Source organism: Halalkalibacter flavus, from assembly GCF_036663575.1.
Lineage (GTDB): Bacteria > Bacillota > Bacilli > Bacillales > Bacillaceae_D > Halalkalibacter > Halalkalibacter flavus.
In genome coordinates, this window is the sequence record NZ_JAWRVK010000017.1 from 1 (window position 1) to 57,671 (window position 57,671).

Here is a 57,671-nt window from a genome sequence, read left to right on the forward strand (position 1 = left end):
CTCAAAAAGCTTAAAACATAACGGCGGCTTCGCTCATCGCAAAGAAGGAACTGAAAAAGGGATAGTTCGCCCTTTTTCAGTTCCTTCTTATACTTGTTCTGTCATCCAGTTTTGTGAAGTTGGATCTTTGCGCCATTCGTTTAAACGTTGTTCTTGATCTGCAGTAATTGTGCCTTGTTCCTTTGCTACTGTAAGTAATGTAGAATAAGATGTTAACACATGAGTAGGGAGATTAGCCTCTTTTAATGCATCATATGCTTTTTGGAATTCATATGTAAAGATAGCTACAATCGCAACTACTTCCGCTCCAGATTCACGTAGTGCCTCTGCTGCCTGAATGACACTACCTCCTGTTGAGATTAAGTCTTCAACAAGAACGACTTTTTGACCTTTTTCAATTTTACCTTCAATTTGATTTTGCTTACCATGCCCTTTAGCACTTCCTCTAACATAAATCATCGGTAAACCTAATTTATCAGCTAATAAAGCTGCATGTGGAATTCCTGCTGTTGCTGTCCCAGCGATCACATCCACTTCAATTCCTTCGAGAAGATTTGCGAATCCAGAAATAATATCTTTGCGTACAGCTGGATAAGAAAGTGTTAAACGGTTGTCACAATAAATAGGTGACTTCATTCCTGATGTCCAAGTGAAAGGATCATTTGGGCGCAGGTGAACAGCACCAATATCTAATAAATGTTTGGCAATTTGCTCTTTCATATTTTAGCCCTCCCAGTCTTTTTTCATTTGATGATAAACGTTAAAAGGATCTTTAGCACTCGTGATGCTTCTTCCGACTACAATTCCCCAACTTCCTAGCTCTCTTGCTTCTTCTGGTGTTACGACACGTTTTTGATCCCCAACTGCATCCTCCGCTCGACGAATCCCCGGACATACTGTATAAAAATTAGGGCCACAAGCCTCATGAATAAGAGGAACTTCCTTTGCAGAACAGACAACCCCGTCCACTCCACTTTCTTTGGCAAACGTAGCGTACGTTCTAACTACTTCGTTAAGTGGTTGTTGAATGAGCAATTCACTTTGCATCGTTTCTTCATCAGTACTAGTTAATTGAGTAACTGCGATTAAGATAGGACGCTTCGAACCCGCTTGCGTCCCTTGCTCCAAGCCTTCACGAGCTGCACTCATCATTTTTTTTCCGCCTGCGGCATGGACATTAACGATGTCAATTTCTAAACTAGCAAGCTCTTTCATCGTTCTTTGAACCGTATTAGGGATATCATGCAATTTTAAGTCAAGAAAAATTTGATGACCACTTTCTTTTAATTCATGAATCACTTGTCTTCCTTCTCGATAAAATAGTTCCATCCCTACCTTCACATACAGAGATTCCCCATTAAATTGATCTAGGAGTGATTTACGCTTTTTTGCATTATCTAAATCTAAGGCAATTATGAGTGGACGTTGCATTTTTTCCAACTCCCTCCTATTAAATCTTGCACATGGTCAACTTCTAACTCATCAAGAAGTGCTGGAAGCTCTTCAATGATTGTAGGACAAACATATGGATCAGTGAAATTTGCAGTTCCTACAGCTACCGCACTAGCACCAGCTAACATAAATTCAACAACATCTTCTGCTGTATAAATTCCACCCATTCCAATAATAGGAATTTCGACAACTTGGCTTACTTGATGAATCATACGGATCGCTACTGGTTTAATAGCTGGACCCGATAAGCCGCCATACCCATTAGCTAAAATAGGCTTTCTTCTTACTAAGTCAATTCGCATGCCAAGAAGCGTATTTATCATTGAAAGTCCATCGGCACCAGCTTTTTCAACAGCTTTAGCTATTTCAACAATATCTGCAACATTAGGAGATAATTTTACATACACAGGAACATCTGAAACATTTTTTACTTCTCTTGTTAATTCCGCAGCCACTTCTGGAATTGTTCCAAAAGCAATCCCACCTTGCTTCACATTCGGACAGGAAATATTCAGTTCAATCGCATGAACATTTTCTGCTTTCGAAAGCTTTGCTGTTGTTTCAACATAGTCAGCAATTTCAGTCCCAGCAACATTAGCCACAATCGGTACATCATATTTATTTAACCAAGGTAATTCGTTTGATAACACACCATCTAACCCTGGATTTTGTAAACCAATTGCATTAAGCATACCTGCTGATGTTTCCGCAACTCTAGGCGTCGGATTCCCAAAGCGTGGCTTATCCGTCGTTGCCTTTATCGCAATAGCTCCTAAAAGGTCAAGATCATAATAATTAGCATACTCTTTCCCAAATCCGAAGCATCCTGATGCTGGCATAATCGGATTTTTCATCAAAAGTCCTGGTAATTCTACTTTTAATCTGTTCATAGTACAACCTCCCCAACCGGAAAGACTGGACCATCTGTACAGACTTTACGGTAACTCGTTCCAGACTCATCGCCGACTACATGACAAACACATGCAAAGCATGCTCCAACACCGCAGCCCATCCGTTCCTCAAGCGAAATGTACAAGCGCTTGTCACTATAGATGCTTGAAAGTGCCGCAAGCATTGGTGTTGGTCCACATGAATACATCGTATCAAACGATAGGTCTTTCTCTTTAATCACATCTGTTACATAACCAGTTGAGCCATATGTTCCGTCTGCTGTGACAACATACGTTTCACCAAGCTTAGAAAACTCTTCTTCGTAGAAGACGTTTTCTGAACTTTGAAAGCCTAAAACGTGAATCACATTAACTCCTCGTTCTTTTAATTGCTTTGATAAATAATAGAGTGGAGGAACCCCGATTCCGCCACCGACAAGAAGAGCTGTTTCTCCTTGTTCGGTCGCATCTAATGGAAAGCCATTTCCAAGTGGGCCTAGCACATCAATTTTTTCACCTTCTTGCTTAAGGGATAATCTCTTCGTTCCTTTTCCCTCCGCACGGTAAAGCATTGTGACTGTTCCATTTTCAACATCTACGTCACAAATACTAATCGGACGTCTCAACAGTAAATCGTCACTCGTGTCAACTCGCAAGTGTAAAAATTGTCCAGGTTCTGTCATTTGTTTGGCTAAGCTTCCAGAACATATTAATTCCATTATGTTTGAAGCGATCTCTCTCTGACTTTTAATCGTTAAATTTTCTTTTTTAATCATGGGTCCCTCCAACTTTCTACATTTGCATTTGTGGCATACTTTCAGAAGAAAACGTAATTGACTCAAGCACTCTTAAGAGAGCCTCGCCTGTATCAATTGACGTTAAGCAGACAACACCGTTTTCAACCGCTTCGCGACGAATTCGGAAGCCATCACGCGCTGGCTGTTTCCCTCTTGTTAATGTATTGATAACAAATTGAGCTTGGCCTTCACGGATGACATCTAAAAGGTTAGGTTTTTCTTCTGCAATTTTATTTACAACTGTAACAGGGATATTCACCTCTTGAATAAACCTTGCTGTACCTGCAGTTGCTAAAATATCAAACCCAATTTGATGGAAGCGTTCCACTAAACTTAACGCTTCTTCTTTATCCTTATCAGCAACCGTAAAGAGTACTGATCCGTGTGTTGGAATACTCATTCCTGATGCAATCAAACCTTTATAGAGAGCTTTTTCAAGCGTTGTGTCTCGTCCCATTACTTCACCTGTTGATTTCATCTCTGGGCCTAATGTAATGTCTACGCGACGAAGTTTCGCAAATGAGAATACTGGAACTTTAACGGAAACTTCTTTAGATTCAGACTGATAACCTGTTTCGTACCCTAATTCAGGAAGTTTCTTGCCAAGCATAACTTTTGTTGCAAGATTTGCCATAGGAACCCCTGTAATTTTACTTAAAAACGGTACTGTACGACTTGAACGTGGATTTACCTCTAGTACGTAAACCTCATCTTTATGCCAAACAAATTGGATATTCAAAAGACCAACAATGTTTAATCCTCTTGCAATCGCAATCGTACGATCAATAAGCTTCTGCTTTAAATCCTCTGGCACAGTTTGCGGTGGATACACAGCAATCGAGTCACCAGAGTGAACACCTGCACGCTCAATATGTTCCATAACTCCAGGGATAAAGACATTCTCCCCGTCAGAAATCGCATCAACTTCGAGTTCTTTACCTGTTAAATAACGGTCAACAAGAACCGGATGTTTCGGATTCACACTTACTGCTGTTTTCATATAGTTAAGAAGCTCTTCTTCTTTATAAACAATTTCCATTGCACGTCCACCAAGTACGTAAGAAGGACGAACAAGTACAGGATAACCAATTTCATTTGCAATCGCTACAGCACCTTCCACTGACGTTGCCGTGCGCCCAAGTGGCTGAGGAATATCTAACGATAAAAGAGTTTGCTCAAATTTATCCCGGTCTTCTGCACGGTCCATGCTCTCTAGTGATGTACCAATAATCGGAACCCCTCTTGCTTCTAATTCTGCCGCTAAGTTAATCGCCGTTTGTCCACCAAATTGAACAATGACTCCTTCAGGTTTCTCTTGCTCATACACATGCATAACATCTTCAACTGTTAGAGGCTCAAAGTAAAGCTTATCTGATGTGCTGAAGTCAGTTGAAACTGTCTCTGGGTTATTGTTAATAATAATCGCTTCATATCCTGCCTCTTTAATAGCCCAAACCGTATGAACAGTCGCATAATCAAACTCAATCCCTTGTCCAATTCGAATTGGACCTGAACCTAAAACGAGAATGCTCTTTTTATCTGTTTGAAGTGCCTCATTTTCATCTTCATAAGTGCCGTAAAAATACGGTGTTTCTGATTCAAACTCAGCGGCACACGTATCAACCATTTTATAGACAGGGCGAATGTTTTGTTCCATGCGAAGAGTGTAAATGTCTCGCTCTTCCTTATTCCAAAGTCTTGCAATTGCGATATCAGAAAAACCACGTTCTTTTGCTTGTTTAAGTAACTCAACATCATTAGGAGAATCCGTTAGCTTATTTTCAAGTGCAACAATTCTAGCTAACTTTTGCATAAAGAAACGGTCGATCTTTGTTAAGTCGCAAAGTAATTGAATAGATTGACCTCGTCTAAGCAATTCAGCTAACACAAAGAGGCGCTCATCGTCTGTTTTATCTAAACGTTTTACTAATACCTCTGTATCTGTATTTGCAATTTTTGTGTCGTAAATATGATCATATCCTGCTTCCAATGAACGGACAGCCTTAAGTAGTGACTCTTCCAAGTTACGACCGATTGCCATAACTTCACCCGTTGCCTTCATTTGCGTTCCTAATTCACGATTGGCAGCATCAAATTTATCAAATGGCCAACGTGGAATTTTAGAAACTACATAATCAAGTGCAGGTTCAAAGCTTGCATATGTTTTACCTGTAATTGGATTCATTAATTCATCTAAGCTATATCCAACAGCAATCTTTGCTGCCATCTTAGCAATTGGATAACCAGTTGCTTTTGATGCAAGGGCTGATGAACGACTAACCCGTGGATTTACTTCAATAATGTAGTACTGATCGCTATAAGCATCGTGTGCAAATTGAACGTTACATCCACCTTCAATACCTAGAGCACGAATGATCTTTAACGATGAATTACGTAAACGCTGATAGTCACGGTCTGTTAACGTTTGACTTGGTGCGACAACGATGGAATCACCTGTGTGAACACCTACTGGGTCAATGTTTTCCATGTTACACACAACAATCGCTTGATCTTTTGCATCGCGCATCACTTCATATTCAACTTCTTTAAAACCAGCAATGCTTTTCTCAATTAAACATTGTGTAACAGGGCTATATTTTAGTCCACTTGTAACGATCTCACGTAATTGTTCTTCATTATGAACAATTCCCCCACCTGTTCCACCTAATGTGTATGCAGGACGAACGATAATTGGATAGCCTACTTGTTCCACAAACTTATATGCTTCGTCCAAAGTATGAACAATGTCACTCTCTGGGACTGGTTCATGTAATTCATTCATTAGTGATCTAAATAAATCACGGTCCTCAGCTCTCTTAATTGCATCTAAATCAGTACCTAATAGTTCGATATTGTATGCTTTTAATATTCCGGACTCATCAAGTTCCATTGCCATATTAAGTCCTGTTTGTCCTCCGAGTGTTGCAACAATACCATCAGGACGTTCTTTACGAATAATACGACTAACAAATTCTAATGTAATTGGCTCGATATATACACGGTCAGCCATGGTTGTATCTGTCATGATCGTTGCAGGATTGGAATTAATTAAGATGACTTCGTACCCTTCTTCTTTCAATGCTTGACACGCTTGTGTACCAGCATAATCAAACTCAGCAGCTTGTCCAATCACAATTGGACCAGAACCTATTACTAAAATCTTATTTATATCGTTACGTCTTCCCATTTTTTTCTTCTCCCCTCAATTAGACAAGTACAGTTGTTTTCTTTGCGGTATCCATCATCGTTACGAATTGATTAAACAAATCATTCGCATCATGTGGACCTGGTGATGCCTCTGGGTGATACTGTACGCTAAATGCTGCGTGTTCAAGATGTCTAACTCCTTCTACCGTTCCATCATTTACAGCGATGTGAGTTAATTCAAGCCCTGTTCCTTCTAATGACTCAAGATCGACTGTATATCCGTGGTTTTGTGCTGTAATATCAATTTTTCCAGTTGAAAGTTCACGCACTGGTGTGTTGGACCCACGGTGACCAAAACGTAATTTACTAGTTGTTGCACCACAAGCAAGAGAAAGAAGTTGATGTCCAAGACAGATACCAAAGATCGGCACTTGTCCAAGGATTTCTTTAATCATTTCGATTGCTTCAGGAACATCAACAGGATCTCCAGGTCCATTACTTAACATGATTCCATCTGGACGTAATCGTAGAATTTCCTCTGCACTTGTATTATAAGGAACAACAACAACGTCACATTGTCTTGCTATTAACTCTCGTAAAATACCGTGCTTCATTCCAAAATCAACAAGAACCACTTTGTTCCCTCTGCCTGGTGCATGATATGGAGATTTCGTGGAAACCTGTTCAACCTGATTTCGAACGAAAGTCGTTTGCTTTAACTCTTCAATAACTTCATTTACATCAACATCTAATGAGCAAATTCGCCCACGAAGAGTTCCATGTTCCCTAATTAAACGAGTTAACTTACGAGTATCAATACCTGCAAGGCCAGGAATATCCTTTGCACGAAGCAAAGTATCTAAGGATTCCTCTTCACGCCAGTGACTTGGCTCTGGCTCATATTCCTTTACAATGAATCCATTTATAGCTGGTGTCACTGATTCAAAATCATCACGATTAATTCCGTAGTTTCCTATCAATGGATAAGTCATCGTGACAATTTGACCGCAATAAGATGGGTCAGATAAAATTTCTTGATACCCTGTCATTCCTGTATTAAAAACAACTTCTCCACTCATTACTTTATCTGATCCAAACCCTTTTCCAACGAATATATTTCCATCTTCTAAAATCAGTTGACGCTTCATACTGTCACCTTTCCTTTCTCAAATACAAGCTTTCCATCAACAAAAGTATATTCAGGCCAACCAACACAATCCCAGCCATGAAACGGTGTATTTTTCCCTTTAGATAAAAACGCATTTTTATCAATTGTTCGTTCTTCCTCAAGGTCGATAACTGTAACATCAGCAACCACACCTTCTTTTAGTAACCCTGATTCCAAATTAAATGTACTTGCTGGTTTTACAGTTAACCAATCTACTAGCTGTTTTAATGTTGCCCTTTCCGTTTTTACAATGTGTGTGTATAGTAGCGGGAAGGCCGTTTCTAAACCAACAATTCCAAATGGAGATCGTTCCATACCTGCTGATTTTTCTTCCTCTGTATGTGGTGCATGGTCTGTAGCAATAAAGTCAATCGTCCCATCCAAAAGTCCTTCCCAAAGAGCTTGTTGATCTTCTTTTGCTCGTAATGGAGGATTCATTTTAAAGTTTGTGTCTAAACCAGGAATATCATCTTCACAAAGCAAAATGTGGTGAGGTGATACTTCTGCTGTGACGTTAATTCCAGCTTTTTTTGCATCTCTAATCACTCGTACAGATTCTTTTGTACTAACATGACATACGTGATAGTGACAATTCGCGGCTTCAGCTAATAACACATCACGAGCAATATGGACAGATTCGCACACAGATGGGATACCCGGTACGTTATGTTCAGCTGAAAACTTCCCTTCATGAACACATCCACCGTGAATCAATGTATTTTCTTCACAATGTGCAACAATAGCCATATTCATTTCTGCTGCTTTTTTCATTGCTTGAAGCATCATGTCTGCAGATTGGACGCCCACTCCGTCGTCAGTAAAAGCAAAAGCACCAGCTTCTTTCAATGCTCCAAAATCTGTTAATTCTTTCCCTAATTGTCTAGTCGTAATCGACGCATAAGGTAAAACACGAACATGTCCTGTTGATTGAATTCGTTCTTGCAACCATTCCATTTGTTCTTTCGTATCTGGAACTGGTCTTGTGTTTGGCATTGCTGCAATCGTTGTAAATCCACCTGCAGCTGCTGATTTCGTTCCAGTTTCTATCGTTTCCTTCTTCTCTCCGCCTGGCTCACGTAAGTGAACATGAACATCGACAAGACCAGGAGCAACTAATTTCCCTTCTACATTTATTACCGTTATGTCCTCAGTAGATGGTTTTGCAAACTGAATACGTCCGTCTACCATGTATACATCCCTTACTTCTAACGTTCCATTCTCAGCTAAAATCATGCCACCTTCAAGTTTAATTGTCATGTTATTTCCCCCTTAAAATTGGTTAAGTGCCCGCTTAACAACAGCCTTTCTTACTGCAACACCATTTTTCATTTGTTTAAATATTCTTGATTTCTTACATTCAACCAATTCACTTGCAAGTTCAACACCACGATTTACTGGTGCAGGGTGTAAGATAATCGCATTTTCCTTCATTTGCTTTTCTCTATCAATCGTTAAGCCAAACTGCTTGTGATAGCTCTCTTTCGTGAATTCCATCTTTCCATCATGGCGCTCATGCTGAATTCGAAGAAGCATTACAACATCAGCTTTTGGTAATTCATCGTCTATATTTACATATTGATAAGATTGTTCGTATCCTGCCATCCATTCTTTAGGCCCAGCTATTTTTACAGTTGCGCCTAATCTAGTGAGAACATCTGCATTCGAACGAGCTACTCTGCTATGACGTAAGTCTCCCGCTATAATAATATTTAGTCCAGAGAATGTGGAAAATTCTTGTTGGATCGTTAATAAGTCAAGTAAGGATTGCGTTGGGTGATGGCCACTTCCATCTCCCCCATTAATGATTGGAATCGAAATCTGTTCACGAATATGCTGATAATAGTCATTTTCAGGATGTCGAATGACTAGAGCATTCGCTCCAATCGCTTCAAAAGTTTTTACCGTATCTAGTAACGACTCTCCCTTTTGGACACTTGAACTTTCTTCCGAGAAGGACAACACATGAAGACCTAACGATTTTTCAGCGACTTCGAAGCTATAACGGGTTCTTGTACTTGGCTCAAAGAAAAGATTCGCGATAAATAATTCTTTACTTGAGCGCCACTCTTTTCCATTTGCAAACTGCGCTGCCTCCTCAAGAATATTGGCAATTTCGACTGTTGACATCGTTTCTAAAGTAAGTAGTTCTCCTCTAATTGCTTTTTGATCTGCCATTGCCACCATAATATCCAGCCTCCTCTTAAGTATGTATGTGTTACATAGTCATAAAAAATACCCTTCGAGAGAGCTCAAAGGGTATAAGGAAGCTGAGATGATTAGACCAACTCATTCAACCAACCCCCTTTGAAGTCTCTCTGTACCTCGATTAAAGGGAACTATTCTGTTATTATTCTGATTCAAACATAGCTTTCTTACCGTAACTAACTTCTTTCTCAGGTAATACGAGGTGCAAGATAATTCCAATGATTGTGGCCAGTGCCATCCCTGCAATCTCTATATTATCCCTCACTTGAATGAACGCTCCGCCAATTCCAATTACTAAGATGACTGAAGAAATAATCAAGTTACGTTTTAATCCAATGTTGATTTCATTATCAATTAACATTCGTAGTCCTGATGAAGCGATAACCCCAAACAAGAGAATGGACACACCACCCATGACGGCTGTTGGGATGGTAGAAATAAGTGCGGCAAATTTCCCTACAAACGAGAATGCTACTGCTAACACAGCTGCCCCTGAAATAACAAACACACTAAAAACGCGAGTGATTGCAAGAACTCCAATATTTTCTCCATAGGTTGTATTTGGTGGACCGCCCAAGAACGAAGCAATGACTGTTGCTACCCCGTCTCCTAAAATCGATCGATGTAAACCTGGTTTTTTAATAAAGTCTTTGCCAACTACTTTGCTTAAAACCATTTGGTCACCGATATGCTCAGCAATTGTTACAACTGCAATAGGAACCATTATAAAAGCGATTTCCCAGGAAAATACTGGAACATACGTTACAAAAGGAACCAATACATCTGGTGCTGCAAACCAACTTGCATCACGGACAGGCTGAAAATCTACGAGCCCAAAGAATAACGCTGATAAATACCCTCCAATAATCCCAAACATAATAGGGACTAGACTAAAGAAACCTTTAAAGAACATTGATGCTAATACGGTAATAGTTAAAGTAATAAGGGCAACTATAAAATGTGTCGTTGAGTATTCACCTGACACTGGTTCATTCATTGCCATATCTATTGCTACCCCAGCTAAACCTAACCCAATAACCATGATCACTGGACCAACGACAATTGGTGGTAGGAAACGCATAATTGTGTTGACACCATAAGCTTTAATCACTAGTGCAATTAATCCGTAAACAAGACCAGCTAAGAAACTTCCGACCATAGCTCCCTCAGGTCCATTTAATGTTGATGCTGCAATGATGGGCGCGATGAAAGCAAATGATGAGCCTAAGTAGGCCGGAACCTGCCCCTTTGTTACAAGGAGATATGCTAATGTTCCTAACCCACTTGAGAGTAGAGCAACTGCAGGGCTTAACCCTACTAAATATGGGACTAGAATCGTTGCTCCAAACATTGCAAACAAATGCTGTAAACTTAATACAATCCACTTATCAATTCTTGGCACTTCTCGGATGCCGACTTCTTTTGTGCTTGATGCCATATGAAAATCCTCCTAAATCTTAGACAAAAACCTCTTTGTTTGTATACAAAGAGGTTCAAATTCCATTCACACAATGGTGAATAAGATGCTTGAGCCTCTTCTTAGCCTCTCAGGACTAATTTAAAGAGGTAATTTATTGTTTTGTTCTATCGTCACTTCGTCGGTTGAATCTACTTCACTTAAGTTTGCAACGATTTTCTCACTTTTAGATGTAGGAACATTTTTTCCGACATAATCAGGCCGTATTGGTAATTCACGGTGTCCACGATCAATCAGAACAGCTAATTGAATTTGCTCTGGTCTGCCGATATCAATTAATGCATCAAGTGCTGCACGAACGGTTCTTCCTGTATACAGTACATCATCAACTAAGATAACTTTTCGATTGCTAATATCAACAGGAATATCAGTCCCTTGAAGAATCGGTTCTTCCGTACGAGATTTCACTGTTAAATCGTCTCGGTATAAGGTAATGTCAATTTCTCCTACTGGAATTTTCTCACCTTCGATTGTCTCAATACGTTCTGCTAATCGCTTTGCCAGGTAGATTCCACGTGTTTTAATACCAACAAGGATACAATTTTCAATACCTTTATTGTGCTCAATTATTTCATGTGCAATACGAGTCGTCGCTCGTCTAATTGCTTGTTCATCTAAGATGACTCTTGACATATGCTCACCTCCATAATTGCCTTAGAAACGAAAAAACTCTCATGCCGTATTGTGACATGAGAGGATTCTACATAAGTAGACACAGGAGTAATATACACCTATTTCTACATTTCCGTTTCCTTCTCAGCCTCACGGGACTAAGTTAAAGGACTATTAAATTCTTTTATTAGTATGCCTTAGAGTTAGCTAGATGTCAACAACTTTTACTTGCTGCGTAGTTGTTGTAATAATTTTTTCATATCTTCTGGTAACGGTGCTTCAAAAACCATTTCTTTTCCTGTTGTGGGATGGACAAATCCAAGGACAGCAGCATGAAGTGCTTGGCCGTCAATATCAAGTGTTTTCTTCTTAGGACCATATTTAGGATCACCAGCTAATGGATAACCGATGTACTTCATATGCACGCGAATTTGATGAGTTCTTCCTGTTTCTAATTCACATTGAACATATGTGTACTTATCAAATGTTTCAAGTACAGTAAAATGTGTAACGGCATCACGGCTATTTTCTTCTGTAACCGTCATACTTTGCCGATCTTTTTTGTCGCGACCTATTGGGGCATCCACCGTGCCATGTTGGTGTGGAATAATTCCATGGACAATCGCTTTATACAGTCTGCGAGTTGTTTTTGCTTTTAATTGTTCAACAAGCGATTCATGAGCTTTGTCATTTTTGGCTACCATAATTAAACCAGAAGTGTCCTTATCAATGCGATGAACAATTCCAGGTCTTATTACACCATTAATTCCAGATAAATCTTTACAATGATGCATTAGAGCATTTACTAACGTACCAGAGTAATGACCAGGAGCTGGATGGACAACCATCCCTCTTGGCTTATTTACAACGATAACATCGGCATCTTCATAAACAACATCAAGAGGAATATTTTCTGCTTCAACTTGAAGTTCTTCTGCTTCCGGTACGAAAAGTGTAATCACATCACCTTCACTAACCTTATAATTGCTCTTCACTTTCTCATTATTCACTTTCACATGTTCATCTTTTATCCAAATCTGGACTTGTGTTCTTGACCAAGCGTTATCCATCATTGTTAAAAATTTATCTAAGCGGTCAGTCGCTTGCTCCTCTGTCACTGTCCAAGTATATTGTTCCATTAGTTACTCTCCTTTTTCTGACGTTCATCCATTATCATTTTTACAAATAAAAGCCCCACCCCAATACATAAAGCGGCATCAGCTACATTAAAAATGGCAAAATTATAACCAAAAATATATGTATCAATAAAATCTACTACTTCTCCACGGAAAAGTCGATCAATAAAATTTCCTACTGCTCCGCCAAGGACTAGGGCTAACGAGAGTCCAAATAAACGACTGTTTTTAGCTTCTTTTTGCATATAATAAATGATCCCAATAATTACAATAGTTGTAATTATATAAAAAAACCACATTTGCCCTTGAAGGATTCCAAAAGCCGCCCCTTTATTTCGATGAGATGTAAAATAAAGAACTTGTTCAATAATCGTTATTCTTTCCCCAATGGCCATTTGGCTATCAACAATCCATTTTGTTATTTGATCGAATATCAAAACAACAAGTGCAATAAGATAATACTTCAACATAATCCCCCGTTCTGTCCACGTCTTTCTTTACGATAAGCATTATAGCACAAAAAGAGGGGGATGACCCCCTACTTTCCGTTCAAGTATTGATCATAGTGGACATTACGTTGGAAGACAACATCCTCGTCACCTGTGTAACCATCAATCCCTGTTGATAAAAATCCCTCAATTTCTTCAACATAGCCGATAAGTTCCCCATTTTCATCAAGCGAAGAATCTTCAAACGTCATTGAATTTTCATTAAACTGCGCAACTGATTGATAAGCATCCTCTGCGTCAAATTCAGTCTCATGATCATCTTGATCAAAATTATATTTTTCAAAACCGTCTAGGACATCTTCTTCAGGAGGTCTGTCATCAGTAATTCGATTATCAACTGCATCGACGACCGCTCTTGCAGCTGGGTTTGCTTCTAATCGTTCATAAGGTATTACTTTACCAGTTACTTCACATATGCCAAATGTACCTGTATTAAATTTTGATAATGCATGCTCGATTTCTTCATGCTCTCTCTCAAGCTGCTCTAACAATGCAAAATCCTTTTCTCTTTCGTATAAGTCTGTAGCCGTATCAGCTGGATGATTATCGTACTGTGATAATTCCCCAGTTGAAAATGATAAAGTTCTTGATTGTTCTTTTTGAAAATGCTCCTTAATTCGTTCTTCTACTTGAGCTTTTCTTTCAACTAGTTGCTGTTTTATTTTAGTATAATCTTCCATTTTCATCTCCCCCATAACAAATCGCGCTTCGTGTGGGCGCTCATTATTATTGTGGCCAACAGATGGAGATATAGCCAACACAACATTTGTCAAAGAACAAAGAAGAGGTTGTCTCATTAGCCTCGTGAGACAACCTCTTTTAGGTTAATTTTTCACATAATAATTTTTCACTGTTTCAGCACATGAAGTACAAAGACCAGAATGCTCTTGATCATTTCCAACTGTTTCTGAAACAACCCAACAACGTTCACACGTTTCGCCTTTTGCTTGTTCGACGACAATCGCTAATTGTTCAAATACAACTGCGTCACTTGGCGCCTCATTTACTTCTCCTGCTAACGTAACACCAGAAACAATAAATAATTTTTCAAGCTGAGAAATATCTTTTAATAACGCTCTTACGTCTCCACTTGTATATAATGTAATCGCTGCTGTTAACGATTTACCGATTTTCTTTTCGTTTCTTGCTTGTTCAAGTGCTTTTAACACGTCATCTCGCACAGACATGAAATGATTCCATTTCGTCTTTAACGCTTCAACATCACCAAATGATGTCACAGATGGCATATCAGTAAGCTGAACACTCTCTTCACTTACTGCTGGAATGTGCTCCCACACTTCATCTGCAGTATGACTTAAGATTGGTGATACAAGCTTTGTTAAACTGATAAGCACTTCATACATAACCGTTTGAATAGCCCTACGTGATGGGTGATCAGCGTGCTCAATATATAGAGTATCTTTAGCTAAATCCATATAGAATGAACTTAATTCAATTGTACAGAAATTATGGATTGTGTGATATACCGTAGAGAATTGATATTGATCATATGCTTGCTCAACCTTTTCGATAACTTCATTTAGTTTAACAAGCATAAAAAGGTCGACGTCCTTCAAGTCTTTCACATAATTTGTAGCTGGGTCAAAATCATGTAAGTTACCTAACAAAAAGCGGAACGTATTACGGATTTTACGATATGACTCAGATACTTGCTTCAAGATCTTATCTGAGACACGAACATCGGCTTGATAATCAACTGATGCTACCCACAACCTTAAAATATCCGCTCCTAATTGCTTCATAACATCATTCGGAATAACGACATTCCCGATCGATTTACTCATCTTTCGCCCTTCTCCATCAAGTGCAAAACCATGACTTAGGACACCTTTATATGGTGCTTTTCCTGTGATTGCAACGCTTGTAGAAAGAGAAGAGTTAAACCAACCACGATATTGGTCAGACCCTTCAAGATATAGGTCAGCAGGACGCTCTAGTTCGTCACGCTCTTCCAATACAGCTTGATGAGAAGAACCTGAGTCAAACCAAACATCCATAATATCCATCTCACGTGTGAATGTGCCATTAGGACTATGGTCAGATGTGAACCCTTCAGGTAGTAACTGATCTGTGTCCCACTCAAACCAAATATTAGATCCGTGTTCACGGAACAAGTTCGATACATGATTAATTGTTTCATCTGTAATAATAGATTCTCCGTTTTCTCCGTAAAATACCGGAATCGGAACCCCCCAAGCTCGTTGACGAGAAATACACCAATCGCCACGGTCACGCACCATGTTAAATAAACGAGTTTCTCCCCATTTTGGCATCCACTCAACTTCTTCAATGGCTGTTAATAAATCATTTCGGAAATTTTCAATAGATGCAAACCACTGAGCAGTTGCACGATAAATAACTGGTTTCTTTGTACGCCAGTCATGAGCATATGAATGAGTAATAAACGTTAACTTTAATAACGCACCTAACTCATCAAGCTTTTCTGTAATAGGTTTATTTGCCGCATCATAAAAGAGTCCTTCAAAGCCAGGGGCTTCTTCTGTCATATGTCCTTTATCGTCAACAGGGCATAAGACATCTAATCCATATTTTTGCCCAACAATGAAATCTTCTTCCCCGTGACCTGGTGCTGTATGAACACAACCTGTTCCTGCGTCTAGTGTGACATGCTCTCCGCACATTACCAATGAATCGCGGCCATAAATAGGGTGCTCTGCTTTCACATATTCAAGCTCCGAACCTTTTAATGTCCTTAACACTTCAACATTTTCCCATTCAAACTCTTTTTGAAGCGATTCAAGAAGACCAGCAGCAACAACATATTTCTTTTCACCAACCGCCACGACATTATAGTCAAGCTCTGGATGAACTGAAATACCTAGGTTTGCTGGAATTGTCCATGGTGTTGTTGTCCAGATGATAATAGACTCATCTCCCGTTAGTACACCATTTCCTTCTTTCACTTTAAATGCTACGTAAATAGAAGGAGAACGTTTATCTTGATACTCAATTTCTGCTTCTGCTAATGCAGACTCAGAAGATGGAGACCAATATACAGGCTTTTTCCCTTTATAAATATGACCCTTCTTAGCCATTTCTCCAAATACTTTAATTTGTTGAGCCTCATATGCTTTGTCGAGTGTTACATATGGATTCCACCAATCCCCACGAACACCTAAACGAATAAATTGTTCACGTTGACGCTCAATTTGCTTTCTTGCATATTCTTCACAGAGCTTACGGAAATCAGCAACACTCATTGACTTACGGTTTACTTTTCCGCTCTTTGTAAGAGCTGTTTCAATCGGTAATCCATGTGTGTCCCAACCAGGAACATATGGAGCATGGTAACCACTCATTGATTTATAACGAACTATGATATCTTTTAAGATTTTATTTAACGCATGTCCCATATGAATGTCACCATTTGCATATGGTGGGCCATCATGCAATACAAATAATGGACGCCCTTCAGTTCTTTCTTGGACCTTTTTATAAATATCCATTTCATTCCATTTTTTTTGTCTTTCCGGTTCTCGATTCGGCAAATTTCCTCGCATCGGAAATTCTGTTTTTGGCATCAATAGTGTATCTTTGTAATCCATTGACTTTCCTCCTAATTCAAACTATGAAATTGTCAGACAATAAAAAAACTCCTCATCCCAAAAGGGACGAGAAGTTAACCCGTGGTACCACCCTGTTAGAAAGTATAACTTTCCACTCATATATTCGTAACGGGAATCACTCGTTGCATCCTACTTTTAACATTTCAGTGCAAAACTCAAGGGTGATTTTCCGATGTGAACGTCTTCAGGCTCCCACCATCCCTGAATCGCTAAGCACGTTTAGCACATTGTACTCGTCCCTTTCATTGTCTTTATCAACATTCATTTAATGATTATCATTATATGATAGCCTTTTGATAAGTGCAAGGTTCTAATAAGAAAAGCCGTGTATGCGGTCTCTTTAACCAGAATTACGTACGCTCTGCATACACTTCTTCTTCTTCTGTAACCTCATTCCAATCATCAGACTGCAACATTTCAAGTTGAGCTTCAATTAGCATTTTAAATCTCATCTTGTATACCGATGCTTGTTTTTTTAACTCCTCCATGTCCATCATTACTTTTCTTGACTTAGCAAGAGAGTCATTAATAATTCGATCGGCATTCTTTTCTGCTTCTTTTACAATAAGCTGCGCCTCTTTTTGAGCACTTCGCCTAACTTCTTCTGCTGCTTCTTGGGCAACTAAAATCGATTTATTTAGTGTTTCTTCTATATTTTTAAAATGGTCCAATTTCTCATCAAGATCTGTAACTCGTTCAAATAGTTCCTTCTTTTCACGAAGAACCGCCTCGTAGTCTTTAATTACTTGGTCTAAAAACTCATTTACTTCATCTTCATCATATCCGCGAAACCCTCTAGTAAATTCTTTATTATGGATGTCCAAAGGGGTTAAAGGCATGTCAGCCACCTCCATGTTGTTAACAATAATTTAGTAAAAATGAACCTTATAAAAAATGTGTGCATTTTCCGGCTCGGTCTTTATCTACATTCATTCGACACAAAGGTCAATATTCCTGCATTTTTTTCAGATTAATTTCTTATTGCTTACGACCATAGCGTAATCGGTATTTTTCTTTCTTCGTCATACCATCAATCCCGATTACTTTTGATCTTCCAAACCCTCGGACAGATATGTAGTCGCCCACTTCTAATGTAAAATTAACACGATCCACTACTTTCCAATTAACTTTCACCAAACCTTTTTCAATAAACGGAGTCACTTTAGATCGTGATAGCTTGTACATCTTTGCTAAAATAACATCAAGTCTCATAGAAGAAGCAGTTGTTACTTCTTCTGTCCATTCATTCTTAGGTATAATGTGCTCAGTTAGTGGAATTCGATTCAACCGTACCGTTGCTTTTCCTACTTTCTGAATATTCATCTCAACATAATCTGAGATCTCTGTTGCTACAATTATTTGAGAAATTCCATCTTCATTAATAAGAATATCACCAAATTTTTCGCGCTTAATCCCAACATTCATAAAAGCCCCTAAAATATCGCGGTGTTCAATTGTAACAAATTTAGTTGGATACTCAATCGAAAAAAGGGTAAGCTGAAAGTCCTCTTCAAATGTTTCCAAATATGGAGGTGTCAAACGCAGCCGACATCGCTCTGCAGAACGAGAGCCTCCCGAAAAGGAGAGGCTCACATCTTCATCATGTCCTATTATAGTCCGGACAATTTCTTGCTGTCTTGGATCAAGAAATTCCGTTAAACGATCGAAATGTTTATACTTTACGTCTTCCTGCCATTCCAATACTTGATCTACGAAAGGACGCTCCTCCTCACGAAAGTGCTGATAAATACTAATGGCTGTTCACTCCTAACTGTTAAATACCAAAAAGGGCACGAACACCACCACTCGCTAAACGAAGGACAATAATCGCTACGATCGGGGATAAATCAATCATCCCTAGTGGCGGAACAAACTTTCTAAATGGTTCTAAATACGGCTCAACAATACGCCCAACAAACTGACCGAGCGAGGACTCACGAGCGTTCGGGAACCACGACATAAGAATATAGCCAATAATAAAAAAAGAATAAATATATAATGCTTGATAAAGTAATAATCCAATTGTTTGCAAAACATTCACCACCTTCTATCTACAACTATTCAAAATGCTCCTGCATCATTTCTGTAATTGTTCCTGAAACATCAACGTTATCAGGTGTACATAAAAAGATATTTGAGCCTACCTTTTGAATGTCCCCCCCAATAGCATACACTGTTCCACTTAAAAAATCGACTACTCGTTTTGCCTGATCATGTGAAATTCGCTGTAAGTTAATGATCACAGCTTTACGATTTTTCAGATGATCTGCAATTTCTTGCGCCTCATCATACGTACGCGGCTCAAGAAGGATCATTTTCGCTCCCTTTTGAACGCTTTGTAGACTTACGACATTTTGGGAGGAAGCTACTCCTGTAGGTTGCTTGTTTTGTTGACTCCGAGTTCGACGTTTCGGTTCACTTTCTTCATTACTGTATCGTTCATCTACGAACTCCTCAACTTCTTCATACTCATCCTCTAATTCAAAAAAACGCTTAAATTTTGATTTCATCCCCATTTTTAATTAATTCTCCTCTCCATAATTTACTCTTTGCCGACAAGTGCTGAACCGATTCGAATGAACGTCGCTCCTTCTTCAATAGCAACGGTAAAATCATTAGACATCCCCATTGACAGTTCCTTACACGGAGCATGGTAAAGCTCCAATGATTGTACTTCATCACGGATTTTTCTCAGTTTTCTAAAAACAGGCCTTGTTAATTCTGGATCATCATAGAAAGGTGCCATCGTCATTAGACCGACTACTTTAATATGCTTATATGGCTCTAAATCTGTGATAAATGGTATGACTTCCTCAGGTGATAGTCCTGATTTCGATTCTTCTCCAGATACATTTACTTGTACAAAACATTTCATGACTTGTCCATCTTCTAACCTCTTGTCCACTTCCTTAGCAAGAGAGAGGCGATCTAAAGAATGGAGATATTCATACTTCCCAATGATTTGTTTTACTTTCCTAGTTTGTAATGAGCCAATAAAATGCCAAACTCCTCTATCTCCAAGTTCTTCCCATTTTCGGGCTGCACCTTCTGTTCGATTTTCACCTATATGTATCAATCCAGCATCCAGCGCTTGGGCTGTCGTTTCTATACTAACGTACTTCGTAACAGCTACAATTTGAACCGAAGAAATATCTCGATCACATCGATTACATACATCGTTGATCTGTTCTTGCAAGTTACTTAACCTTTCTTTTACAGTCATCGTGATCAATCACCATCCACTCTTATTCCGATATAGCTCATTAATCTACCTGTTTTCCCACCATCTGCTCGATGTGAGAACATTCTTTTATCTGAAGCTGTACAAATGGAAGATAAAAGGATTTGATTTTGTTTTATTCCAGCTTGTATCAATAATTGCTTATTTACTTCTCTTAAATCAAGGAGATATTTGTTGTTCTCTAAAGTGGTATAAGGTTTAAACTGTAAATCCTTTGGCCATACCTTCTCCACTTCTGTTATTACTTTTTGATCAACCTCATATGCAGTTTTACTAATACAAGGACCGATGGCAACATGTATATCGTTAACTGGAATACCTTCATCAATGTGCCATTTTTCAATCATAACTGAGGCAATATTTTGAACGGTGCCTCGCCACCCAGCATGAGCAAGACCTACTATTTCATAATTAGGTGCAAAAAAGTATAGTGGAACACAATCAGCATATAAACTTGTCAACAAGACGTTCTTCTCGCATGTATAAATTCCATCCGTCATCTGAATGGCTGATTCCAGACTTTCACTCCCGCGACCAACATCGCCTTCTGTAATTTTTTTTACAGTTGCTTCATGTACCTGCTCAGTTCCCACCCATCGAGAAAGGGGGATACCCAAGTCCTCTGCTAAGAGGTGACGGTTGTGTTTTACCGTCAGAGAATCGTCACCAACATGAAACCCTAAATTCAAACTTGAAAATGGCGATTGACTCTCTCCTCCATTTCTTGTAGAAAAGCCAACAATGAGGTGAGGAAAAGCTTGTTGCCAACGTTCAATGGTTACAAATCTTTCACTACTCTGAACAAACGGTTCCATCGCAATCTCTCCTCTCCCCCATTTTTAAGGGGAGGCACAGCCTTCCCTTAAAAAAGGAAAAATTATCATAGTTATATTTTAGCATATGAATACACATACAAGAAACGACTTTCTTCTTCAATCACCGCTTTCTCATTGTCGAAGGATGCTCGCGATTATGTGTAGGCCTCCCATAAGTACTAGGTACTTCAACTAAGATAACATCAGAACCAATTCGGATAATATTTTTCCAAGGTATTACAATTTCTTCCGTTTCTTTTCCAAATAACCCCATCATCTTACCAGAACTATTAATCACCAAAGCCTCTATTGCACCTGTAGAAAGATTTATTTCTAAATCTGTTAAATGGCCTAAGCGTTTTCCATTATCCATATTAACAATATCTTTTACTTGAAGCTCTGATATTTTCATCATATATGGCACCTCTTTTCATAGTAGTCTGTCTTCTACTATATGCGGGGTTCTATATGGTTTATGAACGATTCCAAATACGTAGCCAACGTAAAAAAAGGATGGTCCCTCTTCCCCATTTATTATTGTTTCCGTTCTTGAAGGCTTGTCCTACTAGATCGGAAACAATAATATTTATGGGAAAGGAAGGAGTCATCCTTTGGTTGTTAAATTTGAGCGTGTTTATTCATTTGTTGAATGGCAGCTTTCTCTAAGCGTGAAACCTGCGCTTGAGAGATTCCAATTTCATCTGCTACTTCCATTTGGGTTTTCCCTTGGAAAAAGCGCATATTCAGAATCATCTTTTCTCGATCGTTCAATCTAACCATTGCTTCTTTTAAAGCAATTTCTTCTACCCAATTGACATCTTTGTTCCGTTCGTCAGAGATTTGATCCATGACGAAAATCGGATCTCCACCATCATTATAAATTGGTTCAAACAAAGAAACTGGATCTTGAATCGCATCTAACGCAAAAACAACATCCTCTTTCGGTACGTCTAATACCTTAGCAATTTCTTGGACAGTTGGTTCTTTTTCACGCTTCTTTTCTGACATGATTTGATCACGAACCTGTAGCGCTTTATAGGCGATATCTCGCAAAGATCGAGAGACACGGATCGGATTGTTATCACGCAGGTAGCGACGAATTTCACCTATGATCATAGGAACCGCGTATGTAGAGAACTTAACGTTTTGGCTTAAATCAAAATTATCAATTGATTTCATTAAACCAATACAACCTACTTGAAAAAGGTCGTCAACGTATTCTCCGCGATTGTTAAAACGTTGGATCACACTTAGTACTAAACGCAAATTTCCATTAACTAATGTTTCACGTGCACTGGTCTCACCATTTTGCAATCGCTGAAATAACTCTCGCATTTCAGTGTTCTTTAGAACAGGTAACTTCGAGGTATCTACACCGCAAATCTCAACTTTATTTCGTGTCAATTCTTTCCCTCCTATACGCGGGAGATGATGTCTAAGAAAAGTATCTCCTCAGAAGGAAAAAATATGCACGAGCGATGTCGAATAAAAACATTTGACATCGCTCGTGCACGTCATGACAACAAAAAATAAATAAAAAATTTTTTTGAGCCGATTTGTACATAAAAGTTGGAAAATTAGTTGTATATTGAAGAGGATATCAGTTTGTTACTTATTTGAAGGACAGTTTGCAAAGAGCTTTGTCCGCTAACTGCACTGATTAGGATAAATGGGGAAGTGCGCTTTCTACTAAATTGTGCGAACATGCTGTAATGGCTCCACTCGCCGTCGCCGTGTGCCTTCCTGCGAAGACCGCTCAAAAGGCTCAAACATAACGGCGGCTTCGCTCTTTGTCCTAAAAGGTTATTACGTTTTCTCCATATTAGTGCGAACATGTTTGCGATGGCTCCGCTCGTTGCACGCCTTTTAGGAGAAACCCACTCCTATAAGGCTTAAAACATTGCAACGGCTCCTCTCATCGCTTCGAGTTTATTCAAAAAGGGAAAACCGTCCTTTTTGAATAAACTCTATACCATTTTATTAAATTCTTTCTGTAGTCTTTTAATTATTCTTTTTTCTAATCGGGAAATGTAGGATTGCGAAATTCCTAGCATATCGGCTACGTCTTTTTGTGTTTTTTCTTCATCACCAGCTAGTCCGAACCTTAGTTCCATGATTTGTTTTTCACGGTCATTTAACGTATGCAAAGCTTTAACTAAAAGTCTTCTGTCTACTTTTTCTTCAATTCCTCTCGTAATGATATCTTCCTCTGTACCTAATACATCTGAAAGCAGGAGTTCGTTTCCATCCCAATCAATGTTTAACGGTTCATCAAAAGATACTTCAGAGCGTGTTTTATTGTTTCTACGTAAATACATTAAAATTTCATTCTCAATACATCTTGATGCGTACGTTGCTAGTTTAATTTTCTTTTCTGGATTAAAGGTATTTACAGCTTTAATTAATCCAATTGTTCCGATGCTGATTAAGTCTTCAATATTAATTCCCGTGTTCTCAAACTTACGAGCAATATACACGACTAAACGCAGATTGCGTTCAATGAGCATTGAGCGTACAGCCTTGTCACCAGAAGGTAGTTTTTTCAAAAGGACTGCTTCTTCTTCTTTTGAAAGAGGTGGTGGTAAGGCTTCACTTCCACCTATGTAATAAATTTCATCAGCTTTCATTCCAAGGCGATACATTAATTTGTACCACAATAAGGTTAGTTTTAGCTTTAGCATGTTGTGTGCCTCCTAATTACTTGATTATGCTAGCTTATCAGTGGAAACACCGAGTACTAACTTTGGATGAACGATACAATTGAATACCCCATCAGGAGATAACTCCTTTTCTTGTAATCCTAGCAAGACATTAGTTGTTTCAAACTGTTCGTCTTGATGAAAAATTTTAATCTTATCTGGTCTAAGTCCCGTTATAAAAGGCTGCGATTGACCAATTACTCTGTACGGGATAATGCAAGCACGCTCTAGTAAACTCTGCTCTCCTCCCTCTTGTGCATGTTCGTGAAAGTGTACGATATGATTGACTGATTGTTCCGAAAAAAATGGATACAACAGTTTCGCCTCAATAATCATCACTGGTTTCTTTGTTAACGGGTCAGTCAATTGGTTTCCACTATCGATAAGCCCTTTTGTTCTAAACGTGTAGCCAGCTATCGTAATGTCTACATCTACAATTTGATCATATTGGACACGCTTCATTTCAATCGTCTCAAAACGATGCTTTGAAAAATACCAAATTAACGGAAACCCAATAAGAACAAAAACCCAACTTATTCCACTACCAAAATAACCGGAATTCACTTGCACCATTCCATCTAAAACATCAATTTCGGTATGCCAGAAATAATGTAAGGCAAACAACCCTCCTCCTGTCATAAATGCAACAAAATAAAACATTAGCAAACCCTGTAAATAGTATTGCAACCTCCTATATCCAAATGCAATTAATACAATAACTGCCGAATAAAGAAACTTCATCCAAGGCTCGTTAAATAATGATGCAATCGGACTGAACATCAAAAAAACAATGAGAGATGCGAACAGTGCTGCTAGGATCATTCGAATGTGATGGAACCGTCGCTTTAACACTAATGCCGTTAAAGCAATTAATAGATAGTCAATAAAAAGATTCAGTAACCAAATCACATCAATATATAAGGTCATATTCATCCTCACATCCATTGATTTGAAACAAGTATATTACACATTCTATTAAGAAGTCTGTCGCTTCATGACAAGCACGAGGGAGTTATTTTAGGAGATTTTTTGTATTATTGTCATCTTTTAAGTTGAGGAAATAATTGTTTAATACACGGCAATTTTCATGCAAAAAAGCATCTGCTCTATGCATAGAGCAGATGCTTTAGGTTCTAATTATCTATTTCTGTTTCTACGATTACGCAGGAATGTTGGAATATCCAGCGTCTCCGTTGGTTCTTGTTGTGCTTGATTTTGCTGAGCAAACCGTGACTCTTTTTGCTCCTCTTGTACAGGCGCTTGGTTGGTTTGTCCTTTTGACATTTTTGGTGACATCGGACGAGGTTGTCCATTGTTCTCAACATCGTCAAAACCTGTTGCGATAACTGTTACAACAATTTCATCTTTTAAGTTTTCATTAATTACAGAACCAAAAATCATGTTTACTTCTTGGTCAGAAGCAGCTGAGACTATTTCCGCAGCTTCATGAACTTCATACAATGAAAGGTTCGAACCACCAGTAATGTTCATTAGTACACCTTGTGCACCATCAACTGATGTTTCAAGTAACGGACTTGATATTGCTTTTTTCGCTGCTTCACTTGCACGATTTTCACCAGTCGCAATTCCAATTCCCATTAACGCTGAACCTTTCTCACTCATAATCGTCTTCACATCAGCGAAGTCTAAGTTTATTAGCCCCGGTACAGCGATCAGATCCGAAATACCTTGTACACCTTGACGTAAAACATTATCTGCTTCTCTAAATGCTTCAAGCATCGGTGTGTTTTTATCTACAATTTCTAATAATCGATCATTAGGTATAACAATTAATGTATCAACTTTTTCTTTAAGAGCTTGTATACCAGATGCTGCATGAGTTGAGCGCTTGCGACCTTCAAATGTAAACGGTCTAGTGACAACTCCAACTGTAAGTGCTCCTAATTCTTTAGCAACTTCAGCAATAACTGGTGCTGCCCCTGTACCTGTTCCACCACCCATTCCAGCAGTGATGAATACCATATCGGCTCCTTGTAGTACTTCTTCAAGCTGCTCTCGACTTTCTTCTGCCGCTTTTTTTCCGATATCTGGATTAGCTCCAGCACCTAAACCACGAGTGAGCTTCCCGCCAAGCTGCAGCTTTGCTTCTGCTTTTGACAGGTGCAACGCTTGTGCATCAGTATTCACAGCAATAAATTCGACACCTTGTAATCCATTCTCTATCATACGGTTAACGGCATTGCTACCGCCGCCGCCAACACCTATAACTTTAATTTGTGCTAATTGATCCATATCCATTTCAAACTCTAACATGTAAGGTCCCCCTAATCAGACTGTATCCCGTTCATTATCTATTCAAAAAAAACTTTAAACCAGTTCTTCATTTTACCTTTTGACTTCGTCTTCTCTTTCTTTGGTGCTGCTTGCGCTTCATTACGTTCTCGTTTCGGTTCGTCATATGTTTCAGTATCCATCACGGAAGCAGCTACTTCTTTTCCTTGAACCTTTGCATTTTTATATGCAAATTGGATGAGACCAACACCTGTTGTATATTGAGGTTCACGCACCCCTAAATAATCTGGTACAGCCACACGAACATTAGCTTGTAATAGTTCACTTGCTAACTCTAATACACCAGGCATCATAACTGTACCGCCAGTTAATACGTATCCGCTTGGAAAATCACGATAACCTAAACGAGTCAGTTCACGGAAGATTAGTTCAAACATTTCTTCAACTCTCGGTTCAATAATATGTGCAAGTTCAAATTGTGAAAACTCTTCAGAATCTGAACGACCAATCGTTGTAATATCAAAGCGCTCTTCCTTTGAAGCCTCATCGATATAGGCATGTCCATGTTTTGTTTTGATTCGTTCAGCTTCTTCTGACGAAATGCGAAGACCAACGGCAATATCGTTTGTAATATGATCTCCACCAATTGGAAGTACGGTTGTATTTTGCAATGTACCTTGTTCAAAAATAGAGATAGTAATAGAGCCACCACCAATATCAATTAAACAAACTCCCAAACTTTTTTCATCTTTGGAAATAGCAACAGAACTTGTAGCCAAAGGTTGTAAACATACTTCAGCAACTTGTAGACCCGCGCGTTCAACACAGCGAAGCAGATTATGTAAAACCGTTTTCGATCCTGTAATAATCATACCTTCCATTTCAAGCCTTACACCTATCATACCACGTGGATCATTAATTTCATCGAGACCATCTACAATAAATTGCTTAGGTATGACATCAATAATCTCACGTTCAGGCGGGATCGAGAGTACTTGAGATGCATCTATCACACGAGTGATATCTTCATCACCAATTTCTCTATCCGGACTAGAAACAGCTACTACTCCATGACAAGGTTGTAATTGAATATGATTGCCATTAACTCCAACTACAACTTGTTTGATTGAAAGTCCGACCATTCGCTCAGCTTGGTCTACTGCTCTGCGTATAGATTGAACTGTTTCATCAATATCAACAATTGAGCCTTTTTTTATCCCTTCAGAGTTTGCTTTGCCAACTCCAATAATATTCATCGTTCCATTTGACATTTCACCAATGATCACTCTGACATTGGATGTACCGATGTCTAAACTTACGTATATCTCGTTGTTGTTCAATCTATGGCACCTCCTCGTGTAATCAACCGCGTCAATTTAAGTTTAACAATAAGTATACCTTTTTAGAATTAGCGATTTTAACATATATTCATAGATTATAGACTAATTCAACACTCGATACTATTATCCTTTTATTAAACGCCGTTTTTCTAATTTTTTTCTGTTTTATCACGTATTTTCATAAGTTTCCTATTTATCTTCGTTATTTTTGGTGATTTGCCTGCCATTTAGAAAGCAGCATTCGACGTATCACTGCAATATTATTAAATAGACGAACACCAAAAGCGAAGATCGCTGCTAGGTATAAGTCTACACCAAGATGAACACCTAGAAAAGCTAAACCTGCAGCTAAAAGAATATTAAAGAAAAAACCTGACAAAAATACATTTGAATCAAAAGTATTTTGTAAAAAAGCTCGAATTCCACCAAACAATGTATCTAAAGCTGCCAATAATGCTATGGATAAATAGCTTGAATACTCAGCTGGCACACGAAATTCAGTCATTAAACCTAATAAAACCCCAATAATTAATCCAACTATCGGTAACCACATCGATTACCCCTCCTTTACTTCTTCCATATAGCGAACTCGTCTTGTCTGATCATATGCTGGTATTTCCACTTCTTCGGCTTTCTCAATCGTTAAAGAAAACCCTCTGATCTCCAAGTATTCAATCGAAGCTGATACGACCATATGATTGTGAAGACTCTCCGACTTATCTGAAAGAACTTTCACCTGCAATGGAAGAGGTGGTAATCGGCGGTTATTTAAATAGGTTATTTCATTAACATCTCGAAAAGCAGAAGTAGCAATAATTCGCTCTGTCCCGACTGCAATCTCTTCTGCTCCATAAATGTTTAATTCATTTACGAGATAACGAAGTACCTCGGAAGGAGGCGATCGCTTTGCTTGTCCAACAAATTGATCGTTATAAAGCGAATCAATTGTAATAATAATCCCCTCGCCACGTGTTTCCTCAAGTCCCGCTTCCATTCTCAGATCTTCAATCTGCTGAGAAAGAACTTCTGTGACATCTTCTTCTCTGTTATCCATAGATCTTTCATACTGTAACAAAAGGGCTTGTGCCTTATCAATTTCACTATTTAACTGCTGCCTTCGCTCTTGTTCTGTTAGTAATTCTCTCCTGAGTTCACGAATATCTCTTGTATCTCGAATAACGGGCTCTTGCGTTGTTTGAAATTGAATTGCCAACATTAATCCGATGATAAAGGTTACTATAGTAAAAATCCACTTTATATTATTCATCTTTTCACCCTCTTTCAGACAAATACGGTTCTAGTGTGAGGGTGCTTTTCTTTTGAATTCTTACTGTTACCTCGTCATTTACAAGCTGCTGTTGGACTCCCCCCGGCAATGTTAAAGCTGACTCTAGATGATCAGAATCGCCAATAGCAGTGATCACAAAAGGAGCTGACGACGTATTGCCATCCACTCGAATGACCGGCCCCGTACATTGAATATAGGACTGATGCGATAACCTAAATCCATTTATAGCCACCGCCTCTGCTCCTGCAACAAAAAGCTCATGAACAACTCGTTGAATATGAAACTCGTGGACAATATAATCATTTGGATTCGCGCCATCAGGTAGATAATCAGAATCTTCAAGTGCTATTTCAATACCCGGCCCTTGTACTGGTACTTGGCCGACTAGTTTTCGCAGCCTATCAATATCTTCAAGTAAATTCTTTGCTTTTACTTCTTGTTCTTCGTCCAATGAAGCAAGATTGTTTTCAAGCTCTCTGATTTCAGCCTGATATAATCGCAAATCCTCTTGCAACTTGCGATTTGTCGTTTGTTCCATAATTACTTGGTTTCTAAGTTCATCTTCAATTTCCCATTGTCTTTCGAAACCTGGTAAAAGTGCCGAACTCCTTTCGCTCGTTATCTCATAACTTAATGCTAAGATAAATCCAGTTACAAGCAAGACGAAGGATAGAATAATATGTTTACCCTTCACCTTCACTATCTGTCTCCTCCTCCGTAATAAATTCCTCAAAGTATGGACTCATTCTTAAGTGAAGAATCCCTTGTTTTTCTCGATCAAGTTCCTTAACGATTGACGGATAAGGAGCTAAATACTCCGAAAGATTTCGAATGGACGTATGCACCTCAATGCCGTCAGTCATAAATAATACGATAGAAAGGGGATCGTTGTCAGTTGGTTTATATACGATTTCCGAAATTCTCTCAATTAACTGACTCGGAACTTTTTGCAGTTCCGCAGAAAGCTCCGCTAATTGCTCTCCTTGAGAGAATTCGATTAGCAATGGGGCATCAGATGGAAATTTTTGCCGAGGCAACTCATCTAAATATTGTCCCGTCTCTAGAATAGGAAAGTATTTATCATCTCGGAAAAGATAACCAATTCTTGAATATTCTTCAACAGTAATTTTCACTGTACCTGGCAGCTTTCTCTCAATCTGTACATCACGAATGACAACATGTTGGGTCATTCGTTCAATAACTGCTTCACTTTCAAGGTTCCACATGCTTGTCCCAGTTGTTATCTGACCAAGCTTTGTCAGTTCCTCATCTGAAACAAAGTGATTTCCTTCAACAACGATATTTCTAACATGACTTAGCGGCGATTGAAAATAGACCATTAGCAATAAGAGTAAGAAAAAGAAAGATAAAAAAAACAGCAAACGTCGATTAGCACGCTGCTTCCGCTGCTCTTTCAGCGATGGAATTCGTTCATTAATAGTAACTACCTTCTCCTTGCTCATACCTTCTCCTCCGCCCACGTCGACGATCATAAATTAAATCTTTTTTCTCTTTTATTCCTTGCCTTATTCCTAGTAATCCCCTAGAAAGGGCTCCTTCCACTTTCCTTATAGGATTGTGAAAGGAGTAGTGACAATTAATCCTCTTATTTGTTTAATTGTAACATATTTACTAATGAAAATAATCTAATTTACTCGTTTTCTTTTGGGCGTCCAATCATTTCTACTTCCGTCTCAATTTCAATATTATGCTTTGATTTTATCGTCTCTTTTACATGGTTTATTAAATTAATTACATCTTCTGCTTTTGCATCATCAATATTTACTATAAAATTTGCGTGCATAGTAGAAATTTGAGCACCACCAATTTGAAACCCTTTTAAGCCAGATTCTTCTATTAGTTGTCCGGCATAATTAGGGAGTGGATTTCGAAAGACGCTTCCACAAGTAGGATGTTTCCAAGGTTGAGATTCACGTCGATAATCCTTGTTTGCTTGCATATGTTTTACTATCTCCTCTTTTTCTCCTTTTTCTAATTGGAAAACAGCCTCAACACATATCCCACTTTCCTGTTGAAGACGAGACGTCCTATAAGAAAAACCCATGTCTTTTCCTTTCACCCACTCTAGTCTTCCATCTGGAAAAAGAATAAGAGCTTCTTTTAAGATGTTTGAGATATCTGACCCGTGTGCTCCTGCATTCATAAACACGGCACCACCGACAGAACCTGGTATGCCACCAGCAAACTCTAGGCCCGAGAGCCCTTCACGACTTATAATTGTAGCAAGCTTAATAAGAGGATAACCCCCTCCTACTTTAATTGTTTCACCATCAATTTCAAGATTATCCATTCCTTTGCCGAGCTTTATGACAACACCTTCAATCCCACCATCAGCCACTAATAAGTTTGAACCCCTTCCAATAACTCTCCAGGGAACTTTATGAATGGTAATTAATTCCATTAGCCGTTTTAAACTTTCAAGGCTATCAGGTTCAACCAACACATCAGCCGGACCACCGATCTTCCAAGTTGTGTGATTTGAAAGAGGTTCTCTTTCCTTTACAACTCCAATATTCTCTTTTTGAATTGCTTCTATAAAATGCTTCATATTATGTTCCCTCTTTTCATGCTACAAAAAGTTAAAATTTCTTACATACCTATTTTCAACTTATGCACTTACCTATTTATCGTGCCGTTTCCTTTAGTAGTTGATAGACATTATTTGCAGCTAATGGTACGCCAAGTTCTTTTGCAGCTAAATGCATTTCATTCCATTTTTTAGTAACAGTTAACACATTATCTATATCTTTTTGTAATCTTTTCCCATTCATATCTTGTTCTTTTACGACAATGGCTGCTCCATTAGTTTTTAATGCATTAGCATTTTTTTCTTGATGATTATTTGTGACGTACGGACTTGGTATTAAAATGCTTGGTAAACCAAGTGCAGTAATTTCTGCAAGCGTCGTCGCACCAGCTCTAGCAACAATCAAATCAATAGCCCCTAATACATCGGGCATATTATGAATAAATGGTTTAATAATCACATTATCTGAGTGGTTAGACCCTTTAACCTTTTCCATTACCGCGTCATAATGAACTGCTCCTGTTACATACACGACTTGATAATCTTTTTTTGACCATTCATCTATAACTGATAGAAAAGCATCGTTAATAGGTCGAGCTCCCCTGCTTCCCCCTACTATCAACACCGTTTTTTTGTTAGGATTAAGGTTTAAAGATTCTCTTCCAGCTTCAGGATTAATATCCAACACATCTGTTGCTCTTGGATTACCAGTGAACACTACCTTCTCTTTAGGAAAAAACTGCTTTGCTTCTTCAAAACAAATAGCAACACGATCGACATACTTACTCAAGAATTTATTCGTTAAGCCTGGCACGCTATTTTGTTCATGGATAACTGTAGGTATCTTTAACTTTGCTGCAGCAAATACGACAGGTCCACAAACATACCCCCCTGTCCCAATGACAACATCTGGTTTAAATTTATTTATTAGTTGCTTAGCACGTCTTGCCCCTGTCAAAAATCGTGTGACCGTTTTAAAGTTTTCAAATGAGAGTTTACGCTTAAAACCTGTAATATGTATCGTTTCAAATGGAATCCCCTCTCTAGGTACAATATCGGCTTCTAATCCTTTTTCCGTTCCAATGTAAAGGATCTCTGCATTTTTATGATTTTTTTTAATCTCTTTAATTAAAGATAAGGCAGGATAAATATGCCCCCCTGTACCTCCACCACTTACAACTACTCTCATTAGCTAGCTTCCTCCCAAAAATACATTAATAATACCATTTTATCATGAACAGAACTTGTATTATACACGAAACCTGTTAGTTTTTTCAGCCTTCCGCTATCTTTCATACTTTCCCATGAATATTTAACTTATGTAATGTTTTGATTTCAAATCGTAATTTTCTGATCATGGTAAAAAAGCTAACTCTTTGTAGTTGTGACCCTCTTATAGTCTAGAGTCACAACTATTTGAGTTAACTAGCTATCTTACATACCGACTTATATTTAGTAATACCCCAATTGATACGAGCATGAGCGTTAATGACGAACCCCCATAGCTAAGCAAAGGCAGTGTAATACCTGTAACAGGCATTAACCCTGTAACAACACCTACATTAATCATGACTTGAATAGCGACCATCGAGATAATCCCAACAGCTAAAAAACTTCCAAATAAATCTGGTGCCCCTAAGGCGATTCGTATCCCTCGCCATAGTAATATACCAAATAAAAATAAGACAATGAACCCACCTATAAATCCAAGTTCTTCTGCTAATATTGCAAAAATAAAATCAGTTTGCGGTTCTGGTAAGTAAAAATATTTTTGTCTACTTTCGCCTAGGCCCATTCCCATCAGTCCTCCAGGACCAATTGCATAGAGGGATTGAATAATTTGAAACCCACTTCCTAAAGGATCGGACCAAGGATCTAAAAATGAAGTAATTCTCTTAATACGGTATGGTGCTGAGGCTATTAACGCCACAAAACCAGCAAGTCCAGCTACACCAAGCCAAGCAAAATGGCTAAGTCTTGCACCAGCAACAAATATCATAATTACGCAAGTTCCTACCATAACCGCGCCTGTCCCTAAATCTGGTTGCAACATAATCATACCAAATGCAACCATAACAAGTGATAGTGAAGGAACGAGCCCTTGTTTAAACGAAACAATTTTCTTCTGGTTTTCCGATAAATACTTTGCTAGAAAAGCGATCATTGCCATTTTCATAAATTCAGAAGGTTGAATAGAAAAAGCCCCCACTCCCAACCAACTTCTCGCCCCACCTCGAACTAGCCCCACACCTGGGATAAGAACTATGACAAGCAAAATAAAACAAGTAATGATAATGACCTTTGACCAAGTACGCCACGTCCAATAATCAACCCGCATGACAAATAACATGGCGATAACTCCAACTCCAGCAAAAAAGAGTTGCCGTTTTGCAAAGAAAAACGAATCATCAAACCTATAACTTGCCCACGCAGCACTTGCACTATAAACCATTATTAGTCCAATCGTTAAAAGTATAATTGTTGTAAACATTAGGACATAATCTGGTGCTGATCTTGTTTTTGGCATTCCTAAACACCTCATCTAAAAACGATTTAAGTTTTGTTACCCTGTACAACCCCTCAACTTAAACGTATGCATGAGTTCCATAAAACATGTCCAGCTATAATGAAAAAAGGCCAACTCAAACTTTTGAGTTGACCTTTTCCTTATGATTGTAACGTTGTTTCAAGGCTTTTCACTGCCTCAACAAACCTTTCTCCTCTTTCTTCAAATGTCTTATATTGATCCCAACTCGCACACGCTGGTGAAAGCAATATAACGTCACCTGCCTCTGATTTTTCAAAGGCAGCCAAAACAGCTTCCTGCATTCCATCAGCATAAACAATCGTCTTTACGTTGGCTTCCTCTGCTGTTTTTGCTAGTTTGTCTTTCGTTTCCCCAAATGTTATTAGTGCTTTAACGTTTCCTAAAGAGGGAAGCAAATCATCAAAGTCATTTCCACGGTCTAGACCACCAGCTAAAAGTACGATTGGTTGTTCAAAAGCTTCTAAAGCTTTTTGAGAAGCCAAAATATTTGTTGCTTTCGAATCGTTGTAAAACCTTCTATCTTTATAGTCTGTTACAAATTGTAATCGGTGTTCTACCCCACTAAATGTTTGTAATACATGCCGAACTTGCTGCAAACGAGCTCCAACTGTTAGAGCAGCACCAATGGCGGCTAAAATATTTTCAAGGTTATGTGCACCAGGTAATACAATAGAATCTAATGAGATTATTGATTGACCATTATAAAAAATAGAATCTTGTTGAATACATAAACCTTTTGAAAGTCTTTGCTTTACAGAAAAAGGAATAAGCGTTGCATTACTTTTATTTGCAATTTCACGAACAATTGGATCATCCATATTATAGACAAGATAATCCTCTTTTGATTGATTTGCCGTAATTTTTGCCTTTGCTAAACTATATTCATCTTTCGTGCCATGGTAGTCAAGATGGGCATCAAATAAGTTTAAGAAGACGCTCACTTTTGGCTTAAATTGTTCCGTTCCAAGTAATTGAAATGAGGAAACTTCCAAAACAATAACTTGACTATTCGTTGCCTCTTCAGCCACTTCGCACGCAACAGTTCCAATATTTCCAGCAATTAGAGGCTCTCGCTCACTTGTTTTTAGCATTTCATGAATTAATGTTGTCGTTGTTGTTTTTCCATTTGATCCTGTTATTGCAACGATTTCAGCCTCACTGATTAATGAAGCAATCTCAATCTCAGTAACTACAGACAACCCCCTATGTATAGCCTCTTTGATGATCGGATTTGAGTAGGGTATTCCTGGATTTTTCACAACTAAGTCAAGATCTTCCTCTAAAAGTGATAGTGGATGATGCCCGCAAACCACTTTAATTCCAAGTTTTTCAAGCTCTTTTGCTTGTTGATTCTCCTCATATCGTTTGGCATCATTGACAACAACCGCAGCTCCTAGTTTATGAAGAAGCCTAGCAGCAGCCTCTCCGCTTTTCGCTAACCCTAAAACCAATATTTTCTTCCCTTTAAATAAATCATTTGACTTCATTACAACCACACCTCTAAATAGATTCCAAGCACAGCGAATACCATTCCAACAAACCAAAACGTTACAACGACACGCCATTCAGACCAACCTGAAAGCTCATAATGATGATGTAGAGGACTCATTTTAAAGACACGCTTCCCTCTCGTTTTAAAGGAGATTACTTGAATAATAACCGAAAGCGTCTCAATAACAAAAACCCCACCAATTAAGATAAGCAAAATTTCCATTTTTGTCATAATTGCAATGGCTGCAATTGCCCCACCTAGGGCTAAAGAACCCGTATCACCCATAAAAACTTTAGCAGGGTGCGCATTGTATACGAGAAATCCCAAAACAGACCCAACTATCGCCGCACTAAAGATTGACACATCTATATAGCCTGTATGCCATGCAAGTACAGCAAATGCACCAAAAGCTATTGCTCCTGTTCCAGCAAGTAAACCATCTAATCCGTCTGTTAAGTTTACTGCATTTGACGCACCAACCAACATAACAATCACTAAAGGTAAATACAGCCAACCAAGATCAATTGAAAAATTTGTTGCTGGAACATGAATTTCCGTTGAAAAATCCATTTGAATTAACCCAAAATAAAAAAGGATAGCGATAATTAATTGACCGGCTAATTTTTGTTTTGATGTTAAACCAAGGTTACGCTTTAGGACAACCTTTATAAAATCATCCAAAAACCCAACTACACCAAAACCAACTGTTACTAGTAATAATAAAAGAATTTCCTGACTAAAAGACAAAAAGCGCGTTGAAATAAAAACTGTGGTTACAAGAACTGTCAAGACAATGACAATTCCTCCCATTGTTGGTGTACCACTTTTCTTTTGATGAGACTTTGGACCTTCCTCACGAATACTTTGCCCAAATTTAAGCCTTCTTAAAAAAGGAATAAAAATTGGGGATAGGAGGACAGCAATTAGAAATGAAGCCAGTAAGGTAAGAAGTAATACACGCTCTAACATCACTGATCATTCCTCCTTTCTTTAAAACGAATAACCTTATTCATTTGTCATTATTTTTCTATTATTTAAGTTCATTTATTAAAGACTTCAGTCTCTAATTATTGTTATCATCTACGTGATAATGATATGTCTTTTCATAGCAAATATCTCAATTAGTCTATAACATTCAGAAAGAGTTCTTTTCTAAGATTGCTTGGCGAGCTACTTCTCGATCATCAAAGTGAATCGTTTTATCACCAAGAATTTGATACGTTTCGTGTCCTTTCCCTGCAATCACGATGATGTCATCTTTCTTTGCCTCTTTAATTGCTTGTTTTATCGCTTTTTCACGGTCAATGATCACTTCATACTCGCCCTCTTTCACCCCTGCAGCCATATCTTTTAGGATAAATTCAGGATCTTCTGAACGAGGATTGTCTGAAGTGAAAATCGCTCGATCTGCATGTTCACAAGCAATTTTCGCCATAACAGGACGTTTCGTTCGATCTCGATCTCCACCACAACCAACAATAGCAAAGATCTTTTTTGTAGCAAATTCTTTTACTGTTTTTAAAACATTTTCTAGACTATCAGCAGTATGTGCGTAATCTACAATCACAGTATAATCTTGCCCTTCGTCTACTGTTTCGAAGCGGCCAGCTACTCCCTCTACATGTTCTAAACTTGCTTTAATTGAAGCAAGCGAGACGCCTGAAACAAAAGCAGCCGCGATAGCCGCAAGAGCATTGTATACACTAAACATCCCAATTAATTGCAACGAAATCTGTTCTCTTTTCCCAAAAGCCGTTAATTCAAAAGTTGTCCCTGAAGGACTCATTTTTATATTACTCGCTGTAAAGTCGGCTTTTTCTGTAACCCCATATGTAACGATGTCTACTGTAGTTAAACGAGCAATTTCTTTCGAAGCTGGATCATCTGCATTCAAAACAGCTGTCTTATTTGAAAATGTGTTACCTAATTGGGCAAAAAGTAATCCCTTTGCATACAAATATGCTTCCATCGTCTTATGATAATCTAAGTGGTCTGGGGACAGATTTGTGAAGACAGCAACATCAAAGTCACACCCCCGCACCCTCCCTAAGTGTAGAGCGTGAGAAGAAACTTCCATCAACGAAACATCCACTTTTTCGTCAACCATTTCTTTAAATAACTTTTGTAATGGGAGCGACTCTGGAGTCGTATTTTTCGTTTCATATTGCTTCGATCCTATCTTCGTATACATCGTCCCAATTAAACCTGTTTTCCGCTTTGCATCTTGCATTATCTTTTCTATTAAATGAGTTACCGTTGTCTTACCATTTGTTCCTGTTACACCAATTAACTGCAGCTTTTGCGTAGGATTATCATAGAAATGACAAGCTAGCTTTGCCATTGCTCTAAAAGTATCAGGAACAATGATGACCGGAACAGACACAGAAAGAGGGCGTTCAGCGATAATCGCTACCGCCCCTTGACTTTCTGCTCGCTCCGCATAGTCATGCCCATCAACTGTATATCCTTTGATACAGAAGAATACGGTACCTTCCTTCACTTTTCTAGAATCCATCTCAAGTGATGTAACTTCAGGATTAGCATCACAATTATTGTATTGAAACCTTAGCGGTACAAGGAGTTCTTGTAGTTTCATCATTCTTAAAACCTCTCAATTCATCCAATTCACTTTTTATCGTTTCCACCCTTATGCAATGTGCAAACACTTTAATTATTTTAGACGTTTTGTCCTTATTTGTCACCCATATAAAGTCGGATTGTTGAACCTTCTTCTACTTTTACTCCAGGTTCTGGAGATTGAGCAAGTACATAATTTCCTTCTCCATCTGCATCGACCTTCAACTCATAATAGGATTCATTAAGTTCACGCATTGTACGTCCGACTAAATCGGGAACTTCTATTAAAGGAGTATCTGTCCACGTCATTTCCTTTTCAATTTGACCATCACGTTTTTCTACCCCCATCGCAAGCAAACTATCTCCAATAATGTTACCGACAATAGGAGCTGCTACAATCCCCCCAAATTGAAGTGTATCTTTTGGATTATCAATGGCAACGTATACGACAATTTGCGGATCATCTGCAGGAGCAAATCCAATAAAAGAGACAATGTGGTTATTTTCTAAATAGCGACCGTCCTTTGCTTTTTGAGCAGTTCCCGTTTTTCCGCCAACTCTGTAACCATCAATATATGCTCCTTTACCAGACCCAAGTGCCACAACATGCTCTAATGCATATCGAACTTCTTTTGACGTTTCTTCAGAGACTACTCTTCTCTTAAGAATTGGGGATTGCTGATCAACTACTTCATTTGTTAGAGGATCAACCCATTCTTTTGCTAAATAAGGTTGATATAAATAGCCACCGTTGATAGCTGCTGAAACAGCAGCTACTTGTTGTATTGGCGTCACCGCTACCCCTTGACCAAATGCGGTTGTGGCTTGTTCGAGCGGGCCAACACGGTCTCTATTAAATAGAATTCCGGTCCCTTCCCCTTGTAAATCGATACCAGTTTTCTCACCAAAGCCAAAATCATCAATGTAATCAAACAGACGATCCTTACCGAGACGCTCACCAAGCACAACGAACCCAGGGTTACATGAATTCTGAACGACTTCTAAAAATGTTTGATGACCATGGCCACCTTTTTTCCAACATCTGAGATTCCTACCAGCCACTTCAATATAACCAGGATCATTAAATGTATCTTTTTCTAAGTCTACTTCTCCTTCTTCTAGAGCTGCTGCCAATGTAATAATCTTAAATGTTGAACCCGGCTCATATTGCATCCAAACAGGTTTGTTTTGGTTATAGATTTCCGGAGGAACGTCACGGAAGTTCTCTGGATTATAATGAGGTCTACTACTCATCCCTAACACTTCTCCTGTGTTAGGATTCATTGCAATCGCAATAGCACCATCTGGATTATAAGTAGCTTCTGCAATATCCAATTCTCGTTCCATAATCGTTTGTACTTGACTATCGATTGTCAAACGTAAATCTAGTCCATTCACTGGAGCAGTATATTCGTCTGCTAAGTTAGGCATGCGGTTCCCTTTTGCTGTGGAAAAGAACGATACGTAACCACTGTCTCCTTTTAAGTTATCGTCATAATATAACTCCAACCCTGTTAACCCTTGGTTGTCAATTCCAGCAAAACCAAGTACGTGAGATAAGTAACTTCCAAACGGATAATGCCTTTTACTATCCTCGGCAATATACACTCCAGCTAAACGTAATGACCTTACCTCACTTGCTTTCTCTTTCGTTACTTTTCTTCCTTCAGGATTAATCCTAACAATTGATTCATTTTTTGTGACATATTCATAAGCTTTCTTATGATCCATATTCAAAACCGAAGCTAGTTTCTCAGCTGTATCAACAGGATCTTTCACTTGCCTAGGGACAACCAGAATAGATGGAGCACTAACATTTGTTGCTAGAACTACATCATTCCGATCTCTAATCTCCCCTCTTTTTGCTTCAAAAGGGACATCTCTACTCCATGAATCTTCTGCTCGGTCTGTTAACCAATCTCCAAGTGCAAATTGGACGTAACCGAGTCTTAATGCAATGATAAAGAATACAGCCAGTCCAAAAAACAATACAAGGATTAGTCGTTTTCTTACTGTTACGTTAGAAACTCGCACCGTAATACCTCCCGCATACATTCGTTTCAAATGCCTATAACTTTGAAAAGGCTTAGTTAGAATTCACCTTTTTCTGTGATCATCATTATAGCTAGGCTTGTTTTAAACGTATGCTTGTACACGGTTGGTTAGAACAAGTGCGAGTCGCTTAGTTTATTTCTTATTCTCCAGTCTGTTCAACTTCTTCTTCTACAGGCTCTCTATTTTCAGTGTAGGGAGCTAGCTCCACAACAATGTATTCTCCTTTTTCAATCAGTGTCCCGGGCTCAATACTCTGAGTTTGGACATATCCTCTTCCGAAGAACGTAGGATTAAGTCCCATCACTTGAGCAAAACGTCTGACATCCCGATTCGACCACCCTGTTAAGTCAGGCATCGAAACCGTCTCACTATCCGTACGTAAAAACAATCGCTCACCTTCTAACATTCCTTTATTTGCTAGAGGCTGTTGCGCTACTATTTCCGAGCCATCCCCAAGTATAGTAAGGTCAATCCCTTCCTCTTCTATGCTTTCTTTTACAGCAGAAGTAGACTGGCCAACATAATTTTCAGTTTTAAAACCGGTCTCTGTTTCCTCCACGATTTCATCTACTGTCGGGGATATATTTAAGTATTGTAAACTATGTTTCATAATCGTATTAAAGATCATTGAAGTCGGCGCTGCCCCAGACTCATCTAACCCAATTTTAGGTCGGTCCACTGCAACATAAACAATAACACGAGGATCCTCTTTAGGTGCCATTCCTAAAAATGAAAAGATATTTTCACCATGCCCCTGAATATAACCTCTTGCATTCGGATTGTTAATTTGAGCAGTTCCTGTTTTTCCAATCACATCAAAGCCTTCTAAATAGTAAGGATGCCCTGTACCGGCAGAATTTGTTACTACCCCTTCGAGTAGGTCCTTAACTTGGTCGGCTGTTTCTTTAGAAATTGGTTCGCCAACCACTTCAGGCTCATTTTTTTGAACAACTGTATTCTGATTCGGTTCGATAATTCGATCGATAATATACGGTTTCATCATCTTGCCGCCATTTGCAATGGCAGTTGCCGCTTGAATTTGTTGGATCGGTGTCACTGCACTCCCTTGTCCAAAAGCTGTTGTTGCCGCATCAACCCTGCCACTTTTCGCTAATAAACTATCAGCTTCATTAGGTAAATCAATCCCGGTTTTTTGATCAAAACCAAATTTTGTCAAGTATTCATACAACTTCTCCGAGCCTAGCTTTTCAAGTACTAATTTAGCCATAGCAACATTAGAAGATCGATAAAATCCTTCATCAAAAGAAATCGAGCCCCAACCACGTGCTTCATTATGATCTCCAATTCTTCGATCAGCTACTTCAATTGTGCCAGATTGATATTGTTCCTGACCGTTATATACCCCTTCTTCAATGGCAGCTGCAACAGTAAACATCTTCATTGTTGAACCAGGTTCATAACGGTCAGATACAGCGTAATTTAAGTAATTAGTTATTTGTTCATAATGATTCGGATTGAAACTTGGTCGGTTACTCATCCCAAGTATTTCTCCTGTCTTAGGATCTGCAACAATTGCAATCATTTTTTCAGGACTGTATTGTTCCTCGACTTGAGTCATGACCTGTTCAAGCGCTGTTTGAATATTTGAATCCAAAGTTAAATAAATGTCGTGCCCATTTTTAGCAGCTGTTATCGATTCATTAGGATTTAATAAGGGAAATCCTTTACGATCTCTTTGATAACTAATGGATCCGTCATCAGCTTTCATAATTTCATCGAAGATAAGCTCTAGTCCCATTCGAGCTTCACCTGTATTACGTTCTGTAAAACCAATGACATGAGAGGCATATGTTTGCTTCGGATAGTATCGTCTAGATTCTTCCCGAAAATAAATTCCGTCCAATTCCAATTCGCGAATATTTGTTACTTGCTCATACGTTAAATGCCTTGCGCCTGCTCCTAATTCAATTTGAAACTTCCCTTGAGACTGGGCATTAGTAAAGGCTCTAGCAAGATCCTGTTCATTTATGTTTATATGTGGAGCAAGAAGGCTTGCCGTTTCTTCGGCGTCAACTACATAACTTTGATAATTTTGGTCTAAAACAGCATAAACCGTATATGAATTTACTTCTTGCGCAACCGGACTACCTGTGCGATCAAAAATTGTACCACGAACACCTTCGATCACTTCCGTTTTAGTCCAACGCTCTTCTCCAAGAGCTCGTAAATTTTGTCCGTCTATTTCTTGAGTTGATTGAATATAAATAATTCGACCAAGTAATATGGCAAATAATAGTAATACAATGCCAAGTAATAGTACAGCTCTCTTGTTTGTGACAGATCTTTTAATTTCCAAGCTTTTCACCTCATTTTCTACTATACATAAGGTGTTCGGCAAATACATCGACCCAAATTATGCCAATTCAGTAAAAAACCAGCTCATAGCTGGAGGGTAGGAAAAAGGTTGACCTTTTCACTACCCTCCATTTGCTAAACTAGTTTTGCACAACTTTCACCTTATTATCATCTAAAGACATTCCTAGTTGTTCTGAAGCAATATGTAAAATACGATCTGGCGCACTTAATTCTACAACTTGTAAAGATAGTCCTTCATTTACTTGTTTCTGTTGACTAATGGTTTGCTCTAGTCGATAATTCTCTTGATTCATTGTATAAAGAGAAGCGAAATTATTTACCATGAAAGCAAGAACGATAAATGATACGAAAGCAATTAACCCGACGATCGCCTTTTCGCCTATAGTGATAGGGTTACGGACATGACGGATTCTTTTTTTCGGCTGAATTTGTGGTTGATGTTGCTCTTGAATCTTACGTGCTACCATACTCAAATCTCATTCCCCCTTAACGTTTTTCTGCCACCCGTAGCTTTGCAGAACGTGAACGATTATTATTTTCTAACTCCTCGGTTGAAGCTACAATCGGTTTTCTTGTAATTAGCTTCAAAATCGGCTCATACCCTTCTGGAATAACAGGCATCCCTGGTGGTAAATCTGGGCCTTTGCTTTTTTCTTTAAAAACTTCTTTACATAATCGATCCTCTAGTGAGTGAAATGTAATAACTGAAATGCGGCCTCCTTTGGCTAAAAGAGAAATAGCATCCTCTAACGCTTCTTCAAAAGCCCCTAATTCATCGTTAACTGCAATCCTAATGGCTTGAAATGTTCGTTTAGCTGGGTGTCCGCCTGTCCTTCTTGCAGGTGCAGGTATTGCATCCTTTATAATCTCAACCAGTGCACCTGTTGTTTCAATCTTTGCCTTTTCTCTCTGTGACTCAATCTTTCTTGCAATTTGCTTAGCAAATTTCTCTTCTCCATACCTTGAAATAATTTTTACAAGGCGCTCAAAAGACCAGTCATTGACAACATGATAGGCTGTTAATTCAGCAGTCTGGTCCATCCTCATATCAAGAGGAGCATCTTGGTGATAACTAAATCCCCGCTCAGCCTCGTCTAGCTGTGGACTAGAAACACCTAGATCAAATAATATCCCATCAACTTTCGTAACTCCAAACTTAGCTAACTCACGTTTGAGATGTCTAAAGTTGCTTCTGATTAAAGTCACTTTCCCCTCATAAGGTCGTAATTGGTCTTTCGCATGAGCAAGTGCTTTATCATCTTGATCAAATGCATAAAGATGCCCATCCTCTGTTAGTTGTGCGGCTATAAGAGATGAATGTCCCGCACCACCTAATGTACAGTCGACATATATTCCATTAGGTTTAATAGCTAAACCATCGACTGATTCTTGTTTTAAAACTGTCACATGATGAAACATCCCACTACCTCCAAAACGGACGACTAAAAATCAAAATCCACAATATTTTCAGCAATTTCACTAAATGATTCTTCTGATTCAGCAAAATATTCTTCCCAAATTGATTTACTCCAAATTTCCACTCTGTTTGAAACACCAATGACAACACACTCTTTATCAAGCTTGGCATATTCCCTTAGAGGTGAAGCTATGTTTACTCTTCCCTGCTTGTCCAATTCACATTCAGTTGCACCAGAAAAGAAAAAACGAGTGAAAGCACGTGCATCTTTTTTCGTAAAGGGTAGGGTTTTCAACTTGTTCTCTAGCTTACTCCATTCATTCTGTGGATAAACGAACAAACAGCGATCTAGACCTCGGGTCACAATAAAAGAAGAGCCTAAACTATCCCGAAATTTAGCCGGGACAATCATGCGACCTTTCTCATCTACGTTATGGCGATATTCTCCCATAAACATCGCGAACCCAACTCCCCCCACTTACTACCCTTAAGTTACCACATTCCTCCACTTTGCACCACACTAAATTTTCAATTTATCCACACAAAAAAAATCCTGCCCTTTGGCAGGATTTTATTTATCCACATTTCGACGGAAAATCATTACATGAATTTACAAATACACAACTTTATGAATGTGATTAACTGACATATCTGTTGACATCAATCGCCTGAATCCATCTTCACCAATGACATTCATCAACAAAATTGGATGAAATACACGTTCTTGCGGTCGATTTAATGGCGCTAGCCAGAAACCCGTTTCCGTAAATTTCGCAAGTGTATGATCATGACTTTGTCGAACGAAATTTTTCATCTTTTTTCTCATAAAATCAATTTGATTTTCTATAATTGCTAAGTTTTTCTCGCTTAGCTTAGCTATTGTCGGATCCATTTCTTTCGCTAAATCACGCAAAGGCTTGTGATCAGAAAGGAGTTTGCCCCTTACTTGTTCAATCACATCCTCAACAGGGTATTCTGTTACTTCCTCTAACCAAGATTCCCGTAGTTCTTCCATTGTCCCTAATAAAAACGGTTCTAGTTCATACCTTGTCTCTACCAGCCACTTTTGTACAGCAGGCGGAATAAATGTTAGCTGAATCCGAGGAATGACAGGAGGCATTTTCACCTTAAAATGAGTGAATACGTGTTTTAAAGTAGCCCAATAACGTAATTCACCTGGCCCCGATATGAAAGCTAATACAGGCAGAAGCCACTCTTGCATCAATGGCCTTGTTACAACATTATTACTAAATCTTTCTGGATGCTCCTGCAAAAGTGTGAGTAACTGATCCTTTGAAAAGGTAGTCTCAGTTCCTTTTACACGAAACAAGCTTCGATCATAATCTAATCTTTTTCTCTCGCCCTCTACTTCTAGGAAAAGGTGAGCATTGTGTTCGTCGGTCAGAATCGGTTCGCCGTAACCAACATCCGCAAAAGCTTTGGCACCTTTTTGCTGCGCGTTTTGAACATGTTCCACTTCGAGAATTAACTTTTTGAAATACTCAATTTCCATCTTTCGAATACCAGGGTCATGAGCATCTAATAATAACAACCCTTCTTTTCCAAAAAACCAGTTCATCACACATCTAAAAAAATCAACAAATGTAGTGGATTTATCCAAGAACGTAGCAAGTCTTTCCCACAAGTATGTCGTATGTGCTGTTTCAGGAAATGAAGCAAAGAGTTCTTTTAGCCATTTATTCATTTCATCTTTATTAATTAATAAAGATGAAGCAGATGAAGCAGACGAAGCTTGATTGGTATCATTATATAGATGCTTTTTCCAGCTCCCTTTTTTTCCTTTATAAACAAATCGAATCTCATCAACATCATGATCTTCTCCAGCTATCCAAAAAATAGGAACAACAGGGACCTTAAGCTTTTCTTCCTGTTGCTTCGCCAAAATAATAATGGACATCGCCTTATATACAGTGTAGAGCGGTCCTGTTAATAACCCAGCCTGCTGTCCTCCTACCACGACAACTGAATTGGGTTTCCTTAATTTTTCAATTTGAGTTCGAGCTTGATCTACGTCTTCTAATGAAGTATGAACTCCTATTAAATAATCTGCTAACTCTTCTCGTTTATAAGACCTTGTTAACAGGTTATCCACTCTTTTTTTATATTTTTCTTCGTCGTTATATGTATAATCAAAAAATTGCTCAGTCAAACAACTGCCGCTTACATAATCATTCATAAAGCCAGTCTTTGATATTAGGTCGATTTCTCTAACTTCCAACATGTATAGACGTCCCTTCGTATCACTAAATTCATCTTCATCATAGCAAAGTATTAGCCAGCTACCAAGTGTTACGACCTATCTTTCAACTAAATATTCTTGCTAGCAATCCATAGCCACTTAATAAAACGTAAATAATAACGAAGGTCAGAAAGTTAAACCTCCATATTCCTTTAAATAATTTAATCGTTTGGATATCTCCTGAAACCCTCCATTGAATCCAAGTAACTACTAACGCGATAAAAAAGAAAATGGCTAAGATAATCCATAAGAACGACTGGGCCCAAATTTCAATCATAATAAAGTATACAGCGATCATAAATAGCAAGGTTGTCCAATCAGAAGCACGGCGCATTGATTTAGATTTGTTTTTGGAAATTTTTACAGAAGTAATATAAATCATATACCACCCTAGTAAAGGGATCGTCACAATCGTAGCAATGACGAACGCTACCAGTTCAGTCATAAATTAGCCTCCCCTAACTTATTTTCTTTCTCTATTCCTTTGATCGCTTCAAACAGGAAGTTTAAAATAGGCATAGTCATTTGTTTTCTGGCAGCTTGCCGTAGTAAATAGCCTACAATACTATCTATTTCTGTTTTACGTTTATTTTCCAAATCTGATAACATAGACGAGCGATTGGCTCCTGTTTCTTTACTTATGTGACAGACATACTCCCACATTTGTTCTTTGTTTCTAACATCGACAACCTCCATTATTTCTAAAAAAACTTGTTTTAATATAGAGTAATAATGGGGGTTCTGAAGAAGTTCACCATTTCGGATGCCAAAAAGTGCAGTTAGCGGATTAATACAAGCATTTACAACTAATTTATGTTGTAACATAGGCTTCCACATAGGCTCGTATTTGGCTTGGAACTTTTCATCTCTTGTTTCTTGAAACACCGCTTCTACCGTTGAGCCATGTTTTCGAACATAACTCCATCTAATTTGCCCTACACCCGTATGTTGAACCGTATAATCATTTGTCCGCCTCGCTCCATGTTCAACTACTCCTACAGCAATCTCAGGAACTGAAATTGTCGAAAACAACTCTGTATGCGCCATTCCATTCTGTAAAAATAGAATCGAAGAAATAGTAAGCTTTGAAGCTTCGATCGTTTTTAATACTTGTTCAACCTGATAAGATTTAACTGTAACGATTAATAAGTCGATTATTTGTTCATGTTCCAGCGTTGAAATACTTTCTACAGTCACATGAATCATCTCACTATTTCCATCCTGATGTAAAAGATGAAGTCCTTTTTCTTCAATAAATTCAGCCTGTTTTATACGATTTGTAACTAATAAGGTAGAGCGCCATTGTTTAGTAAGATAGAATGCCGTGAGCATTCCAATTGAACCAGAGCCTAATACCACTACTTTCACTTGTAATTACTCCTCTTTTTTATGAAATTGTACCATATTCTCAAGTAAAACTTACAAGATAAAATAATCTGATTATTAAAACATTTATTTATTTATTAAAAAAATAAGCAAATACAAACGTTTTCACTCTGAATTGTAGTAAAATAAAATAGAGATCTGAACATTAAGGAGGAGATCAATATGTATGATTATGAAGTTAAGCGTTTACTTGTCAATTATAAAACATTAGAAGAGTTTAAAAACTTCCGCGAATACGGTTCTGCGGAGCTTTCTATGAAGGGCGATCTAGAATCAAATATTATTGAAAATGACAGCGAGTCTCCTTTTTATGGCATTTATTTCGGAAAAAAGCTTGTTGCGAGAATGAGCTTGTATCGTATTAATGGAAAATACGACCGCTATTTCAACCCACCTCAAGACTATTTAGAACTTTGGAAATTAGAGGTATTAGAGGCTTACAGGAAGCAAGGTTATGGTGAATCATTAGTCCAGTTTGCCAAGTCGTTTAAATTACCAATTAAGACAAATGCCAGACAAGGGTCAGCAAACTTTTGGGAACATATGGGTTTTGAAGCTGCAACATACGATGTATCAAGAGACCGCGGTGAGAGCCCATACGTGTGGTATCCTGAAGGAGTAAAAGAGCAAGTAGCTAAGAAAGAACCGGTTCATATTGAGAACGAAGAGGATTTAACGTAAGTAAGATGGAAGGGGTGTCGCAAAGGTCAAAAACAGACCTATTAAGACACACCCTTTTTTATTTTCTAATTCCTGAATATCAAAAAAAGAAATACACACATGTTTCTGTTATGTGTGCATTTCTCTTTTAATTGATGCTTCCTATTAAATAGATAATTTTCTCGCCCGATCCATAATAGACAATAACGCACGATAATCTTCTGCCATCACTTTCTTTTCTGCCTTAACCTTATTAAGTTCTTCTCGTAACTGAGCATTCTCATGTTTCAACTGCTCAATATCCTCGGATGGAATTCGCTCTTTCATATTTTCATGATAATCTGTTAAAAAAGAAAGAACTGCCTCCATTGTAAGCTCGGACGAAACGGTCTCTTTCTTTTCGGGCTTTTCTTTTTTTATTTCCAGTTTTTCTTTCTTCTTTTCTTTTGTTATCGTCGCAACAGGCTCGACTATTTCCTCGCTAGCTTCATTTACCCATTCTGTTGTATCAAGCTGCTGTTTTTTTCCTTTTGAGCGTTGCTTCTTTGCTAATGCAACGGCAGATTCATATTTTTTTCGAATGGCTGAGTTCCATCTAAATCCACAAGCTGCACTCGTTCTAGACAAGCGTTCCCCAACTTCTTCAAAAGCAGCAAGCTGTGTACTTCCCTCTCTTATATGTCTAAGAACAACCTCAGCTAAAATTAAATCTTCATCTGTACTCCATGCATCTTGGCGAATCGTTGTCATAGAATCCCTCCTTAGAGTCTCATTTACTTATACATATGCATCTACTAGAGTAGAAAGACTCATTATTAGTAAAAAGATATTCTCTTTTGTTTTTACCAGATAGATTTCGTTCTATTAGTCAATTATTGCCGAAATGCCAAGATCTATTCAGAAATCTAGCACTAGATGTTTTTAGATCTTTGCAAGAAAGCACGAACAGCTTCGTGATGCTCTTCTGTTTCCCACAATTTCGCACACTCCCTTATTTCTTTTTGCATATTCATATGTATTCGTTCTTGATTAATCCGATCCATGAATCTACGCTTATATGCTTGTAATACCATTTGGCTTTTACTCAAAAATGGTGCTGCATAGTCCATGACACCGTCTTCAAATGAGTCCTTCGTTATCACTTTCTGTACAAATCCGTTCCTTAAAAGTTCTCCGGCTGAATACATCTGAGCTGATAGTAACATTTGCAACGCTTCAGATTTTGCCATACGCTCTAATAGTAGTGTTCCTCCACCCCAACCCGTTGTAATCGCTAAGTTAGCTTGTACGAAGCCGACCCTGATATGAGGCGCTGCAATTCGTAGATCACAGGCTGAAGCAAGCTCTGCCCCTCCACCAACGGCCGTACCATTCAAAGCTGCTATCGTTATTTTGGGAAAAAAGGCAATTCTCTCTAATATTACTCCCATTCTCTTCAACATGCTTCCGGCGTCTTCTTCATTCATGATATGTTGAAAGACCGATAAATCACCTCCAGAGCAAAAAGATTTCTTACCTACCCCACTTATAATAACAACTTTACTTTCATCACCTTCAGCAATTGTTAATAACTCATCTAGTTCTTCCATCACTTCGAAGTTCACAGCATTCCTAATTTCTTCACGATTTATTCGAATCCAAGTTACACCATTTTCATTCTGTTCTAGTTGTACATTAGCCATTAAATCACTCCTTACAAAAAATAACACACTTATGACTGCATAATATAATGGAACTTTGCCATTTCTTATTTCTTTAGATACGTTTTTCCGCCAAAAAAGACGAAGAGAAAACTCTTCGTCTTTTTGTTCTTATTAAATTATTTGCTAACCACATCTTGGCCTTTGTAAGAGCCACACTCTTTACAAACACGGTGAGCAAGTTTTAATTCTCCACACTCAGGACATTTAGTCATACCAGGTACTGCTAACTTGTAGTGAGTACGACGCTTATTTTTGCGAGTTTTAGATGTTCTTCTAAATGGTACTGCCATCATTCCCACCTCCTTAAAAAATCTATAAAATCCAACTGCACCCAAGATTAGTTGGTTATATGAAATGAAGGCCCGAACGTTGCCGGTGCTTCGACTTTCCTATTCTTTCTCAAAAAACTTTGCCAAATCAGCTAATCTTGGATCGACACGGTTGCTATGCTCTTCCTCTGTTACAATACCCCAGTCTTTCCCTGTAGGAGGTGCTAGACGTTCTGCTTCTGTATCAGCGTAAACTTGAATCGGAATCTCAAGTAAAATACGCTCCTTAATGACCGGAAGTAGATCAATTATTTCCCCTTCAAAAAAATTAATTTCATCATGATCAACATCTGCCGTAACATAATCACTTGTTGGATGGAAGTGCTCAACAACATGAAGATCAATTGGGAATTTTACATCAGCTAATGTTCTTACACAAGGAAGAATTAATTCACCTGTAATCTCAAGCTGAAATGTAATCATGGAACCAGTATAGTTAACTTCTCCCTTAACATGAAATGGAGAAACTGATCTGATATCTTGATTTAGCTCTTTTAAGCTGGATACATCAATATCTTCTTCAAATGTAAATGGTTTGCGCTTAGCAACAGTTAATTGCTGTAATGACCATTTCATTTCTGATCACCTCTAAGACAACAAAATTAAGTATAGCTCTACACCAATTGAATGTCAACCTTTTTTCTTTACACTATAGTTGAGTACATGAGATTTAGAACTTGTACTTGTTTTAAGCATGACGTTTATTGTAGCATGACATAAAAGAAGAGTAAAGAAGCACTAGGATTTTTCTAGTTAACAAATATACTGATCATTTGTAAAGTCAATATAAAAAGGAGACGTGAAAAAGAGTGAAAGCTGTCGGTATTGTTGTTGAATATAATCCTTTTCATAATGGACATCTCTTTCAAGCTGAACAAGCCCGAAAATTGACAGGTGCAGACGTAGTAATAGTAGTAATGAGCGGTACTTTCTTACAACGAGGAGAGCCTGCCATTGTTTCAAAGTGGTATCGGGCTCAAATGGCTCTAACTGCCGGAGTTGATTTAGTTATTGAGCTCCCATATATGTATTCTACCCAGAAAGCCGAAATATTTGCTAATGGTGCAATTTCATTATTAGCAGAAATGGGCGTAGAATTTATTAATTTCGGAAGTGAGTCAGGAGACATTGAGGACTTTGAAAATCTACATACGTTTATGAAATCTCATCAAACAACATTTGATCAACTCGTAAAAGCCAAAATGAAGCTTGGGCTAAGTTATCCTCGAGCAACTTCGGAGGCATTCTGCCAGTTAGAACCTGACTCATCGATTCTAACTTTAACCGAACCTAATAATATTCTCGGTTTCCATTATATAAAAGCAATCTCAGAACAAGGACACAAAATAAAGGCAACTACAACATTGCGCAAGCAAGCACATTACCATGACAGAAATATTACTCAAAAAAGGATTGCAAGTGCTACAAGCATTCGCCAAGCCATTGCAAACGGGCAATCAAATGAAGTCAAACATGTCATGCCAGAAACGTCCTATCGCCTTATTAAGGACTATAAGGAAGCGTTTTCCCTTCTTCATACATGGGAACATTATTATAACTTATTGCAATATAAGATACTCTCTACTCCACTTAACGATTTAGGTCTAATCTACGAATGTGAGGAGGGACTAGAATATAGGATGAAACAAGCCAGCAAGCTTTCAAGTTCCTTTGCTGAATGGATGGAATACATGAAAACGAAACGTTACACCTGGACAAGATTACAACGTCTTGCAACACATGTGTTAACAAATACGACAAAAGCAGAAATGAAGGAAGTCCTCTCTTTAAAGCCTCAATACATCCGTTTATTAGGTATGAATCAAATTGGACAAAGCTATTTAAACCAAACAAAAAAACAACGTGCTCTTCCCCTTATTACAAAGCCTGCCAAATTGGAAGGAACCATTGCAGATATTGAAGAAAGGGTTACAAACGTTTATCTTGCTCCACTTGATACAAAACGCAGGACGAAACAAATAAGAGAAGAAATAACCAGACCGCCAATTCTAATTCAATGAAAGAGGATGTCTAAAAAGGTCCGTTCTTTGACCTTTTTAGACATCCTCGAAGCAATGAGCTAAACCGTCGCAATCTTTTAAGGCTGTTATGAGTGGGGTTCTCATACCAGCCGCGCGACGAGTGTGCCATTGCTATTCTCTCAAAAGGTCCGTTCTTTGACCTTTTGAGACATCCTCGGCAATTACGATTTTTCCGGGAGTGACTGTAAGAAGGTAAGTGCTTCATCGAACGTATCGATGGCAATGATTTGCATATCTGTTCCGATATCTTCAGCTGCTTCCTTTGCCTCAGCAAAATTAGAATTACTTGCACCTCCTTCATTCGGTGCAAAGAAATAATCTGCCCCAGCTTTATCAGCAGCAACCACTTTTTGACCAGCCCCCCCGATTCGGCCTACCATTCCTTCTTCATTGATCGTTCCGGTGCCTGCTACATTATAGCCTTTTGTAATATCCCCTTCAACTAATTGATTATAAATTTCTAATGAAAACATTAAACCTGCTGATGGTCCCCCAATTTGGCTCGTATCTATGGTCACCTCTGGGTCAAATGTTACCTCCCTATCAGTAACTGGAGCTGAAATCCCAATACCCACTCTTCCAGCAGGTGCATTCATATCTTCAGGAAAAGGAGAAAAACCAACTTCTATAACCGCTTCTTGTCCTTCACGTACTACTGTTAAATCAACTGTGTTCGTCACATTCATTCCTTGAAGTTGATTAATTAATTGTTCTGATGTAATAACTGGTTCGCCGTCTACAGCGATGATATGATCCCCTATTTGCAAGACATCATAGGCTGGCATTCCTTCAATCAAAGATGTTACTAATACTCCTTTATGTTCATACTCCACAAACTTCCCAGCTGCCTCATAAGCAACAATTTTGGCAATTTCTTGTGATCCCGTCATTGCTATTAATTGACGGTGCTGATATTCTTCATCCGTTTCCCCTTCAAACCGAAGCTGTTCCTCCGGATAAATCATACGATAAGGGCTTAAATGGGCCCACCCATAAAAGAAAAGGTTTGCTTTCCCCATTTGAACTGTCGTTAGCATAAAAGATCCTTCTTCTTCTGTAAATCCTCCATCAACGGAAATGACTTCATCTAACACTTTTGCTCCACCAGGTTGTGAATAGTAATATGGTAACTGATAAAATTGCAGAAATAGCAATACAGCGATGAGGAAAATCCACCTTTTTTTAATCATTGACCCTTTCATCTTCGTTCTCCTTCCATTGTTCAATGCACCTTTTTATTTCAGCTAATTTTTCTCTAGTTGCTTCTTCTCCTCGCTCGATTAAAGCTTCCACTTCAGAAAAGTCTAGAGAACTAGAATGCTTTACAATTGGCCGAATCATAACCGAACTATCAAATTCCTGTACACGAACCATTTCACGAGCCATGATATCCATACTTTGCATAATTACATCGTATACGGTATACAGTTCAGGCTCTGTTCGAAAATAAGAAACATCAACTGCTATTGTAACATCCGCACCCATTTCTTTCACTACTGAAACAGGGACACGATCAATTACCCCTCCATCTACTAATAGGCGGTCATCTATTTTCTCAGGTACAAATATTCCCGGTATTGATATACTTGCTCTTACAGCTGCTGCTACATCGCCCTTTTTAAGTACAACTCTTTCCCCATTTTTTATATCTGTAGCTACAACAGCGACCGGGGGGTTTAGCTCTTCTAATTTTTTATTTTTTGCCAACATCCTTATAACCTCTTTTGCTTTTATACCTGCTACAAATCCAAGTTTAGGAACGACAAAATCAATAAAATATTTCCTTCGAAATAATGTTGCAAATTGTTCTAGGTTATCAGGTGACTGACCAACTCCATACAAGCTTCCGACAAGAGCCCCCATACTGCTACCAGCAATAAAATCAATAGGAATATTTTCTTTTTCTAATACTTTCAGTACACCAATATGGGCAAAACCCCGAGCCCCGCCAGAACCAAGCGCAAGACCGATTTTTGGTCGTTGTTTCGCCATTCCTATCCTCTCCTTACTTTTTTTACCTGACTCAATCTAAATCATATGGTCTATTACGAGCTTGTATACGTATAGTTATATTATGGACAGGTTGGTTTGGATGTTACGCAAAAGGAGGCAGCTATACAATGCAATTATCAATGATAAAAACACTTACACTCGCTCTAATGAGCATTTTATTAGCAGCCTCGCTAATGATATTTCCACAAGAAGCACTAGAAGGATCCATTCGTGGTCTACAAATTTGGTGGGACGTTGTCTTCCCTTCTCTTTTGCCCTTTTTCATTGTTTCAGAACTTTTAATTGGATTTGGAGTTGTAACATTCATTGGGGTGTTGCTTGAACCTCTAATGCGTCCACTATTTAGAGTACCGGGAGTTGGTGGATTTGTATGGGCAATGGGACTTGCATCTGGAAACCCAGCAGGGGCGAAAATAACGGCGAGACTTCGTCAAGAAAAAAAATTGTCAAGGATTGAAGCAGAGCGTCTTGTCTGTTTCACAAGTTCGGCAAACCCACTTTTTATTTTTGGAGCTATTGCTGTCGGCTTCTTTCACAATGCCGCACTTGGTATTGTACTTGCCCTTGCTCATTATTTAGGTAATATCTTTGTTGGACTAATCATGCGTTTTCACGGTCGTGAAGAAGAGGCAGCTAGCCCCCCTCAGAAACCGAAAGTAAGCGGATTAATGACTGCATTTAAAATGCTCCATGAAGAACGTATTAAAGACGGCCGTCCAATTGGAAAATTACTTGGAGATGCCGTACAATCATCCGTTAAAACGCTGCTTATGATCGGTGGTTTTATTATTTTATTTTCAGTTTTAAATAAAATATTAAGCCTTGTTGGAGTTGTTGCTTTACTCGGATCATTCTTTTCTGTCGTCCTAACTTTCTTTCACTTACCAAGTGATTTGAATTCCTCCATTATCTCGGGTCTTTTCGAAATGACTCTTGGAGCGCAAATGGCAAGTGAAACGACTTCTGTTGGGTTGCTCGAACAAGTAATTGTCTCAAGCTTTATCCTAGCATTCAGCGGCTTTTCCATACAAGCACAAGTAGCAAGTATTCTTGCTGAAACAGATATTCGCTTTAAACCATTTTTTATATCTAGATTGATCCATGGGTTCTTCGCGGCATTCCTTGTCTTTTTATTGTGGCACCCATTCTACATTAATCAAAAAACTACAGGAGACCAGTGGCAAGCCATCCCTGTTTTCTTACGGGAACAATCGAGTTCTTGGTTCTACTCAACTTGGAAAATGGTCACAGAGTACGGTCCTTTGTTTACATTAATTATGCTTATACTGTTTATCTTACTAACAGCTAAAAAAGCTTTATCTAACGCTGAATGAACTAAACAAAAGCAGGCCGCAATACATCTTCATAAAATAGCCAAAGGGTGATGCAAAAGGTAAAACCTTTTTTCATCACCCTTCTCTCTACTTAAATTTCGTTTTGAGCGCTTCTGCCACAACATCTGGAACAATATCTGAAACATCTGCATTGTATTTTGCTACTTCTTTGACAATACTTGAGCTTAAATAAGAATAATGATTGTTCGTCATCATGAAAAACGTTTCAATATCAGGACCTAATTTCTTATTTATTGATGCGGCTTGCATCTCATATTCAAAATCAGATACAGCACGCAAACCACGAATAATCGTATTTGCCTTTTTTTCTTTCACATAATCAATTAATAAACCATTAAATGAATCAACCTCAACGTTTTTAAGGTCCTTTGTTGCTTCGTAAAGCAATGAGACGCGTTCCTCTACTGTAAACATAGGCTGTTTATTTCGATTGTGAAGAACCGCCACAATTACTTTATCAAACACTGAAGCCCCACGCGTAATAATATCAAGGTGACCTAATGTCACCGGATCAAAACTACCTGGGCAAACCGCAATACTTGTCATGTCCCCACCTCTTTCTTTTCATTGGTAAATATAGAAATAGTCGTATCGCCATACGTTTCAGACCTACTTTTTCTACCCGAACCTATTACTTCTGGTAAATTAACTGTCGTAGCATGCTCACAAACAATAACGCCACTTTGTTCAAGAAGCTGATAGTCAAGGATAATACTTATTTCATTTACGATGTTTTGTTTAGCGTATGGTGGATCTAAAAAGATGACCGAAAAGGCCATTTCTCTTTTTATTAAAGCTTTAAGAGCTCGACTTGCATCATTTCGATATACTTCTGAGCGCTCCTCGAATTGACATTGTTGCAAATTCTGCTTAATAGTCTCAATTGCTTTTTTATTTTGATCAACAAAAATCGTTTTATTTACGCCACGACTAATCGCTTCAATCCCTAAACCTCCGCTGCCGGCATATAAATCAAGTGCTAGCCCCCCTGAGAAATATGGACCTATCATATTAAAAATTGATTCTTTCACTTTGTCTGTTGTTGGCCTTGTTGACGATCCGGGAACCGCTTTTAACGGTAATCCTCTTTTTTCTCCTGATATAACTCTCACAATATCTCATCCTCTTCTACCTTGTTACCTTAATTATTTCAAAAGTATCATACGATTATCATTTAGACAAACAAATCAGAGGAAAAATCCAGAGAAAATATGTGAAATTTTTCTATTCCTGCACGTATGGAAAATCGAAACTCGGGTCATACTTCAACTAGTAGCACTTATTGTGTTGCTACAACCGCGGAGAAGGCTTACGTTTCCCCATAAGTTCTTCCTCCGGTTTCTCCTCTCCCATAGCCTCATGGCATACATAAGTATGTGTATGGGCACCTCGCAAGGTTTCCTTGCGAGGATTTTTTTTACTCGACATGTTCCGTGAATCATGCTACATTTTCATTCATACATACTTAAGAAAGAGGTCATTGATCATGATTCAACGATTTATTCTTTTAGGAGAAGGGTACAATGATTTATATGAATTGTTAGAGCTCGCAAGGTCGAACCCATCTAGAATTCATATGCTCTTACGACTCGATACAGTATTTGAGAAAAAAGAGAAAAGCTCCCTCGTTCTCATTTTAAGACCTGCTTCCCCCGGTAAGATGATGCCATTGTATTTATGCTTGGAAGGAATACATAATCCCGAAATTCAATCGTCAGAACGCTATCGATTATTCGAACAATTATCTCAGGAATTAGATAGGTCTATTTATAGATTAAAAGTGAAATCTTCTCATGAATTTGAGGATGTGGAGCTATATTATCAATACCTGATTGGAGTTCTTCGAATGAACCGATATATTCCCCCGCTTAACTAAATAAGCTATTATACGTAGCCATAGATAGAGTTAGAACCATTTATTCATCACAACCCGTAAAACGGAATTTTCTTATTCCATTATACGGGTCTATCTATATTAAGGATGTGATGCTGCATTATCTGCTTCTTTTCTTGATTTCTCTTTATAGAAAACCTCATTGGCATTTGGCAATACTTTTATTTTCACAATCATAACATTAATAAGTAAAACAAGTGCGCAAACAAAAAATAATCCTTTATTCCCTACTCCTGACACAACGAGACCACCTAGTATTGGACCTAACATCGTTCCCAGATACATAGCACTATTTGAGAATCCATAAGTTCTGCTTTCCATACCCTCTGGTGCATGTAGACGAATTAGTGTATTTACAGCCGGTAATACCCTACCTAAACATAAGCCAATAAGAAAACGTAAACATATTAATTGCCAA

General features: G+C 38.4%; 57 protein-coding genes and 1 other annotated feature (1 of these 58 running past the window's edge). Of the genes, 4 read left to right on the forward strand and 53 right to left on the reverse strand.

Translation table 11 applies throughout. The annotated features are described in order from the left end of the window. Positions 1–87: 87 nt before the first annotated feature. The 44 genes from pyrE to SAY88_RS12750 form a co-directional block, all read right to left on the reverse strand. Positions 88–720 (reverse strand): orotate phosphoribosyltransferase, encoded by a 633-nt coding sequence (gene pyrE / locus SAY88_RS12535; RefSeq protein WP_332632172.1) that lies wholly within the window; start codon positions 718–720, stop codon positions 88–90. 3 nt (positions 721–723) lie between these two features. Then, positions 724–1,431, reverse strand: a complete 708-nt coding sequence (pyrF, locus tag SAY88_RS12540) for an orotidine-5'-phosphate decarboxylase (RefSeq protein ID WP_332632173.1) — start codon at positions 1,429–1,431, stop codon at positions 724–726. After that, positions 1,413–2,342 (reverse strand): dihydroorotate dehydrogenase, encoded by a 930-nt coding sequence (locus tag SAY88_RS12545; RefSeq protein WP_332632174.1) that lies wholly within the window; start codon positions 2,340–2,342, stop codon positions 1,413–1,415. The genes pyrF and SAY88_RS12545 overlap by 19 nt, the downstream gene beginning before the upstream one ends. Then, positions 2,339–3,118 carry a dihydroorotate dehydrogenase electron transfer subunit gene (locus SAY88_RS12550; protein WP_332632175.1) on the reverse strand — a complete coding sequence of 260 codons (780 nt, stop codon included), beginning with the start codon at positions 3,116–3,118 and terminating at the stop codon, positions 2,339–2,341. The genes SAY88_RS12545 and SAY88_RS12550 overlap by 4 nt, the downstream gene beginning before the upstream one ends. A gap of 16 nt (positions 3,119–3,134) precedes the next feature. Further along, positions 3,135–6,326: a carbamoyl-phosphate synthase large subunit gene (gene carB, locus SAY88_RS12555; protein ID WP_332632176.1), complete on the reverse strand. Its 3,192-nt coding sequence runs from the start codon at positions 6,324–6,326 to the stop codon at positions 3,135–3,137. Positions 6,327–6,345: 19 nt separating this feature from the next. Beyond that, positions 6,346–7,434, reverse strand: a complete 1,089-nt coding sequence (locus tag SAY88_RS12560) for a carbamoyl phosphate synthase small subunit (RefSeq protein ID WP_332632177.1) — start codon at positions 7,432–7,434, stop codon at positions 6,346–6,348. Continuing rightward, positions 7,431–8,711 (reverse strand): dihydroorotase, encoded by a 1,281-nt coding sequence (pyrC, locus tag SAY88_RS12565; RefSeq protein WP_332632178.1) that lies wholly within the window; start codon positions 8,709–8,711, stop codon positions 7,431–7,433. Before pyrC ends, SAY88_RS12560 begins: the two co-directional genes overlap by 4 nt. A 12-nt stretch (positions 8,712–8,723) precedes the next feature. Next, complete coding sequence (locus SAY88_RS12570) at positions 8,724–9,629, reverse strand: aspartate carbamoyltransferase catalytic subunit (protein WP_332632264.1); 906 nt, start codon at positions 9,627–9,629, stop codon at positions 8,724–8,726. Positions 9,630–9,801: 172 nt separating this feature from the next. Then, positions 9,802–11,097, reverse strand: a complete 1,296-nt coding sequence (locus tag SAY88_RS12575; RefSeq protein WP_332632179.1) for a solute carrier family 23 protein — start codon at positions 11,095–11,097, stop codon at positions 9,802–9,804. A 120-nt stretch (positions 11,098–11,217) separates the two neighbouring features. Further along, a complete protein-coding gene (pyrR, locus tag SAY88_RS12580) occupies positions 11,218–11,769 on the reverse strand; it encodes a bifunctional pyr operon transcriptional regulator/uracil phosphoribosyltransferase PyrR (RefSeq protein WP_332632180.1) in 552 nt (183 codons plus the stop codon). Positions 11,770–11,972: 203 nt separating this feature from the next. Next, positions 11,973–12,887 carry an RluA family pseudouridine synthase gene (locus SAY88_RS12585; protein ID WP_332632181.1) on the reverse strand — a complete coding sequence of 305 codons (915 nt, stop codon included), beginning with the start codon at positions 12,885–12,887 and terminating at the stop codon, positions 11,973–11,975. Then, complete coding sequence (lspA, locus tag SAY88_RS12590) at positions 12,887–13,351, reverse strand: signal peptidase II (protein WP_332632265.1); 465 nt, start codon at positions 13,349–13,351, stop codon at positions 12,887–12,889. Before lspA ends, SAY88_RS12585 begins: the two co-directional genes overlap by 1 nt. A 71-nt stretch (positions 13,352–13,422) precedes the next feature. Then, positions 13,423–14,073, reverse strand: a complete 651-nt coding sequence (locus SAY88_RS12595) for a TraR/DksA C4-type zinc finger protein (RefSeq protein ID WP_332632182.1) — start codon at positions 14,071–14,073, stop codon at positions 13,423–13,425. 144 nt (positions 14,074–14,217) lie between these two features. After that, positions 14,218–16,980, reverse strand: coding sequence for an isoleucine--tRNA ligase (gene ileS, locus SAY88_RS12600; RefSeq protein ID WP_332632183.1), 2,763 nt, complete (start codon positions 16,978–16,980; stop codon positions 14,218–14,220). 59 nt (positions 16,981–17,039) lie between these two features. Further along, positions 17,040–17,256, reverse strand: a binding site (T-box leader). A gap of 95 nt (positions 17,257–17,351) precedes the next feature. Continuing rightward, positions 17,352–17,840, reverse strand: a complete 489-nt coding sequence (locus SAY88_RS12605; RefSeq protein WP_332632184.1) for a DivIVA domain-containing protein — start codon at positions 17,838–17,840, stop codon at positions 17,352–17,354. A gap of 139 nt (positions 17,841–17,979) precedes the next feature. Further along, positions 17,980–18,756: a YlmH family RNA-binding protein gene (locus SAY88_RS12610; protein WP_332632266.1), complete on the reverse strand. Its 777-nt coding sequence runs from the start codon at positions 18,754–18,756 to the stop codon at positions 17,980–17,982. A gap of 19 nt (positions 18,757–18,775) precedes the next feature. Beyond that, entirely contained in the window at positions 18,776–19,033 is a 258-nt protein-coding gene (locus SAY88_RS12615) for a YggT family protein (RefSeq protein ID WP_250095303.1), read from the reverse strand. 25 nt (positions 19,034–19,058) lie between these two features. Then, positions 19,059–19,316: a cell division protein SepF gene (locus tag SAY88_RS26000; protein ID WP_431308869.1), complete on the reverse strand. Its 258-nt coding sequence runs from the start codon at positions 19,314–19,316 to the stop codon at positions 19,059–19,061. A gap of 227 nt (positions 19,317–19,543) precedes the next feature. Further along, positions 19,544–20,224, reverse strand: coding sequence for a YggS family pyridoxal phosphate-dependent enzyme (locus SAY88_RS12625; RefSeq protein ID WP_332632186.1), 681 nt, complete (start codon positions 20,222–20,224; stop codon positions 19,544–19,546). 5 nt (positions 20,225–20,229) lie between these two features. Continuing rightward, positions 20,230–21,057 carry a peptidoglycan editing factor PgeF gene (pgeF, locus tag SAY88_RS12630; protein WP_332632187.1) on the reverse strand — a complete coding sequence of 276 codons (828 nt, stop codon included), beginning with the start codon at positions 21,055–21,057 and terminating at the stop codon, positions 20,230–20,232. 121 nt (positions 21,058–21,178) lie between these two features. Then, positions 21,179–21,472, reverse strand: coding sequence for a YlmC/YmxH family sporulation protein (locus tag SAY88_RS12635; protein ID WP_332632188.1), 294 nt, complete (start codon positions 21,470–21,472; stop codon positions 21,179–21,181). 203 nt (positions 21,473–21,675) lie between these two features. Continuing rightward, positions 21,676–22,461: an RNA polymerase sporulation sigma factor SigG gene (gene sigG / locus SAY88_RS12640; RefSeq protein WP_034633586.1), complete on the reverse strand. Its 786-nt coding sequence runs from the start codon at positions 22,459–22,461 to the stop codon at positions 21,676–21,678. 563 nt (positions 22,462–23,024) lie between these two features. Then, the gene (gene sigE / locus SAY88_RS12645) at positions 23,025–23,738 is read right to left on the reverse strand and encodes an RNA polymerase sporulation sigma factor SigE (RefSeq protein WP_035662472.1); all 714 of its coding nucleotides are present in this window, start codon (positions 23,736–23,738) and stop codon (positions 23,025–23,027) included. Positions 23,739–23,762: 24 nt separating this feature from the next. Beyond that, positions 23,763–24,689 (reverse strand): sigma-E processing peptidase SpoIIGA, encoded by a 927-nt coding sequence (spoIIGA, locus tag SAY88_RS12650; protein ID WP_332632189.1) that lies wholly within the window; start codon positions 24,687–24,689, stop codon positions 23,763–23,765. A gap of 204 nt (positions 24,690–24,893) precedes the next feature. Beyond that, complete coding sequence (gene ftsZ / locus SAY88_RS12655) at positions 24,894–26,030, reverse strand: cell division protein FtsZ (protein ID WP_332632190.1); 1,137 nt, start codon at positions 26,028–26,030, stop codon at positions 24,894–24,896. Positions 26,031–26,068: 38 nt separating this feature from the next. Continuing rightward, positions 26,069–27,349 (reverse strand): cell division protein FtsA, encoded by a 1,281-nt coding sequence (gene ftsA, locus SAY88_RS12660; protein WP_332632191.1) that lies wholly within the window; start codon positions 27,347–27,349, stop codon positions 26,069–26,071. A gap of 202 nt (positions 27,350–27,551) precedes the next feature. After that, positions 27,552–27,902 carry a small basic family protein gene (locus SAY88_RS12665; protein WP_250095294.1) on the reverse strand — a complete coding sequence of 117 codons (351 nt, stop codon included), beginning with the start codon at positions 27,900–27,902 and terminating at the stop codon, positions 27,552–27,554. Positions 27,903–27,905: 3 nt separating this feature from the next. After that, positions 27,906–28,616, reverse strand: a complete 711-nt coding sequence (locus SAY88_RS12670; protein ID WP_250095293.1) for a DUF881 domain-containing protein — start codon at positions 28,614–28,616, stop codon at positions 27,906–27,908. A 4-nt stretch (positions 28,617–28,620) separates the two neighbouring features. Continuing rightward, the gene (locus tag SAY88_RS12675) at positions 28,621–29,337 is read right to left on the reverse strand and encodes a DUF881 domain-containing protein (protein ID WP_332632192.1); all 717 of its coding nucleotides are present in this window, start codon (positions 29,335–29,337) and stop codon (positions 28,621–28,623) included. Beyond that, positions 29,321–30,100, reverse strand: a complete 780-nt coding sequence (locus SAY88_RS12680; protein WP_332632193.1) for a cell division protein FtsQ/DivIB — start codon at positions 30,098–30,100, stop codon at positions 29,321–29,323. Before SAY88_RS12680 ends, SAY88_RS12675 begins: the two co-directional genes overlap by 17 nt. 188 nt (positions 30,101–30,288) lie before the next feature. Further along, the gene (gene murB, locus SAY88_RS12685) at positions 30,289–31,206 is read right to left on the reverse strand and encodes a UDP-N-acetylmuramate dehydrogenase (protein WP_332632194.1); all 918 of its coding nucleotides are present in this window, start codon (positions 31,204–31,206) and stop codon (positions 30,289–30,291) included. Between the two features lie 76 nt (positions 31,207–31,282). Next, on the reverse strand, positions 31,283–32,374 hold the full coding sequence (gene murG / locus SAY88_RS12690) for an undecaprenyldiphospho-muramoylpentapeptide beta-N-acetylglucosaminyltransferase (RefSeq protein WP_332632195.1): 1,092 nt from the start codon (positions 32,372–32,374) through the stop codon (positions 31,283–31,285). Positions 32,375–32,614: 240 nt separating this feature from the next. Further along, positions 32,615–33,712, reverse strand: coding sequence for a stage V sporulation protein E (gene spoVE / locus SAY88_RS12695; RefSeq protein WP_332632196.1), 1,098 nt, complete (start codon positions 33,710–33,712; stop codon positions 32,615–32,617). Positions 33,713–33,852: 140 nt separating this feature from the next. Continuing rightward, a complete protein-coding gene (murD, locus tag SAY88_RS12700) occupies positions 33,853–35,220 on the reverse strand; it encodes a UDP-N-acetylmuramoyl-L-alanine--D-glutamate ligase (protein WP_332632197.1) in 1,368 nt (455 codons plus the stop codon). Next, positions 35,220–36,194, reverse strand: a complete 975-nt coding sequence (mraY, locus tag SAY88_RS12705; protein WP_332632267.1) for a phospho-N-acetylmuramoyl-pentapeptide-transferase — start codon at positions 36,192–36,194, stop codon at positions 35,220–35,222. The genes murD and mraY overlap by 1 nt, the downstream gene beginning before the upstream one ends. A gap of 166 nt (positions 36,195–36,360) precedes the next feature. Then, on the reverse strand, positions 36,361–37,821 hold the full coding sequence (locus SAY88_RS12710; RefSeq protein WP_431308870.1) for a UDP-N-acetylmuramoyl-L-alanyl-D-glutamate--2,6-diaminopimelate ligase: 1,461 nt from the start codon (positions 37,819–37,821) through the stop codon (positions 36,361–36,363). A gap of 95 nt (positions 37,822–37,916) precedes the next feature. Then, positions 37,917–39,836: a stage V sporulation protein D gene (locus tag SAY88_RS12715; protein WP_332632199.1), complete on the reverse strand. Its 1,920-nt coding sequence runs from the start codon at positions 39,834–39,836 to the stop codon at positions 37,917–37,919. A 160-nt stretch (positions 39,837–39,996) separates the two neighbouring features. Continuing rightward, positions 39,997–42,183, reverse strand: coding sequence for a penicillin-binding protein (locus SAY88_RS12720; RefSeq protein WP_332632200.1), 2,187 nt, complete (start codon positions 42,181–42,183; stop codon positions 39,997–39,999). Between the two features lie 130 nt (positions 42,184–42,313). Next, entirely contained in the window at positions 42,314–42,661 is a 348-nt protein-coding gene (gene ftsL / locus SAY88_RS12725) for a cell division protein FtsL (RefSeq protein ID WP_332632268.1), read from the reverse strand. Positions 42,662–42,680: 19 nt separating this feature from the next. Further along, positions 42,681–43,613 (reverse strand): 16S rRNA (cytosine(1402)-N(4))-methyltransferase RsmH, encoded by a 933-nt coding sequence (gene rsmH / locus SAY88_RS12730; RefSeq protein WP_332632201.1) that lies wholly within the window; start codon positions 43,611–43,613, stop codon positions 42,681–42,683. Between the two features lie 23 nt (positions 43,614–43,636). Then, positions 43,637–44,068: a division/cell wall cluster transcriptional repressor MraZ gene (mraZ, locus tag SAY88_RS12735; protein ID WP_332632202.1), complete on the reverse strand. Its 432-nt coding sequence runs from the start codon at positions 44,066–44,068 to the stop codon at positions 43,637–43,639. A 153-nt stretch (positions 44,069–44,221) separates the two neighbouring features. Then, on the reverse strand, positions 44,222–45,853 hold the full coding sequence (bshC, locus tag SAY88_RS12740; RefSeq protein WP_332632203.1) for a bacillithiol biosynthesis cysteine-adding enzyme BshC: 1,632 nt from the start codon (positions 45,851–45,853) through the stop codon (positions 44,222–44,224). Positions 45,854–45,935: 82 nt separating this feature from the next. Beyond that, positions 45,936–46,316, reverse strand: coding sequence for a DUF3397 domain-containing protein (locus SAY88_RS12745; RefSeq protein WP_250095282.1), 381 nt, complete (start codon positions 46,314–46,316; stop codon positions 45,936–45,938). Then, positions 46,313–47,239 carry a 2-dehydropantoate 2-reductase gene (locus SAY88_RS12750; protein ID WP_332632204.1) on the reverse strand — a complete coding sequence of 309 codons (927 nt, stop codon included), beginning with the start codon at positions 47,237–47,239 and terminating at the stop codon, positions 46,313–46,315. The genes SAY88_RS12745 and SAY88_RS12750 overlap by 4 nt, the downstream gene beginning before the upstream one ends. 180 nt (positions 47,240–47,419) lie before the next feature. On the opposite strand from SAY88_RS12750, the gene SAY88_RS12755 reads away from it, so the two are divergent. Next, positions 47,420–47,938 (forward strand): N-acetyltransferase, encoded by a 519-nt coding sequence (locus tag SAY88_RS12755; protein ID WP_332632205.1) that lies wholly within the window; start codon positions 47,420–47,422, stop codon positions 47,936–47,938. Between the two features lie 144 nt (positions 47,939–48,082). On the opposite strand, the gene SAY88_RS12760 is transcribed toward SAY88_RS12755, so the two are convergent. From SAY88_RS12760 to SAY88_RS12775, 4 genes are all read right to left on the reverse strand, one after another. Next, entirely contained in the window at positions 48,083–48,667 is a 585-nt protein-coding gene (locus SAY88_RS12760; protein ID WP_332632206.1) for an RsfA family transcriptional regulator, read from the reverse strand. A gap of 161 nt (positions 48,668–48,828) precedes the next feature. Continuing rightward, complete coding sequence (locus SAY88_RS12765) at positions 48,829–49,599, reverse strand: enoyl-CoA hydratase/isomerase family protein (protein WP_332632207.1); 771 nt, start codon at positions 49,597–49,599, stop codon at positions 48,829–48,831. A gap of 137 nt (positions 49,600–49,736) precedes the next feature. Continuing rightward, on the reverse strand, positions 49,737–49,910 hold the full coding sequence (gene rpmF, locus SAY88_RS12770) for a 50S ribosomal protein L32 (protein ID WP_034627262.1): 174 nt from the start codon (positions 49,908–49,910) through the stop codon (positions 49,737–49,739). Positions 49,911–50,009: 99 nt separating this feature from the next. Continuing rightward, entirely contained in the window at positions 50,010–50,525 is a 516-nt protein-coding gene (locus tag SAY88_RS12775) for a YceD family protein (RefSeq protein WP_332632208.1), read from the reverse strand. A gap of 233 nt (positions 50,526–50,758) precedes the next feature. Here SAY88_RS12775 and SAY88_RS12780 point away from each other — a divergent pair, with 233 nt between their 5' ends. Next, positions 50,759–51,970: a nucleotidyltransferase gene (locus SAY88_RS12780; protein ID WP_332632209.1), complete on the forward strand. Its 1,212-nt coding sequence runs from the start codon at positions 50,759–50,761 to the stop codon at positions 51,968–51,970. 182 nt (positions 51,971–52,152) lie between these two features. Here SAY88_RS12780 and SAY88_RS12785 read toward each other — a convergent pair whose 3' ends face one another. Continuing rightward, positions 52,153–53,193 (reverse strand): SepM family pheromone-processing serine protease, encoded by a 1,041-nt coding sequence (locus SAY88_RS12785; protein ID WP_332632210.1) that lies wholly within the window; start codon positions 53,191–53,193, stop codon positions 52,153–52,155. Continuing rightward, complete coding sequence (locus SAY88_RS12790) at positions 53,174–53,983, reverse strand: patatin-like phospholipase family protein (RefSeq protein WP_332632211.1); 810 nt, start codon at positions 53,981–53,983, stop codon at positions 53,174–53,176. Before SAY88_RS12790 ends, SAY88_RS12785 begins: the two co-directional genes overlap by 20 nt. Positions 53,984–54,111: 128 nt before the next feature. Between SAY88_RS12790 and ylbJ the strand changes: the two genes are divergently transcribed. Next, positions 54,112–55,338, forward strand: coding sequence for a sporulation integral membrane protein YlbJ (ylbJ, locus tag SAY88_RS12795; RefSeq protein WP_332632212.1), 1,227 nt, complete (start codon positions 54,112–54,114; stop codon positions 55,336–55,338). A gap of 87 nt (positions 55,339–55,425) precedes the next feature. Here ylbJ and coaD read toward each other — a convergent pair whose 3' ends face one another. After that, positions 55,426–55,905 (reverse strand): pantetheine-phosphate adenylyltransferase, encoded by a 480-nt coding sequence (gene coaD, locus SAY88_RS12800; protein ID WP_332632213.1) that lies wholly within the window; start codon positions 55,903–55,905, stop codon positions 55,426–55,428. Further along, positions 55,902–56,471, reverse strand: coding sequence for a 16S rRNA (guanine(966)-N(2))-methyltransferase RsmD (rsmD, locus tag SAY88_RS12805; protein ID WP_332632214.1), 570 nt, complete (start codon positions 56,469–56,471; stop codon positions 55,902–55,904). Before rsmD ends, coaD begins: the two co-directional genes overlap by 4 nt. Before the next feature lie 374 nt (positions 56,472–56,845). Here rsmD and SAY88_RS12810 point away from each other — a divergent pair, with 374 nt between their 5' ends. Next, entirely contained in the window at positions 56,846–57,235 is a 390-nt protein-coding gene (locus SAY88_RS12810; RefSeq protein WP_332632215.1) for a DUF7147 family protein, read from the forward strand. Between the two features lie 99 nt (positions 57,236–57,334). Here the strand turns inward: SAY88_RS12810 and SAY88_RS12815 are convergent, their stop codons facing one another. Continuing rightward, positions 57,335–57,671, reverse strand: partial view of an MFS transporter gene (locus SAY88_RS12815; RefSeq protein ID WP_332632216.1) — the 3' end only. The gene runs 404 nt beyond the window's last position; the window shows 337 of its 741 coding nt (coding positions 405–741); its start codon lies beyond the right edge, outside the window — the gene reads right to left on this strand; it ends in the stop codon at positions 57,335–57,337.

Excerpts from the sequence above, each read along its gene's own strand:
- pyrE (WP_332632172.1), bottom strand. The coding sequence starts at position 720 with ATGAAAGAGCAAATTGCCAAACATTTATTAGATATTGGTGCTGTTCAC.
- pyrF (WP_332632173.1), bottom strand. The coding sequence starts at position 1,431 with ATGCAACGTCCACTCATAATTGCCTTAGATTTAGATAATGCAAAAAAG.
- SAY88_RS12545 (WP_332632174.1), bottom strand. The coding sequence starts at position 2,342 with ATGAACAGATTAAAAGTAGAATTACCAGGACTTTTGATGAAAAATCCG.
- SAY88_RS12550 (WP_332632175.1), bottom strand. The coding sequence starts at position 3,118 with ATGATTAAAAAAGAAAATTTAACGATTAAAAGTCAGAGAGAGATCGCT.
- carB (WP_332632176.1), bottom strand. The coding sequence starts at position 6,326 with ATGGGAAGACGTAACGATATAAATAAGATTTTAGTAATAGGTTCTGGT.
- SAY88_RS12560 (WP_332632177.1), bottom strand. The coding sequence starts at position 7,434 with ATGAAGCGTCAACTGATTTTAGAAGATGGAAATATATTCGTTGGAAAA.
- pyrC (WP_332632178.1), bottom strand. The coding sequence starts at position 8,711 with ATGACAATTAAACTTGAAGGTGGCATGATTTTAGCTGAGAATGGAACG.
- SAY88_RS12570 (WP_332632264.1), bottom strand. The coding sequence starts at position 9,629 with ATGGCAGATCAAAAAGCAATTAGAGGAGAACTACTTACTTTAGAAACG.
- SAY88_RS12575 (WP_332632179.1), bottom strand. The coding sequence starts at position 11,097 with ATGGCATCAAGCACAAAAGAAGTCGGCATCCGAGAAGTGCCAAGAATT.
- pyrR (WP_332632180.1), bottom strand. The coding sequence starts at position 11,769 with ATGTCAAGAGTCATCTTAGATGAACAAGCAATTAGACGAGCGACGACT.
- SAY88_RS12585 (WP_332632181.1), bottom strand. The coding sequence starts at position 12,887 with ATGGAACAATATACTTGGACAGTGACAGAGGAGCAAGCGACTGACCGC.
- SAY88_RS12595 (WP_332632182.1), bottom strand. The coding sequence starts at position 14,073 with ATGGAAGATTATACTAAAATAAAACAGCAACTAGTTGAAAGAAAAGCT.
- ileS (WP_332632183.1), bottom strand. The coding sequence starts at position 16,980 with ATGGATTACAAAGATACACTATTGATGCCAAAAACAGAATTTCCGATG.
- SAY88_RS12605 (WP_332632184.1), bottom strand. The coding sequence starts at position 17,840 with ATGCCTTTAACCCCTTTGGACATCCATAATAAAGAATTTACTAGAGGG.
- SAY88_RS26000 (WP_431308869.1), bottom strand. The coding sequence starts at position 19,316 with ATGATCCTTCTTGAGCCGCGTACGTATGATGAGGCGCAAGAAATTGCA.
- SAY88_RS12625 (WP_332632186.1), bottom strand. The coding sequence starts at position 20,224 with ATGACTGTAAAAGAAAGGTTAAGTAACTTGCAAGAACAGATCAACGAT.
- pgeF (WP_332632187.1), bottom strand. The coding sequence starts at position 21,057 with ATGGAACCGTTTGTTCAGAGTAGTGAAAGATTTGTAACCATTGAACGT.
- SAY88_RS12635 (WP_332632188.1), bottom strand. The coding sequence starts at position 21,472 with ATGATGAAAATATCAGAGCTTCAAGTAAAAGATATTGTTAATATGGAT.
- sigE (WP_035662472.1), bottom strand. The coding sequence starts at position 23,738 with ATGCTAAAGCTAAAACTAACCTTATTGTGGTACAAATTAATGTATCGC.
- spoIIGA (WP_332632189.1), bottom strand. The coding sequence starts at position 24,689 with ATGAATATGACCTTATATATTGATGTGATTTGGTTACTGAATCTTTTT.
- ftsZ (WP_332632190.1), bottom strand. The coding sequence starts at position 26,030 with ATGTTAGAGTTTGAAATGGATATGGATCAATTAGCACAAATTAAAGTT.
- SAY88_RS12665 (WP_250095294.1), bottom strand. The coding sequence starts at position 27,902 with ATGTGGTTACCGATAGTTGGATTAATTATTGGGGTTTTATTAGGTTTA.
- SAY88_RS12670 (WP_250095293.1), bottom strand. The coding sequence starts at position 28,616 with ATGAATAATATAAAGTGGATTTTTACTATAGTAACCTTTATCATCGGA.
- SAY88_RS12680 (WP_332632193.1), bottom strand. The coding sequence starts at position 30,100 with ATGAGCAAGGAGAAGGTAGTTACTATTAATGAACGAATTCCATCGCTG.
- murB (WP_332632194.1), bottom strand. The coding sequence starts at position 31,206 with ATGAAGCATTTTATAGAAGCAATTCAAAAAGAGAATATTGGAGTTGTA.
- murG (WP_332632195.1), bottom strand. The coding sequence starts at position 32,374 with ATGAGAGTAGTTGTAAGTGGTGGAGGTACAGGGGGGCATATTTATCCT.
- spoVE (WP_332632196.1), bottom strand. The coding sequence starts at position 33,712 with ATGCCAAAAACAAGATCAGCACCAGATTATGTCCTAATGTTTACAACA.
- murD (WP_332632197.1), bottom strand. The coding sequence starts at position 35,220 with ATGAAGTCAAATGATTTATTTAAAGGGAAGAAAATATTGGTTTTAGGG.
- mraY (WP_332632267.1), bottom strand. The coding sequence starts at position 36,194 with ATGTTAGAGCGTGTATTACTTCTTACCTTACTGGCTTCATTTCTAATT.
- SAY88_RS12710 (WP_431308870.1), bottom strand. The coding sequence starts at position 37,821 with ATGAAACTACAAGAACTCCTTGTACCGCTAAGGTTTCAATACAATAAT.
- ftsL (WP_332632268.1), bottom strand. The coding sequence starts at position 42,661 with ATGGTAGCACGTAAGATTCAAGAGCAACATCAACCACAAATTCAGCCG.
- rsmH (WP_332632201.1), bottom strand. The coding sequence starts at position 43,613 with ATGTTTCATCATGTGACAGTTTTAAAACAAGAATCAGTCGATGGTTTA.
- mraZ (WP_332632202.1), bottom strand. The coding sequence starts at position 44,068 with ATGTTTATGGGAGAATATCGCCATAACGTAGATGAGAAAGGTCGCATG.
- bshC (WP_332632203.1), bottom strand. The coding sequence starts at position 45,853 with ATGTTGGAAGTTAGAGAAATCGACCTAATATCAAAGACTGGCTTTATG.
- SAY88_RS12745 (WP_250095282.1), bottom strand. The coding sequence starts at position 46,316 with ATGACTGAACTGGTAGCGTTCGTCATTGCTACGATTGTGACGATCCCT.
- SAY88_RS12755 (WP_332632205.1), top strand. The coding sequence starts at position 47,420 with ATGTATGATTATGAAGTTAAGCGTTTACTTGTCAATTATAAAACATTA.
- SAY88_RS12760 (WP_332632206.1), bottom strand. The coding sequence starts at position 48,667 with ATGACAACGATTCGCCAAGATGCATGGAGTACAGATGAAGATTTAATT.
- SAY88_RS12765 (WP_332632207.1), bottom strand. The coding sequence starts at position 49,599 with ATGGCTAATGTACAACTAGAACAGAATGAAAATGGTGTAACTTGGATT.
- rpmF (WP_034627262.1), bottom strand. The coding sequence starts at position 49,910 with ATGGCAGTACCATTTAGAAGAACATCTAAAACTCGCAAAAATAAGCGT.
- SAY88_RS12775 (WP_332632208.1), bottom strand. The coding sequence starts at position 50,525 with ATGAAATGGTCATTACAGCAATTAACTGTTGCTAAGCGCAAACCATTT.
- SAY88_RS12785 (WP_332632210.1), bottom strand. The coding sequence starts at position 53,193 with ATGAAAGGGTCAATGATTAAAAAAAGGTGGATTTTCCTCATCGCTGTA.
- SAY88_RS12790 (WP_332632211.1), bottom strand. The coding sequence starts at position 53,983 with ATGGCGAAACAACGACCAAAAATCGGTCTTGCGCTTGGTTCTGGCGGG.
- ylbJ (WP_332632212.1), top strand. The coding sequence starts at position 54,112 with ATGCAATTATCAATGATAAAAACACTTACACTCGCTCTAATGAGCATT.
- coaD (WP_332632213.1), bottom strand. The coding sequence starts at position 55,905 with ATGACAAGTATTGCGGTTTGCCCAGGTAGTTTTGATCCGGTGACATTA.
- SAY88_RS12810 (WP_332632215.1), top strand. The coding sequence starts at position 56,846 with ATGATTCAACGATTTATTCTTTTAGGAGAAGGGTACAATGATTTATAT.